The sequence below is a fragment of the Thiogranum sp. genome (assembly GCF_058323355.1).
On record NZ_JBTTIO010000068.1, the window covers coordinates 1 to 57,671 of the forward strand.

General features: G+C 57.7%; 53 protein-coding genes (1 of these 53 running past the window's edge). 37 read left to right on the plus strand and 16 right to left on the minus strand.

Annotation, left to right across the window (positions count from 1 at the left end; translation table 11 throughout):
- The 22 genes from ACW81B_RS10695 to ACW81B_RS10800 all read left to right on the plus strand — a co-directional run.
- The coding region (locus tag ACW81B_RS10695) for a hypothetical protein (RefSeq protein ID WP_491580211.1) at positions 1-1,069 on the plus strand (1,069 nt) is incomplete at its 5' end.
- 26 nt (positions 1,070-1,095) lie between these two features.
- Positions 1,096-1,437 carry an HvfA family oxazolone/thioamide-modified RiPP metallophore gene (locus ACW81B_RS10700; protein ID WP_491580212.1) on the plus strand — a complete coding sequence of 114 codons (342 nt, stop codon included), beginning with the start codon at positions 1,096-1,098 and terminating at the stop codon, positions 1,435-1,437.
- Positions 1,438-1,464: 27 nt separating this feature from the next.
- On the plus strand, positions 1,465-1,917 hold the full coding sequence (locus ACW81B_RS10705; RefSeq protein WP_491580213.1) for a DUF302 domain-containing protein: 453 nt from the start codon (positions 1,465-1,467) through the stop codon (positions 1,915-1,917).
- 74 nt (positions 1,918-1,991) lie between these two features.
- Positions 1,992-3,047 (plus strand): glycosyltransferase family 4 protein, encoded by a 1,056-nt coding sequence (locus tag ACW81B_RS10710; RefSeq protein ID WP_491580214.1) that lies wholly within the window; start codon positions 1,992-1,994, stop codon positions 3,045-3,047.
- A 147-nt stretch (positions 3,048-3,194) separates the two neighbouring features.
- A complete protein-coding gene (mnmG, locus tag ACW81B_RS10715; protein WP_491580215.1) occupies positions 3,195-5,081 on the plus strand; it encodes a tRNA uridine-5-carboxymethylaminomethyl(34) synthesis enzyme MnmG in 1,887 nt (628 codons plus the stop codon).
- Entirely contained in the window at positions 5,081-5,749 is a 669-nt protein-coding gene (rsmG, locus tag ACW81B_RS10720) for a 16S rRNA (guanine(527)-N(7))-methyltransferase RsmG (protein WP_491580216.1), read from the plus strand. Before mnmG ends, rsmG begins: the two co-directional genes overlap by 1 nt.
- A gap of 19 nt (positions 5,750-5,768) precedes the next feature.
- A complete protein-coding gene (locus ACW81B_RS10725) occupies positions 5,769-6,566 on the plus strand; it encodes a ParA family protein (RefSeq protein ID WP_491580217.1) in 798 nt (265 codons plus the stop codon).
- 59 nt (positions 6,567-6,625) lie between these two features.
- Complete coding sequence (locus tag ACW81B_RS10730) at positions 6,626-7,546, plus strand: ParB/RepB/Spo0J family partition protein (RefSeq protein ID WP_491580218.1); 921 nt, start codon at positions 6,626-6,628, stop codon at positions 7,544-7,546.
- A gap of 145 nt (positions 7,547-7,691) precedes the next feature.
- The gene (locus tag ACW81B_RS10735; RefSeq protein WP_491580219.1) at positions 7,692-8,060 is read left to right on the plus strand and encodes an ATP synthase subunit I; all 369 of its coding nucleotides are present in this window, start codon (positions 7,692-7,694) and stop codon (positions 8,058-8,060) included.
- 4 nt (positions 8,061-8,064) lie between these two features.
- Positions 8,065-8,949, plus strand: coding sequence for a F0F1 ATP synthase subunit A (gene atpB, locus ACW81B_RS10740; protein ID WP_491580220.1), 885 nt, complete (start codon positions 8,065-8,067; stop codon positions 8,947-8,949).
- A 55-nt stretch (positions 8,950-9,004) separates the two neighbouring features.
- Complete coding sequence (atpE, locus tag ACW81B_RS10745; RefSeq protein WP_491580221.1) at positions 9,005-9,244, plus strand: F0F1 ATP synthase subunit C; 240 nt, start codon at positions 9,005-9,007, stop codon at positions 9,242-9,244.
- Positions 9,245-9,280: 36 nt separating this feature from the next.
- On the plus strand, positions 9,281-9,751 hold the full coding sequence (locus ACW81B_RS10750; protein ID WP_491580222.1) for a F0F1 ATP synthase subunit B: 471 nt from the start codon (positions 9,281-9,283) through the stop codon (positions 9,749-9,751).
- Positions 9,752-9,761: 10 nt separating this feature from the next.
- A complete protein-coding gene (locus tag ACW81B_RS10755) occupies positions 9,762-10,331 on the plus strand; it encodes a F0F1 ATP synthase subunit delta (RefSeq protein ID WP_491580223.1) in 570 nt (189 codons plus the stop codon).
- 16 nt (positions 10,332-10,347) lie between these two features.
- The gene (gene atpA, locus ACW81B_RS10760; protein ID WP_491580224.1) at positions 10,348-11,889 is read left to right on the plus strand and encodes a F0F1 ATP synthase subunit alpha; all 1,542 of its coding nucleotides are present in this window, start codon (positions 10,348-10,350) and stop codon (positions 11,887-11,889) included.
- A 44-nt stretch (positions 11,890-11,933) separates the two neighbouring features.
- Positions 11,934-12,797, plus strand: coding sequence for a F0F1 ATP synthase subunit gamma (atpG, locus tag ACW81B_RS10765; protein WP_491580225.1), 864 nt, complete (start codon positions 11,934-11,936; stop codon positions 12,795-12,797).
- Positions 12,798-12,838: 41 nt separating this feature from the next.
- Positions 12,839-14,215, plus strand: coding sequence for a F0F1 ATP synthase subunit beta (gene atpD, locus ACW81B_RS10770; RefSeq protein WP_491580226.1), 1,377 nt, complete (start codon positions 12,839-12,841; stop codon positions 14,213-14,215).
- Between the two features lie 20 nt (positions 14,216-14,235).
- A complete protein-coding gene (locus tag ACW81B_RS10775) occupies positions 14,236-14,661 on the plus strand; it encodes a F0F1 ATP synthase subunit epsilon (protein WP_491580227.1) in 426 nt (141 codons plus the stop codon).
- A 10-nt stretch (positions 14,662-14,671) separates the two neighbouring features.
- The gene (locus tag ACW81B_RS10780; RefSeq protein WP_491580228.1) at positions 14,672-15,151 is read left to right on the plus strand and encodes an FKBP-type peptidyl-prolyl cis-trans isomerase; all 480 of its coding nucleotides are present in this window, start codon (positions 14,672-14,674) and stop codon (positions 15,149-15,151) included.
- Positions 15,152-15,229: 78 nt separating this feature from the next.
- Positions 15,230-16,597 carry a bifunctional UDP-N-acetylglucosamine diphosphorylase/glucosamine-1-phosphate N-acetyltransferase GlmU gene (gene glmU, locus ACW81B_RS10785; protein WP_491580229.1) on the plus strand — a complete coding sequence of 456 codons (1,368 nt, stop codon included), beginning with the start codon at positions 15,230-15,232 and terminating at the stop codon, positions 16,595-16,597.
- A gap of 77 nt (positions 16,598-16,674) precedes the next feature.
- Positions 16,675-18,507 (plus strand): glutamine--fructose-6-phosphate transaminase (isomerizing), encoded by a 1,833-nt coding sequence (gene glmS / locus ACW81B_RS10790; protein WP_491580230.1) that lies wholly within the window; start codon positions 16,675-16,677, stop codon positions 18,505-18,507.
- 183 nt (positions 18,508-18,690) lie between these two features.
- On the plus strand, positions 18,691-18,966 hold the full coding sequence (locus tag ACW81B_RS10795) for a hypothetical protein (protein ID WP_491580231.1): 276 nt from the start codon (positions 18,691-18,693) through the stop codon (positions 18,964-18,966).
- Between the two features lie 71 nt (positions 18,967-19,037).
- A complete protein-coding gene (locus ACW81B_RS10800) occupies positions 19,038-19,895 on the plus strand; it encodes a hypothetical protein (RefSeq protein WP_491580232.1) in 858 nt (285 codons plus the stop codon).
- A 54-nt stretch (positions 19,896-19,949) separates the two neighbouring features.
- On the opposite strand, the gene lplT is transcribed toward ACW81B_RS10800, so the two are convergent.
- From lplT to ACW81B_RS10815, 3 genes are read right to left on the minus strand one after another with little or no spacing between them, the layout of a single operon-like run.
- On the minus strand, positions 19,950-21,104 hold the full coding sequence (lplT, locus tag ACW81B_RS10805) for a lysophospholipid transporter LplT (protein ID WP_491580233.1): 1,155 nt from the start codon (positions 21,102-21,104) through the stop codon (positions 19,950-19,952).
- Positions 21,105-21,120: 16 nt separating this feature from the next.
- Positions 21,121-21,564, minus strand: a complete 444-nt coding sequence (locus tag ACW81B_RS10810; RefSeq protein WP_491580234.1) for a YcgN family cysteine cluster protein — start codon at positions 21,562-21,564, stop codon at positions 21,121-21,123.
- A gap of 11 nt (positions 21,565-21,575) precedes the next feature.
- On the minus strand, positions 21,576-22,412 hold the full coding sequence (locus tag ACW81B_RS10815; RefSeq protein ID WP_491580235.1) for a class I SAM-dependent methyltransferase: 837 nt from the start codon (positions 22,410-22,412) through the stop codon (positions 21,576-21,578).
- Between ACW81B_RS10815 and uvrD the strand changes: the two genes are divergently transcribed.
- Both uvrD and ACW81B_RS10825 read left to right on the plus strand, forming a co-directional pair.
- Positions 22,412-24,580: a DNA helicase II gene (uvrD, locus tag ACW81B_RS10820; protein WP_491580236.1), complete on the plus strand. Its 2,169-nt coding sequence runs from the start codon at positions 22,412-22,414 to the stop codon at positions 24,578-24,580. The genes ACW81B_RS10815 and uvrD overlap by 1 nt on opposite strands.
- Positions 24,581-24,621: 41 nt before the next feature.
- Positions 24,622-25,080 (plus strand): outer membrane lipoprotein, encoded by a 459-nt coding sequence (locus ACW81B_RS10825; RefSeq protein WP_491580237.1) that lies wholly within the window; start codon positions 24,622-24,624, stop codon positions 25,078-25,080.
- 1 nt (position 25,081) lies between these two features.
- Here the strand turns inward: ACW81B_RS10825 and ACW81B_RS10830 are convergent, their stop codons facing one another.
- The 5 genes from ACW81B_RS10830 to ACW81B_RS10850 form a co-directional block, all read right to left on the minus strand.
- On the minus strand, positions 25,082-27,493 hold the full coding sequence (locus tag ACW81B_RS10830; protein ID WP_491580238.1) for a sucrose synthase: 2,412 nt from the start codon (positions 27,491-27,493) through the stop codon (positions 25,082-25,084).
- Positions 27,490-28,386, minus strand: a complete 897-nt coding sequence (locus tag ACW81B_RS10835) for a carbohydrate kinase family protein (protein ID WP_491580239.1) — start codon at positions 28,384-28,386, stop codon at positions 27,490-27,492. The genes ACW81B_RS10830 and ACW81B_RS10835 overlap by 4 nt, the downstream gene beginning before the upstream one ends.
- On the minus strand, positions 28,383-29,237 hold the full coding sequence (locus ACW81B_RS10840; protein ID WP_491580240.1) for an HAD-IIB family hydrolase: 855 nt from the start codon (positions 29,235-29,237) through the stop codon (positions 28,383-28,385). The genes ACW81B_RS10835 and ACW81B_RS10840 overlap by 4 nt, the downstream gene beginning before the upstream one ends.
- The gene (locus ACW81B_RS10845; RefSeq protein WP_491580241.1) at positions 29,234-31,402 is read right to left on the minus strand and encodes an HAD family hydrolase; all 2,169 of its coding nucleotides are present in this window, start codon (positions 31,400-31,402) and stop codon (positions 29,234-29,236) included. The genes ACW81B_RS10840 and ACW81B_RS10845 overlap by 4 nt, the downstream gene beginning before the upstream one ends.
- Positions 31,403-31,521: 119 nt before the next feature.
- Positions 31,522-32,397 (minus strand): pirin family protein, encoded by an 876-nt coding sequence (locus ACW81B_RS10850; RefSeq protein WP_491580242.1) that lies wholly within the window; start codon positions 32,395-32,397, stop codon positions 31,522-31,524.
- Between the two features lie 255 nt (positions 32,398-32,652).
- Here ACW81B_RS10850 and ACW81B_RS10855 point away from each other — a divergent pair, with 255 nt between their 5' ends.
- A complete protein-coding gene (locus ACW81B_RS10855; protein WP_491580243.1) occupies positions 32,653-33,570 on the plus strand; it encodes a LysR family transcriptional regulator in 918 nt (305 codons plus the stop codon).
- 10 nt (positions 33,571-33,580) lie between these two features.
- On the opposite strand, the gene ACW81B_RS10860 is transcribed toward ACW81B_RS10855, so the two are convergent.
- Complete coding sequence (locus ACW81B_RS10860) at positions 33,581-36,463, minus strand: putative bifunctional diguanylate cyclase/phosphodiesterase (RefSeq protein WP_491580244.1); 2,883 nt, start codon at positions 36,461-36,463, stop codon at positions 33,581-33,583.
- Between the two features lie 234 nt (positions 36,464-36,697).
- Between ACW81B_RS10860 and ACW81B_RS10865 the strand changes: the two genes are divergently transcribed.
- Positions 36,698-37,813, plus strand: a complete 1,116-nt coding sequence (locus tag ACW81B_RS10865; protein WP_491580245.1) for a TRAP transporter substrate-binding protein — start codon at positions 36,698-36,700, stop codon at positions 37,811-37,813.
- A 3-nt stretch (positions 37,814-37,816) separates the two neighbouring features.
- On the opposite strand, the gene ACW81B_RS10870 is transcribed toward ACW81B_RS10865, so the two are convergent.
- From ACW81B_RS10870 to ACW81B_RS10885, 4 genes are all read right to left on the minus strand, one after another.
- On the minus strand, positions 37,817-38,260 hold the full coding sequence (locus ACW81B_RS10870) for a response regulator (protein WP_491580246.1): 444 nt from the start codon (positions 38,258-38,260) through the stop codon (positions 37,817-37,819).
- Positions 38,261-38,373: 113 nt separating this feature from the next.
- Complete coding sequence (locus ACW81B_RS10875) at positions 38,374-39,723, minus strand: TRAP transporter large permease (RefSeq protein ID WP_491580264.1); 1,350 nt, start codon at positions 39,721-39,723, stop codon at positions 38,374-38,376.
- A gap of 19 nt (positions 39,724-39,742) precedes the next feature.
- Positions 39,743-40,273, minus strand: coding sequence for a TRAP transporter small permease subunit (locus ACW81B_RS10880; protein WP_491580247.1), 531 nt, complete (start codon positions 40,271-40,273; stop codon positions 39,743-39,745).
- Between the two features lie 61 nt (positions 40,274-40,334).
- Positions 40,335-40,673 (minus strand): DUF2782 domain-containing protein, encoded by a 339-nt coding sequence (locus ACW81B_RS10885; RefSeq protein ID WP_491580248.1) that lies wholly within the window; start codon positions 40,671-40,673, stop codon positions 40,335-40,337.
- A gap of 114 nt (positions 40,674-40,787) precedes the next feature.
- Here ACW81B_RS10885 and polA point away from each other — a divergent pair, with 114 nt between their 5' ends.
- A complete protein-coding gene (gene polA, locus ACW81B_RS10890) occupies positions 40,788-43,514 on the plus strand; it encodes a DNA polymerase I (protein WP_491580249.1) in 2,727 nt (908 codons plus the stop codon).
- 368 nt (positions 43,515-43,882) lie between these two features.
- Here the strand turns inward: polA and yihA are convergent, their stop codons facing one another.
- On the minus strand, positions 43,883-44,479 hold the full coding sequence (yihA, locus tag ACW81B_RS10895) for a ribosome biogenesis GTP-binding protein YihA/YsxC (protein ID WP_491580250.1): 597 nt from the start codon (positions 44,477-44,479) through the stop codon (positions 43,883-43,885).
- A gap of 270 nt (positions 44,480-44,749) precedes the next feature.
- On the opposite strand from yihA, the gene ACW81B_RS10900 reads away from it, so the two are divergent.
- The 7 genes from ACW81B_RS10900 to ACW81B_RS10930 all read left to right on the plus strand — a co-directional run bounded on the left by ACW81B_RS10900 (position 44,750) and on the right by ACW81B_RS10930 (position 53,315).
- Complete coding sequence (locus ACW81B_RS10900) at positions 44,750-45,361, plus strand: c-type cytochrome (protein WP_491580251.1); 612 nt, start codon at positions 44,750-44,752, stop codon at positions 45,359-45,361.
- A 71-nt stretch (positions 45,362-45,432) separates the two neighbouring features.
- Positions 45,433-47,466 carry a cytochrome c biogenesis protein ResB gene (locus tag ACW81B_RS10905; protein WP_491580252.1) on the plus strand — a complete coding sequence of 678 codons (2,034 nt, stop codon included), beginning with the start codon at positions 45,433-45,435 and terminating at the stop codon, positions 47,464-47,466.
- Positions 47,467-47,493: 27 nt separating this feature from the next.
- Positions 47,494-48,672 carry a c-type cytochrome biogenesis protein CcsB gene (gene ccsB, locus ACW81B_RS10910; protein ID WP_491580253.1) on the plus strand — a complete coding sequence of 393 codons (1,179 nt, stop codon included), beginning with the start codon at positions 47,494-47,496 and terminating at the stop codon, positions 48,670-48,672.
- A 13-nt stretch (positions 48,673-48,685) separates the two neighbouring features.
- Entirely contained in the window at positions 48,686-49,321 is a 636-nt protein-coding gene (locus tag ACW81B_RS10915) for a thiol:disulfide interchange protein DsbA/DsbL (RefSeq protein WP_491580254.1), read from the plus strand.
- 48 nt (positions 49,322-49,369) lie between these two features.
- Complete coding sequence (locus ACW81B_RS10920) at positions 49,370-51,001, plus strand: acetolactate synthase large subunit (RefSeq protein ID WP_491580255.1); 1,632 nt, start codon at positions 49,370-49,372, stop codon at positions 50,999-51,001.
- Positions 51,002-51,008: 7 nt separating this feature from the next.
- Complete coding sequence (locus ACW81B_RS10925) at positions 51,009-51,809, plus strand: endonuclease/exonuclease/phosphatase family protein (RefSeq protein ID WP_491580256.1); 801 nt, start codon at positions 51,009-51,011, stop codon at positions 51,807-51,809.
- Positions 51,810-51,821: 12 nt separating this feature from the next.
- Positions 51,822-53,315: a GGDEF domain-containing protein gene (locus tag ACW81B_RS10930; protein WP_491580257.1), complete on the plus strand. Its 1,494-nt coding sequence runs from the start codon at positions 51,822-51,824 to the stop codon at positions 53,313-53,315.
- Here ACW81B_RS10930 and ACW81B_RS10935 read toward each other — a convergent pair whose 3' ends face one another.
- Both ACW81B_RS10935 and ACW81B_RS10940 read right to left on the minus strand, forming a co-directional pair.
- Positions 53,316-54,815: a DUF5666 domain-containing protein gene (locus ACW81B_RS10935; protein WP_491580258.1), complete on the minus strand. Its 1,500-nt coding sequence runs from the start codon at positions 54,813-54,815 to the stop codon at positions 53,316-53,318.
- Positions 54,812-55,630 (minus strand): DUF6502 family protein, encoded by an 819-nt coding sequence (locus ACW81B_RS10940; RefSeq protein ID WP_491580259.1) that lies wholly within the window; start codon positions 55,628-55,630, stop codon positions 54,812-54,814. Before ACW81B_RS10940 ends, ACW81B_RS10935 begins: the two co-directional genes overlap by 4 nt.
- A 270-nt stretch (positions 55,631-55,900) precedes the next feature.
- Between ACW81B_RS10940 and ACW81B_RS10945 the strand changes: the two genes are divergently transcribed.
- The 3 genes in view from ACW81B_RS10945 to ACW81B_RS10955 are tightly spaced (at most 55 nt apart) and all read left to right on the plus strand, a layout consistent with a single transcriptional unit that may run on beyond the window.
- A complete protein-coding gene (locus ACW81B_RS10945) occupies positions 55,901-56,557 on the plus strand; it encodes a TetR/AcrR family transcriptional regulator (RefSeq protein ID WP_491580260.1) in 657 nt (218 codons plus the stop codon).
- 55 nt (positions 56,558-56,612) lie between these two features.
- A complete protein-coding gene (locus ACW81B_RS10950; RefSeq protein ID WP_491580261.1) occupies positions 56,613-57,044 on the plus strand; it encodes an acyl-CoA thioesterase in 432 nt (143 codons plus the stop codon).
- Between the two features lie 8 nt (positions 57,045-57,052).
- A protein-coding gene (locus ACW81B_RS10955) for a TatD family hydrolase (protein ID WP_491580262.1) crosses the window boundary here: on the plus strand, positions 57,053-57,671 show its 5' portion. 146 nt of this gene lie beyond the right edge of the window; only the first 619 of its 765 coding nucleotides appear in the window; the start codon lies at positions 57,053-57,055; its stop codon lies beyond the right edge, outside the window.

Here is a 57,671-nt window from a genome sequence, read left to right on the forward strand (position 1 = left end):
GGCATATGCTGCGAGGCAGGAACAGAAGCGTGGCGTAATCATTCCGGATGCAGAAAGAATTTACTCCGATGTTTCCACAGAAATACAGGCAAGCCCGGCCGGTGCTATCTGGAAAATACCCCTTCCCAACCAGGACGCCTGGCAAGTATTGAAGCGGTCCCTGCAGCGCCTCGGTGTTGGTTTTAAGGAGACAGAGGGCGTTAGACCACAGCTGCTAACAGACTGGGTAACCTGGGGTTACGATGCTGAAACAAACACGGGTCAAAGCAAGCGACCCCATTTTGGCTCCATGGGGACAGCCGAGATACACCGGTTTCGTTTTGAGTTGGCCAGTGATGCCCCGGATGGAACGGCAAGTATCAGTATCAGCGATGTCGAACGCCAGAAAATGATCGACATTGCGCCCGACAGTGAGTACTCATGGATGGAGTGGCGGAAGTTCGAAACGCAACCCGGCGCAGCCTTCACCTTCGGACGGCGCTTGCAAGGTGAATACCAGGCATCCCTGACGATTCAGCCGGTTTCTGTGCCAGCAACACAGCCTTCTCCGGCACCGCCGCCTGCCTCCAGATTGTCAACAAGCCGTCCTGCACCGGATAAGCCCCCCACACGAACCATACAGCGCCAGGTCACTGTTACCCCTGCGGCCACGGGTTTGCTGGTGAATTTGCCGGTCGATATAACCTGGGAGGCCGTGTTGCGCGCTTTGCGCGATCTGCAGATTGATATTGAAACAGTGGACAGAAACCCGTTGATGATTGTTACGCAGTGGGTCGATGCGAGTTACGACAAAAAACACCGGCAACTGCACTTCTACCCGCGTGACGACAGTGGCTGGGCATTCGACTGGGACGATGACGGGCGTCAGCACCATCGTTTCCAGCTGGTATTGATCGAAACAGGTCAGGGTGACAGGACGCTGGTGCGTGCCTACCACACCGGTTTCCAGGAGCAGGTTGACCTGACGCCTGATTCATCCCAGACCCTGCTGGTCTGGAAAGAACGCAACACGGATCCCGATGTCGCCATGGCATTTTTGCGGCGTCTGAGAATCGTCGCTGATCGTTGAAACAAACTCACCAGGGAGGTGTTCTCATGGCAACAGATTCAAAAAAGCATGTGACCGTTCAAACGGCTGTCCACGCATTGCTGGCGGGTTCGCTGGTCATTGCCGGTGGTTCTGCACAGGCTGCCGGTAACCCGTTTGCATTGACAGACCTGCCCGGTGGTTACAGGATGGCCGAAGCCGATAAAGCCGCTGATGCAAACGATAACAAAATGAAGAAAGGCGAAGGCAAGTGTGGCGGCAAGAGCGCCAACGAGGCGGTATGCGGCATCTACCAGATTGGCAGTTCACACAAGGATCCATCCAAAGTAAAAGATGGAAAATGCGGGGGGCACAAGGTTGTGGAATCCTTGTGTGGCGGTGCCCGATAACACGTACAAACAACAAGGGGAAAGGGAATGAAACAACGCGTGTTTACCATTTTGCTGGCGTTATGTCTGGTCGGTACAGCAAGCGCCAGTGACGGACTGATCAAAATGAAAAGTCCTCACTCGGTTACGCAAACGCTCGACCGTTTCGAGCAGGCTGCGCAGGCAAAGGGGATGACGATATTCACCCGTATCGACCATGCAGCAGGTGCTGCCCGTGTGGGCAAGGCGCTGCGTCCTGTGGCGGTACTGATATTTGGCAACCCCAACGTTGGTACCCTGCTCATACAGAGTAACCAGAGGGTAGCGATCGACTTGCCGATGAAAGCACTGGCATGGAAGGATGCCAGCGGACAGGTGTGGCTCGCGTATAACGATCCTGCCTACCTGGTGAAGCGGCACGCCATTACGGACCGTAATACCGTGGTGGAGAAAATGCGCAAGGCACTTGGCGCCTTCAGCAAGGCGGCAACAAGTCCCTGAACAGACCGGTCTGATTCGCCTCCCGGCATAAATCGTTTAGCATGGGCGCAGATTGCTAACAGGGGTCTGCCTGCGTGCTCATCATAAACAGTGTACTCGGCGATGCGACCGGTGGGCGTTGGCGGGTGGTCTGCGACTACAGCCGTATATTGCAAAAACAGGGGCACGAGGTTGTGATGCTGCTCAACCGTTCGCTGCCGGATGTCCTGCCCGGGATACCGGACGGTATCGAGGTGCTGCGGGTACGCAACCACGGTCACTATGACGTGCCGTCCGCCTGGCGGCTGGCACAACGCCTGAGTCATCGTCAACCGGTGGTGGCCATTGCGCACTGCAGCCGCTCCGTCGCATTGTTAAAGCGGGCGCTGCGGGCAAACACCCCGGTGATTGCCGTCACGCATAGCATGAAAGTCCGACGGTTGCTCAAGGCGGATGCCGTGATTGCGCTGACCGAAGCCTTGAGCGAGGAAATCCGCGCTGACCCCGCAGGTCGTTCACTTCCGGTCCATGTGGTGCCCAACCAGATCGATATTCCGCCTGCTGGCTGTCCGCAACCCCGACCGCTGCATCGACCCCCTGTCATTGGCGCACTGGGGCGCTTCGACCGGGTCAAGGGTTTCGATGTGCTGGTTGACGCCCTGGGTCTGCTGGCCAGGCAGGGTGTGGCATTTCGCGCCAGGCTGGTGGGCGCCGGGCTGGAGGAGCCGCGCTTGCGTGAACAAATCCATGCGCTGGGCCTGAGTGATCGGGTTGAACTTGGCAGCTGGATTTCTGCCGATGCGGTAAGCCGCTTTTTGACAGAACTGGACCTGCTCTGCGTCCCGGCGCGTTCGGATGCGTTCGGTCTGACGCCACTACAGGGCGCAGTGGCAGGTGTCCCGTTACTCTTGTCTGCCGTCAGTGGCCATAGCGCCATGTTTGCCGAAAATACCGAAGCGTTGTTTTTTGAAGTGGAGGATGTCGCGGTGCTTGCTGACCGGATTCAGCAGTTTCTGGGAGATGCCGAGCTGCAAAAACGCCTCCCTGTTGCTGCCTATGAGCGAGTGACACGTTGCTATAGTGAATCTGCGGTGACCCATGGCATCCTGGAAGCAATCGATAATATATTGACTTTAAAGACAAAAACATGACGCTGTATAAATATAGATAGCCCTATTTTTATAGATTGACCTGTATTTCAGGCTACGGGATGCGAAAAGCTGCAACCGTCGCCTGCAAAGGCGACTTTCCCGGATCTGGGGTACAATCAACCGTCTTTTTTTAGCCGGTTTGCAGCAATGGCGAACGAACAACATTACCAGGTGATTGTGGTCGGTGGCGGCCACGCCGGTACCGAGGCCGCACTGGCCGCGGCGCGCACCGGTGCGCGCACCCTGCTGCTGACCCACAATATCGAAACCCTGGGCCAGATGAGTTGTAACCCGGCCATCGGCGGAATCGGCAAGGGCCATCTGGTGAAGGAAATTGACGCACTGGGGGGTGAGATGGGCATGGCGGCTGACCGTGCCGGCATCCAGTTCCGCCGCCTCAATGCCAGCAAGGGTCCGGCAGTGCGTGCGACACGCTGCCAGGCCGACCGCCAGCTGTATCGACAGGCCATCCGCCATCGGCTGGAAAACCAGCCCCACCTGACATTGTTCCAGCAGGCTGTCGATGACCTGATCGTTGACGGCGAGCGTGTGAGGGGTGTCGTGACGCAAATGGGCCTGAAGTTCATGGCCGAGGCTGTCGTGCTGACCGTCGGGACCTTCCTCGGCGGGCGTATCCACATTGGCCTGTCAAATTACCCGGGCGGTCGCGCCGGTGATCCGCCCGCCAATGCGCTTGCGCAGCGGCTGCGTGAACTGCCTTTCCGTGTCGAGCGTCTGAAAACCGGTACCCCGCCGCGCATCGACGGGCGCAGTATCGATTACAGCCAGCTCAATGAACAGCCGGGCGATGACCCGATCCCGGCGTTCTCTTTTATGTCGGATGGCAGCGAGCATCCACGCCAGGTCAGCTGTCATATCACCCACACCAGTGAGCGCGCCCACGACATTATCCGCGCGGGCCTGGACCGTTCGCCCATGTATTCGGGCGTGATAGACGCGACCGGGCCGCGTTATTGCCCCTCCATCGAGGACAAGGTGGTGCGATTTGCCGAGCGCATGTCGCACCAGATTTTTATCGAGCCGGAAGGGCTGAATACGCACGAAATCTACCCCAACGGAATCTCCACCAGCCTGCCCTTTGACGTACAGCAGGACATGGTGCATGCCATCCCGGGATTTGAGAAAGCACACATTACCCGGCCGGGCTACGCGATTGAATATGATTTTTTCGACCCACGGGACTTGCGCGCATCGCTGGAGACCCGATTTATCGGCGGCCTGTTTTTTGCCGGCCAGATCAATGGCACGACCGGCTACGAAGAGGCCGCTGCACAGGGGCTGGTGGCCGGGCTGAATGCGGCCCGTTCAGCGCGCGGGGAAACGGCCTGGTGTCCACGCCGGGATGAAGCCTATATCGGTGTACTGATCGATGACCTGATTACGCGCGGCACCCTTGAGCCTTACCGCATGTTCACCAGCCGCGCGGAATACCGCCTGCTGCTGCGCGAGGACAATGCGGACCTGCGCCTGACGCAAACCGGTTACCGTATGGGGCTGGTCGATGAAGTGCGCTGGGAGGCGTTCAGTCGAAAACGTGAAGCTATCGAACGCGAACAGCAGCGATTGCGCGAGTTATGGGTGCGTCCTGGTACAGTGCAGGCACACCAGCTGGTGGCTGCCACAGGTGAAACCCTGACCAGCGAACAGCGTATCGAAGACCTGTTGCGGCGACCGCAACTCGATTACGCCATGCTGATGCAGCTTGACGGTATGGGTCCGGGTGAAACCGGCGCAGTGGCCGAACAGGTGGAAATCCAGGCGAAGTATCACGGTTATATCGAGCGCCAGCGGGACGAAATCGCTCGCCAGCAGCGCAACGAGCATAAAACCCTGCCGGATAATTTTGATTACCGGCGGGTGCGGGGTCTGTCATCCGAAGTGCGGGAGAAACTGATGGCGGTAAAACCGCAAACCCTCGGCCAGGCGGCGCGTATTCCCGGTGTAACGCCTGCCGCCATTTCCCTGTTGCTGGTACACCTGAAAAAGGCCGGACTGGCGCGTCAATCGGCCTGATGACAGCCATCAGCACGCTTGCCCGAGACGTGGACCCGGCCATCGCGTCAGCGATAGCACAAGGTGTCGAGGTATTACCGTTCGCGCTGGACAAGCTACAGGTTCAGCAGTTGGCGGCACTGGTCGGTCTGCTGGCAAAGTGGAACCGGGTCTACAATCTCACGGCCGTGCGCGATCCGCAGGAGATGGTAACGCGGCATATTCTCGATAGCCTGGTGGTATTGCCCTGGCTGCGCGGCGAGAGACTGCTGGATGTCGGTACCGGTGCGGGCCTGCCCGGGCTGCCGCTGGCCATTGCGCGCCCCGATCTGGATATCACCCTGCTGGATTCCAGCGACAAAAAGCTGCGCTTCGTGCGCCAGGTCGGCGCGGAACTGAACCTCGACCGGCTAACCGTGGTGCATACGCGAATGCAGGCGTATCAGCCGGCGCAACCTTTTGATATGGTGATCAGCCGCGCTGTATCCAGTCTCGCGGAACTGTACCGGATGACGCACCATCTGCTGCGCGACGATGGGCGGTTCCTGTTTATGAAGGGCGCGCGGCCGGACGCGGAGCTGGAAGCGTTTGAACACGCAGGCAGCGTAAGGGTTGAACCCTTGCCGGTTCCAGGCCTGGATGCCGAACGACACCTGCTGATGCTGGACAATAAACCGGGAATCCACTAAACACACGGAAAAGGACACCATGGCTCGCATCATTGCCATTACCAACCAGAAAGGCGGCGTCGGCAAGACCACTACCTGCGTCAACCTGGCGGCTTCACTCGCCGCCACCCACCGCAAGGTATTGCTGGTCGATTTCGATCCACAGGGCAACGCCACCATGGGCAGCGGTGTGGACAAACACGCGCTGGAACAGAGCAGTTACCACCTGCTGCTGGAAGATACACCGGTCAGTGAACTGATTATCCATGCCGAGGCGGCGGGCTATCACCTGTTGCCGGGTAACAGCGACCTCACGGCGGCCGAAGTTCAGCTGATGCAGGTCGAGGCACGCGAAACCCGCCTGCAGCAGCGTATTGCACCGGTCCGTGACGAATACGATTACATCCTCATCGACTGCCCGCCTTCGCTGAACATGCTCACCCTCAACGCGCTGACGGCGGCCGATGCCGTGTTCATCCCGATCCAGTGTGAATACTACGCGCTGGAAGGCCTGAGTGCGCTGATCGAAACCGTCGAACAGATACGTGAAGCGGTGAATCCCGGGCTGGAAATCGAGGGATTGCTGCGTACCATGTATGACGCACGCAACAACCTGGCCAACGAAGTCTCGGAACAGTTGCTGGAGCATTTCGGCGACAAGGTCTACCGCACCATCATCCCGCGCAACGTGCGCCTGGCCGAGGCACCCAGCTACGGGGCGCCTATCATTAAATATGATCGCACCTCGCGCGGCGCCATCGCCTACCTGGCGCTGGCCGGCGAACTGCTGCGCCGCGAGCAGGAACGCGAGCAACCGCCGGCACCGGCTTTGGGCTAGTGCCACCGGCAGTTTTCCGTTAGTGTTCCACTTTTCCGCAAACGCCCCGAAGTAAACGCATGGCAGCAAAAAAACGAGGACTGGGACGCGGGCTTGATGCCCTGTTGGGATCATCGCGCGGCGTAACTGCGCCTGCGGTCAGCCCGGCGCCTGCCCCGTCACAACAACAGACGCCCTCCAGCACCCCGGGTGACGGGGCGGATACCCTGCGCACGCTGGGCGTCGAGCGGCTGCAGCGCGGCAAGTACCAGCCACGCGTGGACATGCACAACGACAGTCTGGAGGATCTGGCCGATTCCATCCGCCAGCAGGGCGTGGTACAGCCCATTCTGGTGCGAGCCATCGGCAAGGGGAAATACGAAATCATCGCCGGTGAGCGCCGCTGGCGGGCCGCCCAGCTGGCCGGTTTGCAGGAAGTCCCGGTGGTGGTGCGCGAGATGGACGACCGTGCGGCGATCGCCGTGTCGCTCATCGAGAATATCCAGCGCGAGAACCTCAACCCGATGGAAGAGGCGCGGGCGCTGCAACGGCTGATCGATGAATTTGAAATGACCCACCAGCAGGCGGCCGAGGCAGTAGGCCGCTCCCGCACCGCCGTCTCGAACCTGCTGCGTCTGCTGGAACTGGGCGAGGTTGCCACCGCCATGGTTGAGCGCGGCGAGCTGGAAATGGGCCACGCCCGCGCCCTGCTGGCATTGCCGCCGCGCGCGCAGGTGGACGCTGCGCACCGGGTAGTGGACGGAGGCATGTCGGTGCGCGCCACCGAAAAGCTGGTCAAAAAGCTGCTGGCGGCCGGCGACAGGCCTGCCGCCAAAGCCTCTGCGCGCCGCGACCCCGATCTGGTGCGGCTGGAACAGGATTTGTCCGACAAGGTTGGCGCACCGGTGCAGGTTTTGCCCGGCGCAAAGGGCAAGGGCAAGCTGGTGATCAGTTACAGCAGCCTCGATGAGCTGGACGGCATACTCGAACATATCCAATAAGGATTAAACGGATATCCACAACGGATATATAAATTGTTGACCCCACCTATCGACCGTCTTTATAATCGCCGCCGCGCCGCGTTGGTAAGGCTGCCGGACGGGTTAATGCACGCCAGAACAGGCGTGCAATCGAGACAAACCGCTGTTGGATAGCGGGATCCTCAAACTGTTGCTGTACCAGATATTTCTGGTAGCCGGCATCGCAGCCGTGTTTTTTGTCGTATTTGAACCGCAGGCAGCCCTGTCCGTGGGATATGGCGGCGGAATTGCGGCGACCAACGCCATCCTGCTGGGACGTTGCACCCGTCGTGAAGAACGGCGCGAAGCTGCAACGGCACATCACAGCCTGGTAGCGGGTTATGCGTGCGCGGTACAGCGTTTTGTTATTGTCGCGCTGCTGTTTGCAGCGACGATGATGACACTGAAAGAGCAGGGCCTTGCCATTTTGTCCGGTTTTGTCGCCGGCCAGCTGGTACTGGTCATTTTCGGAACTCAACAGTTAAGGCAGAAGTAAGTCCATGGCGGCAGGACCTCAAACCTCAGCGGAATACATCAAGCACCACCTCAGCAACCTGACCTATGGAAAATTTCCGGAAGGTCACGAGCACGCCGGCCACTGGGGTCTTGCACACAATGCGGCTGAAGCCAAGGCAATGGGTTTCATGGCGATCCACCTGGACACCATGTTCTGGTCGCTGTCGCTGGGTATCCTGTTCCTGTGGCTGTTCCGCAAGGTGGCCGTCAAGGCGGTTTCCGGGGTGCCGGGCAATGGCCAGAACTTTGTGGAAATGATTGTCGATTTTGTCGACGGCAGCGTGCGCAGCGGGTTTAACGGGCGCAACAGGATGGTCGCGCCGATGGCGCTGACGATCTTTATCTGGGTGTTCCTGATGAACCTGATGGACCTCATCCCGGTCGACTGGATACCTTTCGTCGCGAGCCTGAGTGGTCTCCATTTTATGAAGGTGGTGCCCTCCACGGACCCGAATGCCACCTTTGGTATGGCGCTGGCCGTATTCATGCTGATGATTTTCTACAGCCTCAAGATGAAGGGGCCGGGCGGTTTTCTTGCCGAGCTGACCATGCACCCGTTCCACTCTGATAATAAAGTGCTGATGCTGTTCTTTATCCCCATCAACTTTGTACTCGAATTTGTCTCGCTGTTGTCCAAGCCGCTTTCACTGTCACTGCGTTTGTACGGCAACATGTTCGCGGGTGAAATGATCTTTATCCTGATCGCGCTGATGTATGGCGGTGGCTGGATGATTGGCCTGTTCGGTGGTTTCCTGCAACTGGGCTGGGCGATCTTCCATATTCTGATTATTACCCTGCAGGCCTTTATCTTCATGACACTGACGATCGTTTATATGGATATGGCGTACCAGACAGGCGAAAGTCACTAGTCGCCTGACGAATTTCTGAAACTCACGTAAATTTTTAATTTTTTAGGAGAGAACAATGACTGAAGTAACCGCAATGCTTTACATCGCAGGCGCCATCATGATGGGCCTGGGTGCACTGGGCGCCGCCATCGGTATCGGTATCCTGGGCGGTCGTTTCCTCGAAGGTGCTGCCCGTCAGCCTGAACTGATTCCGACACTGCGCGGCCAGTTCTTCCTGATGATGGGCCTGACCGACGCGGTTCCGATGATCGCTGTGGGTGTGGCGTTCTATGTGATCTTCGCCGTCGCAGCCTGATCCGGGTTTATCACTTACGCAAGGCAGGCCTGACTTATGAATATTAATCTTACTTTATGGGGGCAGACGATCACCTTCTTCGTGTTCGTGTGGTTCTGCATGAAGTTTGTGTGGCCCCCGATCATCGCCGCGATGACCGAGCGCAAGGAAAAGATTGCTGAAGGACTGGCGGCGGCGGATCGCGGCAAGCACGAGCAGGAACTGGCGCAGAAAAAAGCCACGGAGCTGCTGCATGAAGCCAAGCAGCAGGCCTCCGAGATCATCAGCCGTGGCGAAAAGCGTGCCGCTGAAATCGTCGAGGAAGCAAAGACGGAAGCCATCGAGGAAGGTGAACGCCTCAAGGCGGCTGCCCAGGCTGAAATCGACCAGGAAGTGAATCGTGCGCGTGAAGCACTGCGCGGCAAGGTTGTGGAAATCGCCACCGCCGGCGCCAGCCGGATTCTCAAACGCGAACTGGACGCCGCAGCCAACGAGGACCTGATCAAAGATCTGGTCGCCCGGATCTAGGTCAAGGGTGATGGCTGATAATATATCCCAGGACGTCGAAAACATCGACGGTGATGCGGCGCTGGCTCGCCCCTATGCGCGTGCCGTGTTCGAACTCGCCAGCAGCAAGGGTGAACTGGATCCGTGGTCGGAGCAGCTCGAACTGATGGCGGCGGTGGCATCCAGTAACACCATGCGCAGCCTGCTCGATAACCCGAGACTGACCCGTGACGATGCAGCAAACCTGATGATACGCGCCTGTGGCGAAGACATCGGCGAAGCGGCGGTCAATCTGTTGAAGATCCTGGCCGAGAATGACCGTCTCGACCAGCTGCCAATGATCAATGCGCTGTTCCGGCAGATCCGCGACGAGGCGGAGGGTACGGTGCATGCGGAAGTGCTTTCGGCGCAACCGCTCAGTGAAGAACAGAAGGCCGCAATCGCCAGTGCGCTGAAGAAACGCCTTGGCCGCGACGTACAACTGAATTGTTCCGTGAACGAAGACCTGGTGGGTGGTGCAGTGATCCGCGCAGGCGACCTTGTCATTGACGGGTCGGCTGTCGAACATCTGCGACAGCTTTCCAACGCTTTGATTCACTAAGTAGAGGACGTAAGTAATGCAACTGAATCCATCCGAGATTAGTGATCTGATCAAAAAGCGTATCGAGGGTTTTGAAGCCACCTCCGAAGCACGCAGTGAAGGCACCATCGTCAGTCTGACTGACGGTATCTGCCGTATTCACGGCCTTGCCGATGTTATGCAGGGCGAGATGATCGATTTTGGCAATAACCTGTTCGGCATGGCGCTGAACCTCGAACGCGACTCGGTCGGCGCCGTTATCCTCGGCGACTACAAGTCGGTGTCCGAGGGCGACAAGGTCAAGTGCACCGGGCGTATCCTGGAGGTACCGGTGGGGACCGCGCTGCTGGGCCGTGTGGTCGATTCGCTGGGCACCGCCATCGACGGCAAGGGGCCGATTGAATCCGCTCTCAGCTCGCCGATCGAAAAAATTGCCCCGGGCGTTATCGAACGTAAATCGGTGGATGAGCCGGTTCAGACCGGCCTCAAGGCTATCGACGCCATGGTGCCGATCGGCCGTGGCCAGCGCGAGCTGATCATCGGCGACCGCCAGACCGGTAAAACGGCGGTTGCTATCGACGCCATCATCAACCAGAAGGGTACCGGTGTTAAGTGTATCTATGTGGCCATCGGTCAGAAGAACTCTTCGGTAGCCTCGGTGGTGCGCAAGCTCGAAGAGCACGGCGCCATGGATCACACCATTATCGTATCCGCGGGCGCCGCCGAGTCGGCCGCCATGCAGTACATCGCACCCTACGCCGGTTGCGCCATGGGCGAGTACTTCCGGGATCGCGGTGAAGACGCGCTGATTATCTACGATGATCTGACCAAGCAGGCCTGGGCCTACCGCCAGGTTTCCCTGTTGCTGCGGCGTCCGCCGGGTCGCGAAGCCTACCCGGGTGACGTGTTCTACCTGCACTCCCGTCTGCTGGAACGCGCCGCGCGTGTCAACACCGACTACGTGGAGAAGATGACCAACGGTGAAGTGAAAGGCAAAACCGGTTCGCTGACGGCGCTGCCGATCATCGAGACCCAGGCCGGTGACGTGTCGGCCTTCGTTCCGACCAACGTGATCTCGATCACTGACGGGCAGATCTTCCTGGAATCCGATCTGTTCAACGCCGGTATCCGGCCCGCCATCAACGCCGGCCTGTCGGTATCGCGTGTCGGTGGCGCGGCACAGACCAATATCATCAAGAAGCTCGGCGGCGGCATTCGACTGGCGCTGGCGCAGTATCGTGAACTGGCGGCTTTTGCACAGTTTGCTTCCGATCTCGACGAGGCGACCCGCAAGCAGCTGGAGCGTGGTCAGCGCGTGACCGAACTGATGAAGCAAGCCCAGTACGCCCCGCTGTCGATTGCAGAAATGGCCCTGTCGCTGTTCGCGGCCAACGAGGGCTACCTGGACGATGTGGACGTTAAAAAGGTCGTGGCGTTTGAATCTGCGCTACTGGCGCACTTCAAGTCCAGCTTCGGCGCCGATATGGACGCTATCAACGCCAACCCGGACTACAATGACGAAGTGGCCGCCAAACTGCGCACCATCATCGAAGATTTTGTCGCCAATGGCGCGTATTGACCACCGCTGCTACGGGGTTCGCAATGACTGACAGGACGAAATAAATGGCTGGCGCGAAAGAAATACGCACCCAGATCAAGAGTATCCAGAATACGCAGAAGATCACCAAGGCCATGGAAATGGTTGCGGCGAGCAAGATGCGCAGGGCACAGGAGCGCATGCGCGCGTCACGGCCCTACGCGGAAAAAATGCGTACGGTGGTTGCGCACATGGGTCGTGCCCATCCCGAGTACAGGCATCCCTACCTGGTCGAGCGTGAAACAAAACGGGTGGGCCTGATCGTCATTTCATCCGACCGAGGTTTGTGCGGTGGCCTGAATATCAACCTGTTCAAACAGGCTGTTCGCTCCATGGCGGAGTGGAAAGGCCAGAATCTGGAAATTGATCTGGCGGTTATCGGCGGCAAGGCGATGGGTTTCTTCAAGCGCCTCGGCGGCAACGTGGTCTCCGAAAATTCACAGCTGGGTGATTCTCCCGGTATCGAAGCACTTATCGGTTCGGTGAAAGTGATGCTGGATGCGTATGACGAGGGTCGTATCGACCGCCTGTATCTGGCCAACAACCAGTTTGTCAACACCATGACCCAGTCGCCCCAGGTGGAGCAGTTGCTGCCGGTCATCGGTGACGAGAATGACGAAGAGCTGAAGCATTACTGGGACTACATTTACGAGCCGGACGCACACAGCGTGATGGATCAGTTGCTGATGCGTTACGTGGAATCGCTGGTCTACCAGGGCGTGGTGGAAAACATCGCCTGTGAAATGGCCGCGCGTATGGTTGCCATGAAGGCCGCTTCCGACAATGCCGGCGAACTGATCGACGGTCTGCAGCTGGTCTACAACAAGGCGCGCCAGGCAGCCATTACCCAGGAACTGTCGGAAATCGTGGCTGGCGCCGCGGCCGTCTAGCCCGGGTTTACAGAATTTAATTTATTACAGAGGACTTCATCATGAGTTCCGGAAACATTGTTGAAATTATCGGTGCTGTGGTTGACGTGGAATTTCCGCGTGACGCTGTGCCCAAAGTCTACGACGCACTCAAGGTCGAATCAGCCGGGTTGACGCTGGAAGTACAGGGTCAGCTGGGTGATGGTGTGGTACGTACCATCGCCATGGGTACCACCGACGGTGTAAAACGCGGTGTTGAAGTGACCAACACCGGGGCGCCGATTTCCGTCCCGGTCGGCCAGGGTACGCTGGGCCGCGTCATGGACGTGCTTGGAAACCCGATCGACGAGGCCGGGCCGCTGCAAGCCGACAAGCTGATGCCGATTCACCGTAACCCGCCGAGCTATGAAGACCAGGCGGCCAGCGTCGAGATTCTCGAAACCGGCATCAAGGTTATCGATCTGATTATGCCGATTGCCAAGGGTGGCAAGATCGGCCTGTTCGGCGGTGCCGGCGTGGGCAAGACGGTTACCCTGATGGAGCTGATTCGTAACATTGCGGTCGAGCACTCGGGCTTCTCGGTATTCGCCGGTGTCGGCGAGCGTACCCGTGAAGGTAACGACTTCTACTATGAAATGCAGGAAGGCGGCGTGCTTGACAAAGTGGCACTGGTCTACGGCCAGATGAACGAGCCCCCGGGCAACCGCCTGCGCGTAGCACTGACCGGCCTGACCATTGCGGAAAACTTCCGTGATGAAGGCCGCGACGTACTGATGTTCATCGACAACATCTACCGTTACACCCTGGCCGGAACCGAGGTGTCCGCACTGCTCGGTCGTATGCCGTCGGCGGTGGGTTACCAGCCGACACTGGCCGAGGAAATGGGCGTGTTGCAGGAACGCATTACATCGACCAGGACCGGTTCCATCACCTCCTTCCAGGCCGTGTACGTGCCGGCGGATGACTTGACCGATCCGTCTCCCGCCACCACCTTTGCTCACCTTGATGCCACGCTGGTGTTGTCGCGCCAGGTTGCCGAGCTGGGTATCTACCCGGCGGTGGATCCGCTCGACTCCACCTCCCGCCAGCTGGATCCGCTGGTGGTGGGTAACGAACACTACGACGTGGCCCGCGCCGTGCAGGGCACCCTGCAGCGTTATAAAGAACTGCGCGACATCATCGCCATCCTGGGCATGGACGAGTTGTCGGAAGAAGACAAGCAGGACGTGTCCCGCGCGCGTAAAATCCAGCGCTTCCTGTCCCAGCCGTTCTTCGTGGCGGAAACCTTTACCGGCGCGCCGGGCAAGTACGTTTCCCTCAAGGACACCATTGCGGCGTTCAAGGGTATCGTTAACGGCGATTATGACGATCTGCCGGAACAGGCCTTCTACATGGTTGGCACCATCGAAGAAGCGGTGGAAAAAGCCAAGTCGCTGTAAGGCGGTTTGAGGGCTAGAATATGGCTATGACCTTACATGTCGACATTGTCAGCGCCGAGGAGGAAATCTTCTCCGGCACGGCCAATATGGTGTTCGCACCGGCCGAGATGGGTGAGGTGGGTATTACGCCCCGCCACACCCCGTTGCTGACGCGACTGAAACCTGGCGAAGTGCGTGTCCAGATCGAGGGCCAGGAAGAACTTTTCTTTTATGTTTCCGGCGGCATGCTGGAAATCCAGCCGCACGTCGTTACAGTGCTGGCGGATACCGCGGCACGGGCAAAAGACCTGGATGAGGCCGCGGCGCTTAAGGCCAAGGAGCGTGCCGAGCAAGCCATGAAAGACAAGCAGAGCGATTTCGACTACGCGAAAGCGCAGGCTGAACTGGCAGAGGCCGTTGCCCAGTTGCGCACCATCCAGAAGCTTCGCAAGAAGTCCGGCGGCTGATTCACGAGCTATGTCGGACGCTGTGGTTGGAAAAAACAAGGTGGTCTCGGTCATCTACTCCATTGTGAGTGAAGATGGCGAGATTCTCGAGCAGTCCGATATCCCGATGTTCTATGCCCATGGCGGTGTGAACCAGATGTTTCCGGAGGTAGAAGCGGCGCTCGAGGGTCGGTCTGTGGGTGATACCATCGAAGTCGTGCTGCCACCGGAAAAAGCGTTTGGTGACTACGACCCCGACCTGACTTTCGAGGACGATCTTGACAATGTGCCCCCGGAATTTCGTCACGTCGGGGCAGAAGTCCAGATGCAGAATGATCGTGGCGAGACCCGCTCATTTTTTGTTTCAAAAATCGACAACGGTAAACTGACCGTGGATGGCAATCACCCGTTTGCCGGTAAAACCCTGACGTATTCCCTTACGGTCATGGATGTTCGCGATGCTACGGAAGAAGAAATGAAAAAGGGTGTTTCAGGCCCGGTTTTACACTGAAACAACCATTTCAGTTTATCCCCCTGAATGCCGTATCATGGGGTCAGTCATGGCCCGAACGGATCCAGCAGTTTTATCATGAGCCTCAGTATCATCATTCTTGCCGCCGGCCAGGGTACGCGCATGCGTTCCGCCTTGCCGAAGGTGCTGCATCCGCTTGGCGGCGCGCCGCTGTTGCAGCACGTCATCCGTACAGCGCAGACATTAGACCCGGCACGCATTACGGTGGTCTATGGCCATGGTGGTGAGCAGGTGAAAGAAGCCCTTGCACATGAACGGGTTGACTGGGTTTTGCAGGACCAGCAGCTCGGTACAGGCCATGCCGTCGACCAGGCCATGCCGTCGGTCAGAGATGATGACACGGTGCTGGTCCTGTATGGCGATGTACCCCTGATTCAGCCCGGTACGTTGGCGGCGCTGGTCGAAAAAGCCAACGCCGGCCAGCTCGCCGTGTTGACGGCTGAACTCGATAACCCGCAGGGATACGGCCGCATGCTACGCGATGAGCAGGGCAGACTGGTCGGAATCGTCGAGCAAAAAGATGCCAGTGCATCACAGTTGGCTATTCAGGAAATCAACAGCGGTTTTCTTGCCGCGCCGGCCGGTCAGTTGCGTGGCTGGTTGCAACGCCTCGATAACAGTAATGCGCAGGGTGAGTATTACCTGACCGATGTGATCGCCATGGCGGCCGGCGACGGCGTACCCGTGGAAAGCACGCGTGCAACAAACGAGGATGAGATCCTCGGTGTTAACGATCGCGTGCAACTGGCGCAGCTGGAGCGTATCTGGCAAGGCAGGCAGGCTGAGTCGCTGATGCATAACGGCGTAACCCTGGCGGATCCTGCCCGTCTGGATATACGTGGTGACGTGAGCGCGGGCCAGGACTGTCGTATTGATATCAATGTTGTGCTGGAAGGCGAGGTTACGCTGGGCGAGCGCGTCAGCATTGGTCCCGGTTGTGTCATAAAGAATGCAAGCATTGGCGATGATGTGGAAATTTTTGCCCACTGCGTGATTGAAGACGGCGTTATCGGTGCAGGTTGCCGGATCGGTCCCTTTGCACGCATACGACCTGAGACCAGGCTGGCCGGGCAGGTACATGTTGGTAACTTTGTGGAAATCAAGAAGTCCACCGTGGCGCAGGGGTCCAAGATCAATCACCTCAGTTACATCGGCGACACGCATATGGGCAGCGGTGTAAATGTTGGCGCGGGAACCATCACCTGTAACTATGACGGTGCCAACAAACATCTGACCGAAATCGGCAACGATGTATTTATTGGTTCTGATACCCAGTTGGTGGCACCGGTCAAGGTGGGTGACGGTGCAACCATTGGTGCCGGCACAACAATCACCCGCGATGTGCCGGAAAATGAACTGACGCTGAGTCGCAGCAAGCAACAGACCATCCGCGGCTGGAAGCGGCCGGTGAAAGGCAAGGCGTAGCAGCAGCGGCCACCGCATCAAGCGACACCTGGCATGGCCGAAAGCTGATTCGTCACAAGGGGATAGTGTAGAACATTATGTGTGGAATTGTCGGAGCTGTTGCGCAACGTGAAGTTGCCCCTATTCTGCTGGAAGGCCTGCGTCGCCTGGAGTATCGCGGTTACGATTCTGCCGGCCTTGCGGTATTGAATCGCAGTGGAGCGCTTGAGCGTCTGCGTACAACCGGCAAGGTTGCCGAGCTGGCACAGGCGTTTGCCGCAACGCCCGTATCGGGCGGGGTAGGGATAGCGCACACCCGTTGGGCGACACACGGCAAGCCCAGCGAAAGCAATGCACATCCACATATCTGTGAAAACCAGGCTGCCGTGGTGCACAACGGCATTATCGAAAACTTCGAGACATTGCGCAGCAGCCAGAAATCACAGGGCTATACCTTTACCTCCGATACCGATACCGAAGTCATTGTTCACCAGGTGCATCTCCACCTCGACAAGGGCGATGACCTGCTGTCCGCGGTGCAACATACCTGCGCGGATCTTGAAGGCGCTTACGCACTGGGTGTTGTCAGCATTCATGAACCGGGGCGCATGATTGCGGCACGTCGAGGCAGTCCGCTGGTGATCGGGGTGGGGATTGGCGAGTATTTTATCGCTTCGGACGTTGCGGCATTGCTCCCGGTGACACAGCGCTTTGTGTTTCTCGAAGAAGGCGATATTGCCGACATCACCGTCCAGGGCGTTACGATCTATGATGCCAGCGGCAATCCGGTCGAGCGCAAGGAAACCCTGTCAGAGTTATCAGCCGATGCCGTGGAGCGAGGTGAATACCGCCACTACATGCTCAAGGAAATTTTTGAGCAGCCGCGTGCCATCGCCGACACGCTGGAAGGTCGTCTTTACCAGGGCCGGGTACTGGAAGCCGCATTCGGTGCCGACGCGGCAGAGGTTTTCGACAAGGTGCAGGGCGTTCATATCATCGCCTGTGGTACCAGTTACCATGCCGGCCTGATTGCACGTCACTGGATGGAAGCACTCGCCGGTATCCCGTGCAGCGTCGAAGTCGCCAGTGAATTCCGCTACCGTAAACCGGTCGTACGTAACAGCTCACTGATTGTCACCATTTCCCAGTCCGGTGAAACCGCCGACACGCTGGCGGGGTTAAAGGAAGCAAAGCGGCTGGGCTTTGGCCAGTCACTGACCATCTGTAATGTGCCGGAAAGCTCGCTGACCCGCGAGTCGGACCTGGTGCTGATGACCCGCGCGGGTCCGGAAATCGGTGTGGCGTCCACCAAGGCATTCACCACCCAGCTGGTAGCGCTGATGTTGTTGACCATTGTTCTTGGCCGGCGCTTCGCGCTCAGTGAGGAGATGGAAAACCAGCTGGTGGAGCAGCTGATCCACCTGCCCAAGGAGATCGAGGACGTCCTCGGCCTGGACGACAAGATCCAGTCACTGGCGGAACGCTTTGGCGACAAACACAACGCCCTGTTCCTTGGTCGTGGCGCGCAGTACCCGGTGGCGATGGAAGGCGCACTCAAGCTCAAGGAAATCTCCTACATTCACGCCGAAGCCTACCCGGCCGGCGAACTCAAACACGGCCCGCTGGCGCTGGTCGATGCCAGCATGCCGGTGATCGTGGTGGCCCCCAACAACGAGCTGCTGGAAAAACTCAAATCCAACCTGCAGGAAGTCGCTGCACGCGGCGGGGAAATGCTGGTATTTGCCGACGAGAATGCCGGTATGTCATCGGACGAAACCACCACCGTGCTGCCGGTCGCGCCGACCGACGACTGTGTTGCACCCATCGTCTTCACCGTTCCCCTGCAGCTGTTGTCCTACCATGTGGCGGTTCTCAAGGGTACCGACGTCGATCAGCCGAGAAACCTGGCAAAATCGGTCACGGTAGAATAAGCCCTCACAACCCTCTGAATCCACATGAAGGCAGGTAATAAAGTCCTTACCCACATGCGCACAGCCAGTCGCTGCTGCAAGACAATATAACCCTTTGATATAGCGGAAATATTGCTTAAATGTCGCAAAAATGGTACAGTTTTGCGCTTCGACACCTGTATATCCGTGAGGAGGAGTCATTCGGTGAGCAAGGATATGATGTTTTACTGCATTCCCCAGCAGGCCTACATGCGTACGGAAAACTGCATGAACCTGCGCAAGCGCCCCGCTGGCAAGGCTCCTGCTGGTGCACAGCCCATGCTGCGCGCCTGTGAAAAGTGCACCATGTACCCGCTGGTCGACAAGAAAAAAGTCCCCACCGTTTCTCTGGGTGATTACCTCGGTGGTGACAAGCCCAAGATTGCCAATCTACAGGCAGCGGCCAACAAGAAAATCATCCAGGCGAGCATCGCCAAGTAACCCCTCTTTCTGGCGTTACGCGCCGGCTTGCGAAACAATGTCATTGTGATGCAGGCGCGGCGAATCCCTCTATGAGTCCCTATTACGGAGTACGGCGGCTCGGTCCTTACCTTGGAGTCATCCAGGTCATTGATGTGGGTGACGCCTGTGCCTATTCCACCAACGGTCACAGCTGGCGTATCCGCCAGCAGACTGCCTCAGGCCGGTTTCGCTGGGGCGTGCCAGGCGCAGGCAGCGGGGCAGTCGATGATCCGGTGAGAATTGCCAATGCCCCGAAGCTGGTCGACGCGCTTGAACATCATCCGCCGGTCCCGTTTCCGATCCGCGACCGTTTCGAACTCTGGCTGTTACGGCACGAAACGCGAAATCCCCTGGCCCTGCTGGGCACGCGTTACCATGCTGGTGAGATGGAAGCCGTCCGTGATCCACACTGGCATGCATTTCCAACCACAGATAGCGATTTTGTTTCCCCCACCCTGCAGGCGAAAGAAGCAACAGCTTGCCGGCGTCGACACCCCTCTCATCGCGACCAGCTGGAAAGTCTGGTGAACATGGCATCACGCCCGCTACCGGCAGCACAATGGTTTGAACGACAGGCTGACGGTAGTGGTATTGGTCTGGACGGATTGCGACTGGACGCTGATGAAACCGGGCGAACTGTTTCAGCTGGAGATTTTCCGGAATTGCTGGTCAGTGAAGACTGGCCGGACGAAGTGGCGCGCGGTCTGATCGATGACTACCATAACTGGTGTGCCGGTTCCCTGCTGGCGCATCAGAACCTCACGCGCTCGACACGAGAGCGTCTTGAATATGCTGCCTGTCAACGGCCAACCGGGTTGCTGGCCAGCTACCCGCTGATCCCCGAGATTTTCAATCAGGAGGTGATCGATGTCGCGCTGGTCAGTGCCAAACTGATGAATGCCGGCTGAAATGGCGCCCGCCATGAACAAATAAAGTGTCGCTTTGCCGGGTTGAATCATGCCTCAGCCATGATCAAGACGCCGGACTGGCAACAGCAGTATCGAGGCTACGACAAATACACCAAGCCCGGTGATAACGGTGATGACAGAAATACCATTTGCCAGCAACAGGGCATAGATCCCGACGCTGGCCAGCATGGCAAGGTTCTGGAAAAAATTCTGGATGGCAACAGCATGGCCACTGCCGGTGCTGTGGTGGCCTTCATCCTGAAGCGTGGCATTCACTGGGACAACAAACAACCCGCCGGCGGTGCCGATGGCCAGCAGGATAAGGCGTGCCGGCCAGACACTGTCGATCATACTGAAAGCAACCATCAGCAATCCCATAATAAACGCCACGTAGCGGGCGCGCGCCAGATGTGACAATGGAATCAGGTGTGGTGCGGTGGCCGAGCCGAGAATGACACCGATGGCAAGGAATAATGTCAGGTCTGCAATATCACTGGAAGAATCTGTGGCCAGTACAAATGACGCCCATGCCACCAGTGCAACGCGCAACAATGCCGCCGTGCCCCAGAACAGGCTGCCGCCAAGCAAGGCGAACCGTGCACGCACATTGCACCACAGGAGCCTGTTCATACGGATAAATTCCGGCAATGCTGCGTCCAGCGTGGCACTGCGTGCCGCCAGCGGCGGAATCAACAGGGTGGCAGCCAGTGACAGTCCATACAGGCCGGCGACCAGCCACAATGCCAGCATAACCGAGCGGTCTGCAACGCCGGCGCCGGCAACCATGCCGAATACGATGGCAGCGATAGTGGATGCTTCAATCCAGGCGTTGGCCCGCACCAGGTTGTCGCTATCGACCATTTCCGGAAGGATGCCGTACTTGGCCGGACTGTAGAGCGCGGCACCCAGCCCGACCAGTGCGTAGGCGGCCAGTGGTTCAATGCCTGCCAGCAACAGCAATACACCGGCCAGTTTGACCAGGTTGCCGAAAATCAGCATGTGGGGTTTCGGGTAGCGGTCAGCCAGCGGCCCCACCCAGGGTGCAAGCAGTACAAAGGCCAGCAGGAAAGAGGCCTGTAGCGCAGGTACGTACCAGTCACCAATATGTTGCGCCTGTAATACCATTGCAATCAGCGCAAACAGGATCGCATTGTCAGCGAAGGCTGACAGGAACTGCGCAACCAGCAGTGCCGCAAGCCCCTGATTCATATGTTGATGTCCTCGATCAGTCCAGCCAATGTACGAGGTGCTCGTCGAGTTCGTCCGGGTGAACGTATTCCTCGGAGACAACCTTGCCGGTAATGGTGATGCCGGCTTCGTGGACACTGTCGGGGTTGCCGCTGATCAGTGGATGCCAGTCAAAAAGCGGCTTGCCTTCTGCAAGCAGGCGGTAGGCGCAGGTGTCCGGCAACCACTTTTCCGTTCGTGCGACGTCGGGTGTGACCTTGATGCAATCCGGCACCAGTAACGACCGTTCCCTGTATCGTGTGCAACGACAGGTTGCATCGTCATGGTACTGACAAACCACATTGGTGTAGTGGGTTTCGCCCTTGTCGATGTCCTCGATTTTCAACAGGCAACAGCGCCCACAGCCGTCACACAGGGCTTCCCATTCCTGTTCATTCATTTCATCGAGGGTTTTGGATTCCCAGAAGCCTGGCGTCAGCATGGCATGGCCTTTCACAAGGTAATGTAGATATCGTAACGCGTTTTCCTGCTTGCGATCGAGGTAGCGGGTATCCGGCCGTGCAACGGGCCGGCGCGCTGCGGGCGTTTGACGACCACGCGGCGTTTTGCTGTGTTCAACGCAACATCCAGCAGGGTCAGGGAATCCCGGTCTTCGCCAACCAGTTGCTGTACAGCGCGCATTTCCTTTTTGACCAGTACGCTGGATTTCCCCGCCGGGTACATGGGGTCGAGATAGACCGTGTCAGGTGCTGTTGCATCGGCGGCTGTAACAAGTTCATGTGAAGCGTCACCAAATCGCAGCGTCATCCGCGATTGAACCCAGCTGCCGATGTCGGCATTGAGCGCCGCACGTTGCAGACCCTCATCGAGCAGTGCCGCAAGTACCGGAGAGCGCTCGCAAAGTGTGACAGGGCAGCCAAGGCTGGCCAGCACAAAGGCATCTCGCCCAAGACCGGCGGTGGCATCCCAGACCACGGGATCGAAGCCGGGTTTGATACCTGTCGCGCGTGCCAGCGGTTGTCCCCGTCCGCCACCAAAACGCAGTCGATGGCCAAGAGCGCCACCGACAAAATCCACGCGCACAGGATTTTTACCCTGATCATCAACATCGTGGAGTCCAAGTCCATCCGTATCCAGGTGCAGAAACAGTCCACTGGCGGGGGCCTGACGAAGCCGTGGCAGGGTATAGGCCTGGCAAAGCTTTTGCGCCTGCACATCGAGTGCGGGGTGAGTGCAGAGCAGTCCGTGGAAAGGCGGCGTGTCGCGCATCTGCATAGTGTACCGCACCGGCCCGGTACAGTTGGCGGTGGCTTTGCTAGAATGGCGCAATGGATGTTTCCTGTATTATCGATCACCTGAATGACGCCCAGCGCGAGGCTGTCACCGCAGCGCCCGATCCGCTGCTGGTACTGGCCGGGGCGGGCAGCGGAAAAACCCGCGTGCTGGTGCACCGCATCGCCTGGCTGGTGCAGGTGGAGAACCTTTCGCCCTACGGCATTCTGGCGGTGACCTTTACCAACCAGGCCGCCGCCGAGATGCGTACCCGTATCGAAAAACTGATCGGAGTGTCCACGCGCGGCATGTGGGTGGGCACCTTCCACGGCCTTGCGCACCGACTGTTACGCGCACACTGGCAGGAAGCGGGTTTGCCACAGACCTTCCAGGTGCTGGATTCCGACGACCAGTATCGTATTATCCGGCGGGTACTCAAGGCGCTGGACCTGGACGAAAACCAGTGGCCGCCACGCCAGTCGCAGTGGTATATCAATGCACGCAAGGATGAAGGGGTACGGCCACAGCACATCGAGCACAAGGGTGACCCGCATCAGCGCCAGCAGATTGCGATCTACCAGGCCTACGAGGAACTGTGCCAGCGCTCCGGGCTGGTGGACTTTGCCGAGTTGCTGCTGCGTGCGCACGAACTGTGGTTGAAACAGCCACAACTGTTGCAACACTACCAGCAGCGCTTTCAGCATATCCTTGTCGATGAGTTTCAGGACACCAACACCATCCAGTACGCCTGGTTGCGTGTGCTGGCGGGCAAGCAGGCCAACATCACCATCGTCGGTGATGACGACCAGTCCATCTACGGCTGGCGCGGCGCAAAAGTCGAGAACCTGCAACGTTTCGAGAAAGACTTTCCCGGTGCACGTACCTTGCGCCTGGAACAGAACTATCGCTCGACCGGTTCAATTCTCAAGGCAGCCAACGCACTGATCGAACACAACGAGGGGCGCTTCGGCAAGAACCTGTGGACCGCCGGTGAAGACGGTGATCCCATCCAGTTATACACCGCGATCAACGAGCAGGACGAAGCGCGTTTTGTCATCGAACACATCAAGGCACAGGTGGAACAGGGGCAGGCGCGCAGTGATATGGCGATTCTGTATCGCTCCAATGCGCAGTCACGTGTGTTTGAAGAGCGTCTGCTACAGGCGGGTATCCCCTATCGTGTGTATGGCGGGTTGCGGTTCTTCGAGCGCCAGGAAATCAAGGATGCATTGGGGTATTTGCGCCTGTGCGAAAACCGCGAAAGCGATGCAGCATTTGACCGTATTGTGAATCAACCGCCGCGCGGTATTGGCGAGCGCACGCTGGCGGTGGTGCGTGACAAGGCAAAACAGGAAAGCCGTTCGCTGTGGTCAGCGGCGCGCGCAGTGGTGGATGGCGATGAACTGAATGCGCGCGCACGCAATGCACTGGTCGGTTTCATGGACCTGGTCGAACAGTTTGCCCGTGAGATAGAAGGGCTGGAGCTGGGCGAGCAGGTCGAACACGTCGTCGAATGCAGCGAGCTCAAGGCATACTACAAAAAGGAAAAAGGTGAAAAGGGTCAGGCTCGTATCGAGAACCTCGACGAGCTGATCAACGCCGCGCGCGAGTACGAATATGACGAAATAGAAGAAGATGACATCGACCCGCTGTCATCGTTTCTTTCCCATGCTGCGCTGGAAGCCGGTGAAGGCCAGGCACAGGGCTGGGAGGATTGCGTACAACTGATGACCCTGCACTCCGCCAAGGGGCTGGAGTTCGATACGGTATTCCTGTGCGGCCTGGAGGAAGGTCTGTTCCCGCACCAGCGTTCGGTGGAAGAACCGGGCAGGCTGGAAGAGGAGCGACGCCTGTGCTATGTCGGGATAACCCGCGCTCGCCGGCAGTTGTTTATTACCCACGCCGAACATCGCCGCTTGTTTGGTAACGAATCCTGCAGTGTGCCTTCACGCTTTATTCGTGAAATCCCCGCGGACCTGATTGAAGAACGACGGCCACGTGTCCAGGTCACTCGACCGTATGGCGCAGCGCCTGTTGCAAGTTCAATGTTTGAAGATGTGCCTCAAGGTCTGTCGCTCGGCCAGCGTGTACAGCACGCAAAATTCGGTGACGGTGTTGTACTAAACTATGAAGGTCAGGGCGCACACGCACGTGTTCAGGTTAATTTTGAAAATGCCGGTTCCAAGTGGCTGGTGGTCGCGTACGCGAATCTTCAGGCGGTATAAACCGGAATGCCCTGCATAACAGATCAGAAGGAGTCGTCAGTATGAAAAGCGGCCTTTTTCTTTTATTACTGCTTGTCATGGCCAGCCTTGCTGGATGTGCATCGAACCTGTCAGGCGAAAGCTATAGCCGATCCGAGGCCCGAACTGTTCAGCAAGTGGAGTATGGCGTTATCGAGCATCTGCGTCCCGTCAAAATCGAAGGTACCAAAACCCCGCTGGGCAGCAGTGCCGGTGCAATCATTGGCGGTATTGCCGGCAGCAGTGCAGATGGACATACAACACGCAGGATAATGACCGTTATTGGTGCAGTGGCCGGTGGAATAGCCGGCGCAGCCATTGAGGAGGGTGTAACGCGTACCCGCGGTGTGGAAATCACTGTCAGGATGGAAGATGGCCGAACCATCGCTATTGTCCAGGCGCTATCCCCCGATGAAAGATTTTCCGTCGGCGATCGGGTGCGCGTGATTTACAGCGGTCAAAATGTACGCGTTGCACATTAGCTCAGCCCCTGACAGCCGAAGCCAGCGGCCGGTATTGCAGCGCGTAAAACATCTCCAGGTAGCGCCGTGTTTCGGAGCGTTCCAGGTCGGTGACGTAGCGCCAGAAACCGTATACCCGCGATAGTGTCATCATGCGTTCGGCGTAGCGTCTCCAGGTGTAGCGGGCAGCCACTCTTTCCAGCGAGCCGCGTGACAATCGATCCCAGTAGCCGGGCTCATGATCACAGCGTTCGAAAAACTCCGCCATAAGTTGCGCAGCCGCCTCACCGTGGTTGGGGTCGATATGGAAACCGGAAATGCCATCCTCGATTATTTCCAGCGGACCGCCGAAGCAGGTTGCAAAGGTTGGCAATCCACTGCTCATGGCTTCAATAACCGTCAGGCCAAAAGCTTCGAACAGGGCTGGTTGAACGAAGGCGCCACGCCGGTCGGCAACGACACGATACAGTTCGCCGGCCAGGTCCTTGTCGAGGTGCCTGCCCAGCCAGCGGATCTGCGAATCGAGGCCGTATTCGTCCATGAGTGTATGCATGCGCGCTATCTGCTCGCGTTCCTCGTCGTCGTCGGAGCGCTGTGGATCGACGTGCCCGGAAATTACCAGCAGGTTTGCAGCTTCACGTAGCGCGGGTGAGTTGGCATACCAGTCGACCAGCCCGGTAATGTTTTTAATCCGGTCCATGCGCGCCATGGTGAACAGTAAAGGTTTTTCAGGCTCGGCAAGGGCGCCGCGGATATCGGCTGCCGTGTTCTGTGCAAACACCAGCTGGTCGATTTCTTTATGCAGATGGACGAGACGCTGTTCCTGTTTACTGGCCGGGAAGTACACGTCGGGGTCAGCACCGGGCGATACGATATTGAACTTGGGGTCGAAAGCATCGATGCCGTGTACTACCCGGTACAGGCCCGGCAGGCTGAATGCGGAATAGCTTTCGTACTGGCCGACACTTTCGTCGGTGCCGGCGATCTCCTGGTAGGTGCTGGTAATAATGAAGTCGGCAGTATTCATGGCGATCAGGTCGGCGGTGAACTGGGTGGCGAAATGATATTGCGCATCGTTCTCGCGCCAGTACAGGTCGGAGTACAGGTACTTGGTTTTTTCCAGGGCGTGGGCGATGTTGCACTGGGTGACGCCGAGTCGCTGCGCCAGCAGGGTGGCCACCAGGTTGCCATCAGAATAGTTACCGATCACCAGGTCCGGGCGCCCGCCCAGCTCCGCCAGCAGTTCATGTTCCACGTCCAGCGCGAAGCGTTCCAGGTAGGGCCAGACCTCGAAGCGCGAGATCCAGTGTGGCACCACTTCACCGGATGCCTCGCGGAACGGTACACGCAATATGCGTGCATGGTCCGTACCGGCAATACGTTCAATGCGCTGGTCACAGGTGGTGCCCTCGGCCTCGGGGATCAGGCGGGTGATAACGACAATCGAGGGTTTGATATCCAGACCCTGCTCGCTGAGGCGCTGCATCATTTCTTTTTCCAGCGCCCGCACCTGGTCGAGAATGTAGACGATCTGGCCGCCGGTATCGGGTCGCCCCAGCACGTTGGACTGGCCAAACCAGCCGTGTGGCGACAGGATGGCCAGCGAAAATATCATCGGGATGCGGCCCAGAAAGGTTTCCAGTACGTCGGGTGAAGGTGCGTCAAGAATATCCAGCAACAGTTGCATGGTGTCGCGCACTTTCGCCGCGTGATTCCCCCAGCCGGGTTCGAAGCCCAGTGGTGTCAAGTCACGCGCCAGTCCAGTCCAGGGTTGTTCAGCATCAACGCCGGACAATAAACGGTCGGCGCTGCGCAAGGCTCGCCGCAGGTCCGGAACGCTGGTGATCAGGCCGTTGAGCATCAGCGGCTGGCCCCGGTAGGCGTGCATGCTGAGAAAATCCAGTAGTCGCTGCTGGCCCTTGCCCTGCTCTTCAAACAGGCGGCTGGACAGGCGACGGTTGAGAAATTCAACGCCGCGGCCGATTGAGCGCGATTCCTGTGGCTTTAAAAACTCACGGGAAAATGGCTCCAGGTCCACTTCCAGCATCCATTCCGGCGCCTTGCTTCCGTCCACCAGCCTTTCCTTGAAGCGCAGGTACTGGCTGACCACGATGTGTTCCGCTTCAATGGTCTCCAGGTGGATGCGCAGGTATTGCCAGCGGCCGATGCGTGGTCGCAGCGCCAGGTAAAACCATTGTGCATCCAGGCTGGCTTCCTGGCTCATTTGCAGAATGCTGCCGAGCGGCGTGTGCCGCAACGCTTCGCCGCCTTCGACTCCGCACAGCGCCTCAAATCCGTCCAGTAGATCGGTGCGTAACAGAAAGGGTCGGCCTATGGCGACAAAATGATGCAGCACGCGGTGCGCATGACGGCGCTCCTCGTCCAGATAGGTGACAAGTGCGTCAAACAGTTTGAACGGATTGGCCTGGTTCACGTCAAATTCCAGCGTTGTCTGAATACAGTATAGAAGTCACGGTGTTCGGGTGTGGCGCCACGAATACCCACAATAGCACTGGCGAAGCTTTGTGCGCGTTGCAGCGTCTGTTCAAGACCCCAGTCGCTCAGTAGTCCCAGTATAATTATGGCGGCGAACGCGTCGCCGGCGCCGACAGTGTCTATCACAGTGTCGGTCATGGGGGGTTTAACCTGAAGCGTATGACCTTTGTTGTCATGCGCCAGTGCACCCCTGGCGCCCAGGGTGGTGACCAGGAGGTCCAGTTGATGGACCTGCTGTAACGTCTCGGCGCGTTGCTCCGGGGAATTGCCCGCAGGCGTTAACATCTCCAGTTCATCCGCGTTGAGCTTGACCCAGCGCGCGGCATCAAGACGCCTGTCGATCTCTTCCCGCTTCCACCAGGGTGGGCGCAGGTTGACGTCGACGAATACCGGCGCATCCAGGCTCGCATGCAGGCGATCGAGTGCCTGACGTGACACCGGGCTGCGCAACGCGAGGCTGCCATGATAGAGCAGTGCGGCATCACTGATCGGTGGCAGACTATCCGGGGCGATGAAATCCCAGGCGCGCTGCTCGACGATGTCATAGTGAGGTTCATCATCGTCAATGCTGACTTCCACCGTCCCGGTCGGGTGCGCAGAATCGAGCTGCAAACCGGCCGTATCCATGTGCCAGGCTTGCATGGTGTCGCGGATGCGTCGGCCCAGCGCATCGTTGCCGACTCGGGAGATCAACACCGGCCGGGCGCCGAAGGCATTCAGGTGCCAGGCAACGTTGAATGGCGCACCACCGAGGACCACCTCCCCGCCAGGAAAGTGGTCAAACAGCACTTCACCGAACAGCACCGGGCGACCTGTCAGTGGCGCGTTCATGCGCGCTGCCCGCCGCCAGGCCGTTCGACGAACCCGGGATAAAAGTGCGCCATGCCTTCCAGTATGCCGGCGCTGTAGTTACCGTTCATGCCAAGAAATCCTCCTTTGGCGATATACAGGGCATCTGCATGTCCGGCTGCTGCAGCCTGTGCCTGTGCAACTTCCATGACTTCAGCGCCGGCATTGGCAACCAGCACCGAGGGAATCGCGCTCGACAGAACCGCAAGGTCGTTGCCGCTGTCGCCGGCAAACAGGGTTTCCGTGATATTGAATCCCGTTTGTGTGGCAAGGAACTCAATGGCGTGCAGTTTGGTGGCGCAGGCCGGCAGTACGTCGAGCAGACCGATGGCGGCCGGCTCATCAATACTCCAGGTAAGGCTGGCATGCACACCCTGCTCCGCCAGTCGAGCCTGCATGACCGCCAGTAATGCCTCGCGGTCTGCGTCCAGCGGGACATAGAAGCTGAGTTTGTGGGTGTTCTGCTTGCCGGTTTCCTGCAAGCGCAACTCCGGAAGATCCCGGAACAGGTCGCGCAGTTGTTGCCAGCTGTTGCCGCCCCAGTCGTTGTCGATTTCACGCTCCCACTGTGGCCAGGGTTGCCAGTCTCCCTGCACAATGCGATAGATGCGTGTACCGACATCTGTAATGGCATAGTCAGGCTGCGGCAACCTGTAGTTATAAATGGCGTCTTCCACCAGTGCACGATGACGACCTGTCACGTAAGCAAGCGTGATCGCTGGCAACTGCGCCAGCTTGCTAAAACGCGCTCTGGCGGCAGCGGATTCCGCTTGCTCGCCGTTGGGCAGCAGGGTGCGATCAAGGTCGGTGCATAGCAGCAGGCGGTCAGTCATTGACCGACTCCCGTGCTGTCACGCGGGAGCGTGCAACTGTCAAAGAAGTCGTAGTGGTCGAGCGCATCGAGTATGCCGGCGGCATGCGCCTGATCGGAAAAATAAATCCGCTCGACCTCGGTCAGCTGTGACAATTCTTCATGGTGGCGGTTGCTGACCACAACAGCCAGCGTGTTGCCTCGCATCATATCCTCGTCCGCCCCGGAGCCACCGGCAACCAGCGTTTTTTCCAGCGCGATACCCCAGTGGTCGGAAACATAACGCAAGGCAAAACCCTTGGATGCCCGTACCGGTATGATGTCCAGAAACTGTCCGAATGACATGATGACATTGGCGGTTACACCTTTCTGGTGCAGCATACTGTGTAACTCGTCGATGCCCGGTGCTTTACCGGGATCGATGTAATAGCTGATCTTGAAGCGGCTTTGTTCAGAGCGTGGTTGCAGTTTCAGGCCCGGCTGATCGGCCAGCGTGCGACGGACGACCTGTGGCGTCCATTGGTAATCGATATGCTGTGGCCAGGCAATGTCTGCCGTGAGTTTGGGCGCGTAGTAGATTTCAGTACCGCCACTGGTAATCAGTACGTCGGGTTTCGGAATAGCATACTTCTTCATCATCTTGAGCGCCGAGTCCAGGCGTCTTCCCGTGGCGATGCCAAAGGCGGCGCACTTGCGGTTTTCACGCAGCACGCCATTGAGTGCCTTGAGGGCCAGCGGATCTCCGAGCAGGTTCTGGTCCAGGTCGGTGAAGATGGCCCGGTCATGGTAGACGTTTGCACGCCGCAGGGTAGGTCGCCGTGTCAGCACCTCTGTTTTATGGACCATGGGCTTGATCATGGCGACATAACGCTGCGCGTGCGCGTGCCAGGAATAATGTTCGCGCACGCCGGCAATACCGCTGCTGGCCATGCGCTGCCAGTCTTCGGGGTCGGACAGGATCTTTACCAGTGCATCGCCCATCGCCCGGCTGTCCAGCGGATCGACCAGCAGGCCGTTGTGACAGTTGGCCAGGATGTCGATGGGCCCGCCATCCTCGGTTGCGACGACCGGCAGACCGCTGGCGGCCGCTTCGATCAGTGTCAGGCCGAAGGGTTCGGTCAGCGCCGGGTTAACGAACACGCCGCGCGATGCTGCCGCCAGCCGGTAGAGCAGTGGCACATCCTGCCAGCTATGGTGTTTGGGAATAGCGACACGGCCGTACAGATCATAGTGATCGATCATCAACAGCAATGACGTGAGTACTTCCTGCGCGCCCTCATCCATATCCTCGATGTCGTCCCGGTTGCCGGCCACCACCACCAGGTTGGCCATGTCCTGTAGCTGGCGCGATTCGCCATAGGCTTCCAGCAGGGTTTCGATATTCTTGCGTGGATCCGGTCGCGACAGCGCCAGAATAACGGCTTTGTGCGGATCCCTGAGAAAACGATTCAGTTCCGAGGCTATCGGCGTATCGGCTTCATTGCCTTGCGGAGGCATGAAGCGCTCCAGGTTGGTGCCGGGCGGTATAACGCGCATACGCGCCGGTTGGTAGTGGTCGTAAATTTCGTATTGTTCCTCGATCTCCTGGTAAGTGCTGGTAATGACACGCTCTGCGACGGCCAGCGTGTCTTCCTCTGCCTCGATGCGGCGCGCCAGATTGTAGCGTAACTCAATGTCGTTGGCGGACAGCCCGCGTGCCAGTAACCGGCGGCGCTTGACCCGCCCCAGTGAGTGACCGGTGTGTACCAGGGGTACACCAAGCAGGCCCGCCAGATGGGCGCCGACGTAGCCACCATCGGCATAATGGCTATGGATGAGGTCGGGAACGGAACCGCGCGCGCGCAGAAATCCGAGTACATTGTCTGTGAACTCGTCAAGGTAATCCCATAGCGCTTCCTTGGCGATATAGCCTGGTGGGCCGGCTTCGAAGCGAACGATACGCGCACCACCACCAAGGGGTTCGACGGCGCTCGCGTAGTCAGCGGACAAGTCGGGATCCTCGACCCGCCGCGTAAGCAGATCAACACTGGCTACCTCGGGATGTTGCGCCAGTGCGCGCGCCAGTTCCACCACGTACAGCGTCTGCCCCCCGGTGTCCGCGTCGCGGCCGAGTTCGAGGTTATGTCCGCGTATCAATCCATGCACGCTGACCAGCACCAGATTCAGGGCTTGTGGGGTTTGCCGCATTGTCTCCTGCTTCGGGCAAGCCGTTGCGGGTTATATGTCAGGCAGAATAACCAATGGTACTGGCAGGCGCCAGCGAATGTGTTTTTGTCGTGGAACAGTGTACCAGCTGGATTGCGCGTTCAGAACTTACCCTGCTCGTAATCTGCAAAGGCCTGTTGAACTTCTGCCCTTGTGTTCATCACAAAGGGACCACCACGTGCCACCGGTTCTCCCAGAGGCTTGCCGGCCACTAACAGGAAGCGGACGTCATTTTTATCAGCGTTCAGTTTAATGGCATTACCTTCGCTGAGTACGCCCAGGTCGTCACGCACAAGCCTGGCTATCTGTCCGTCTTCATGTGCCATATTGACCGGCCCATCAATAACGTAGATAAACGCGTTGTGTGATGCCGGTAATGTCTCGATAAATTGCTGGCCAGCCGGAACCCGAACATCCAGGTATAGCGGTTCGGTTAATGGCTGAACGACGGGTCCCGTTGTGCCCTGTGATGTCACGCCGGTAATAACCCGAAGCTCAATGCCACCTTCCCTTGTTTCCAGTGGAATGTGTTCGGCTGTGTACTCCTGGTAGTTTGCCGGATCCATCTTGTGTTCGGCGGGTAGATTTACCCACAGCTGGAAGCCTTCCAGCAGGCCATTTTCCTGTTCCGGCATTTCCGAGTGCACAATGCCCTTGCCCGCTGTCATCCACTGGATGCCGCCCGCTTCTATCACGCCTTCGTGACCCGCGCTGTCCTTGTGGCGCATACGTCCGGCGAGCAGATAGGTTACAGCTTCGAAACCACGGTGTGGGTGTGACGGGAAGCCGGCAATATAGTCATCCGGCTTGTCAGAACGGAAGGCATCCAGCAGCAGGAACGGATCAAGCACAGGTAGGGCCGGCTGACCGATAACACGTATAAGTTCAACGCCTGCACCGTCAGTGGCAGGCATGCCTTTGACGATATGCAGGAGTTTTCTTGGCTGAGTGTTCTTTCGGGATTTAGTGGTTTCCATTTCTGTTCCTCTCTTGTTCAGATTAGCTCAGACAGGTCTGTTTCGTCTTGTTGATTCCGGCCATGATAAAAATCGCTGACATCAGCGCCCGACCAGTGAGTTGGGTGCTGTGCTTCAGTATGGATGGGTTCATGGTTTTGTCCTCTGTCAGTGGTATCTGGATTGATGCCTTGCGATGTGAAATGAGCTTAGTTGTTCGTCATTAGGAGATAAATATGGCTATGAAGAACTTACTGTTCTATATTTAGCAACAGTATGGACAAGTTTGCCGATCTTGAAGCGTTTACTGCGGTGGTGGAATCCGGGACCTTCAGCGCTGCCGGCGAGCGGCTGGGCATAGCAAAATCGGTGGTGAGTCGCCGTATCAGTCAGCTGGAGAGCCGGCTCGGCAGTCGCCTGATGAACCGTACGACACGGCGTCTTGCCCTGACCGATGCGGGCAGGAATTTTTATCAGCGTGCGGTGCAGATACTCGCAGACCTGGATGATGCAGAGCAGAGTGTTACGCAAGAGACCGCTGAACTACGTGGTTCAATCAAACTTGCCGCCCCCCTGTCGTTCGGTCTTTTGCACCTGTCAGAAGCCATTGCAGATTTTCTCTGCGAACACCCGGCTATCGAATTAAATCTGGACCTGAATGATCGCAACATCAACCTTGTCGAGGACGGGTTCGACATGGCCGTCAGGATCGGGGCGTTGAAGGACTCTACGCTGGTTGCACGGCGCCTGGGTATCGCACGACATGTTACCTGCGCCAGCCCGGCCTATCTGCAGCAGCACGGAACACCTGACCACCCTGATGATTTACAGGGCCACATCGGGTTGCAATACAGCAATGTAACCTACAAACAGCTGTGGAGTTACGTGACGCCGGAAGGTAAAACAGTGTCGGCCCAGCCACAGATTCGTATCCGAAGCAATAACGGCGATGCGTTGGCGGCAGCAGCCGTTGCGGGGCTGGGTATTTCCGCGGGTCCCACCTTTATCCTTGGCCGCTATATTAAAGACAACAAACTGGTTGCCCTGCTGGATGACTACCAGCGTCCCGCGACAGGTATCCATGCGGTGTATCCGCCGGGGCGGTTAATACCGAAGCGCGTACAGGTCTTCTCGGATTATCTTGCCGGTTGTTTTGGTGACCGGCCCTGGTGGGATGAGGGTCTGGCGGTGTGAGGTGGTGTCTTCAGTCCGCGCGGCTGACGGTCTGGATGCGTGTGTAAGGCAGTCGGGTGATGTTCATCAGTGCCTCGCGGGGCTTGCCGATATAGTTGCCCTGCGCATAGTCCACGCCGTAGTTGCGCAGCAATTCCAGTGTGGTCGAATTTTCCACGTATTCGGCGATGGTCTGTTTGCCGAGCGCATGCGCGACCTGGTTCATGGATTGCACCATGGCCTGGTCGATGTGGCTGTCAGCCATGCCCTGCACGAAAGCACCATCGATCTTGAGTTTATCGACGGGTAAATGTTTCAGGTAAGCAAAGGAAGAGAAGCCGGCGCCAAAGTCATCGAGTGCAAACTGGCAACCCATGTCTTTCAGTGCACTGATGAACTTCTCTGCCTCGGAAAGTTTGGCGATGGCAGCCGTTTCAGTAATTTCAAAACAGACGCGTGAGGGGTCGAGGCTGGCGTTATCGAGCAGATCCTTGATCATGGGTAGCAACAGCGGGTCTTCAAAAGCCTTGCCGGACAGGTTGATCGAGAAGCGTACGGACTCACCCTGCTGGTGCAGGCGTGACAACTGCTTCAGCGCACGATTGACGATCCAGCGGTCCACGCTGTGGATCAGGCCGAATCGTTCCGCAGCCGGCATGAAACCGCCGGGTAAAATAATTTCGCCATCGTCACAGACCATGCGTACCAGGACTTCATAGTCCTGCACCTGGTCATCGTTGAGCGCCATGATCGGCTGGAAGACCAGCTGGAACTTGTCGTCTTCGAGCATCTCGCGTACCCGCGATGCCCAGCCCATGTCTTCGGCCATACCATCCTTGTTGCTGTCGCTGGGGTCATAGAGTTTAACGCGGTTGCGGCCCTGCGCCTTGGCCATATTGCAGGCAATGTCAGCGTGTGAAAGCGCTTCTTCAGCACTTTCTACATGGGCGTCGATCAGTGTGGCGCCAATACTGCAGCTCACATTGAAGCTCTTGCCGTCTTCCAGGAAGTTGAACGATTCGAACAGCAGGCGGAAATGTTCAGCAGCGGAAATCACGTCGGCTGCACGAATGTTGTAGAGCAGCAGTGTGAATTCATCGCCGCCAAATCGTGCCAGCAGATCACCTTCGCGGACGTGTTTGAGCAGTAACCGGGTAATTTCGATCAGCAGTCGATCGCCTGCCGCATGACCCAGCGTATCATTGATGTATTTGAACTGGTCGAGGTCAATGTAGAACAGTGCGCAGCTGGTGTCCGGGCTGCGCGATACGCGTGCCACAGTACGCTCCAGTTCCTGCTGGAAATAGTGACGGTTGAACAGGCGGGTCAGCGAATCGTGTTCGGCCTGGTAGGTCAGTTGTTCGTGGAAGGCTTTCTGGTCGGTAATGTCGCGTGCGGTACCGCTGATCTGCAGGATGTTACCATCTTCATCACGTTGCGCCTTGGCATTAAAACTCAAATGGCGCCGATTCCCTTCATTATCGAGGTGTATGGTTTCGTACTGGTACAGGTCGTTTCCCGACAGCAGTCCAGCGAAAGCTTTTTGATCCGCTTCGGTATTATCCGGCGCACAGAACTCACTGATCGGGCGGCCGAGCATATTTTCCGGCTCCATTCCGTATATCGTCCGGGACGAGGTATTCAGATAACTCCAGCAGCCATCGGGATCGACACTCCATACCAGGTCGTGCGCGGTTTCCACCAGTGCGCGGTAGCGGGCCTCGGCGGCGAGCAACTCCTGTTCTGCGGCCTTGCGCTGGCTGATATCGGCAACCAGGCAGGTGAACATGCGCTTGCCGCTGATTTCCATTGCGGAGATGCGCAGTGCGACGGTGATGCGAGAGCCATTACGATGCACGCCAACGGCATCACGCTCTTCGCTGTGTGGGTTAATGGACTGGCGAACCTGGAATTCATCGGGAAGCAGGATGGCCAGATGGCGGCCACGAATTTCCTGTGCCAGGTACCCGAACAGCTGCTCCGCCGCCGGGTTGAAGGTATCGATCTGGCCGCGCTCATCGACCACGATAATGCCTTCCGCCGCGGTATCGACGATAGCGCGCATATGCGTTTCCTGGTCGCCCAGACGCTGGAACACGCGACCCAGTGTCTGGGTCAGGTGGCCGATCTCGTCGGTTGATGCCGGTCTTAACTGTGCCAGTGCCTCATGCGTTGAAGCACCGCTGCGGCTGAACAGTTCATGGAAGGGGCGCAGCGCCTGTTGCATGCTGCGAATCGACAGCAGGCTGATGCTGAGCGTTATCACGGCCAACAGCGTCAGCGTCGTCAGGTAACCTGCGCTAAGCTGGCCGGTCGTCAGCCAGTGGTATTCGACCAGCAGGGCATAGGAAAGCAGCGGCACCAGCCCGGCAAGTAACAGGGTGCGCGATTTAAGGCTGACATGTATGCGCTCAAGGCCGAGTTGTGTAACCAGTTTGCCCAGCTGGTGCAGTCCGAACAGGTAGGCGGGTACACCGGTGAGTGTCGCGGTAATGCCCTGTAACAGCATAAAATGCAACAGCGCGCCCAGGTTGGTCGCGCCGAGTGTTCCGTCGAGTCGCCAGTACACCAGTAAGGGTGTTACCAGTACGTGGGCAAGAATCAGGCCCCAGAAATGACGGCTGAAACGTTGCAGTTGCCGGTGCAGGTGTGACGGCGCATTGCCACCCTGGGGGTGTTGCAGTGCCCAGCTGGTCAGCGGCGTAATCAGTCGTTGCAACTGGAACAATGAAGTGAAGATGAGTAACAGCGAGAACACAGGCACAACACCATCGGCAAGAATCTGCTGCAACTGCCAGTCCTGAAGGATGCCGAACAGAACCGCGCTGCCAAAACCGACAACGGGTACGAGCAGAAACCCCAGAAACAGTAATATCGAAAAGCGGGCGCTTATGCGCTCGGGTGCATCCAGCATAGTGTCCCTCGGTTAGGTACAGCCATTCGGCCGTTGACCCCGGTGTTATACCCTAACCCGCGAAATTTCCTTATATTGCAGGATACTACATGTGCTTTTATAGAAATCGGTGAGCATAATGACATAAACACCCAGATTTGCAAGGTTTAGTTTCCCGCTGATGTTAATCTGGCGAGGCCGTACAATAGCCGGCGAGGAACAACCGGGCCGGAGTCAAACCACTGTGAGGACATTATGAAAAGAAGACATTTTCTGCGTTACCTGGGTGGCGGTGCCGCCATCGCCGGCGCATCGCTGGTCGCGGGCTGCAAGGAAACCCCCAATGTGGATTGCAGCACGGCTGAAACGCCTTCATTCACGCCGGTTAAATGGAAAATGGTGACAACCTGGCCGAAGAATTTCCCGGGCCTTGGCACGGGCGCCAACACACTGGCACGACTTATCACGGAAATGAGTGGCGGTCGTATTGAAGTCAAGGTCTACGGCGCCAAAGAGCTGGTGCCGGCGTTCGAGGTGTTCGACGCGGTGTCACAGGGCACGGCGGAAATGGGGCATGGTGCGGCCTATTACTGGAAGGGCAAGAGCGAAGGCGCGCAGTTTTTTTCAACCGTGCCGTTTGGTCTCACCGCTGATGAAATGAATGCCTGGCTGTATTTTGGCGGGGGTATGGAACTGTGGCGTGAGACTTACAAACCCTTTGGCCTGGTGCCGCTGGCCGCCGGTAATACCGGGGTACAGATGGCGGGCTGGTTTAACCGTGAGATCAACAGTCTCGACGATCTGAAAGGCCTGAAAATGCGCATTCCCGGGCTGGGCGGTGAAGTCCTTGCGCGTGCCGGTGGTACACCGGTGAGTCTGCCGGGTGGCGAGTTGTTTACTTCGCTTCAATCCGGCGCCATCGATGCAACCGAGTGGGTGGGCCCCTATAACGACCTGGCGTTTGGTCTCTATAAAGCCGCAAAATACTACTATTACCCTGGCTGGCACGAACCGGGCACGACGCTGGAAAGTATCGTCAACCAGAAAGCCTACGATAGCCTGCCGGACGATCTTAAGCAGATTGTGCAGAGTGCGGCGCGCGTGGCCAACCAGCAAATCCTGAGCGAGTATGTGGCGCGCAATAACCAGGCGCTGCAAACACTGGTTAACGAGCATAATGTGGACGTACGCAAGTTACCCGATGAAGTGCTGCTGCGATTACGCGACCTGTCCGGGCAGGTGGTCGCGGAAATTGCAGAAAAGGACGAGCTGTCGAAACGGATCTACACGTCGTACAGGACATTCCGCGAGCAGGTCATGTCCTGGAGCGCGGTATCCGAGCAGGCTTACCTTAACGCAAGAGCGATGTAAGGTTCAGCTTGCCGGCGCAAGGTTGCGCACCGTCCAGTAGATTTCCAGTTCCTGGATGGCGGAAAAGAATTCCTGTGTATCAACGGGTTTGCGGATGTAGCTGTTGGCGCCGAACTGGTAACTGTCAATGACATCGCGCTGTTCATCGGAGGTTGTCAGTATCACAACCGGCATCAGGCGGGTGCGTTCCTCGCTGCGCAGGCGTTTGAGGACATCCAGCCCGTTCAGGCGCGGCATGTTGAGATCCAGCAGGGTGACGGTGGGTAATGTTGCGGTACCGCTGTTGCCGTCTTCGCCTAAAAGATAATCCAGGGCTTCCTGTCCATCGCGTTTAACGACGACCTGGTTAGTCAGGCGACTTTTTTTGAAAGCACGTAATGTCAGGTCGACATCATCCGCATTATCTTCAACAAGCAAAATGACATCTGAAGTATTGTAGTGATCCACAGTGCCTCCTGTCCCGAGTGCAAGCCGCGTATGGTGTTTTTTCGCGGACAGTATATTAAACGCCTTCCTGCGTTTTCATTTCCACCTTATGGTGAACAAATATAGACGGAATTTTACGCACTATACACGATAGCGGGCAGCCAGGTAGCCAGTGCCGGCCACAGCGCAAGCAGCCCCAGCATGATTAACTGTATAACAATGAAGGGGATAACGCCTCTATAGATATCGGCGGTGGTGACCTCGGCGGGCGCCACGCCGCGCAGGTAAAACAGCGCAAAGCCGAACGGCGGGGTGAGAAACGAGGTTTGCAGGTTTATCGCGATCATCACGCCCAGCCACACCGGGTCCAGCCCCATGGCCAGCAGCACCGGGCCGACGATGGGCACCACCACAAAGGTAATCTCGATAAAATCGAGCACGAAACCCAGCAGGAACATCACCAGCATTACCGCCAGCATGGCGCCAAGTGCGCCACCGGGTAGTTGGGTGAGCCAGTTCTCGATCAAAATGTCACCGCCAAAGCCGCGAAAGACCAGCGAAAATACCGAGGCGCCGATCAGGATCAGGAACACCATGCTGGACACTTTCAGTGTGCTGCGAACCACCTCGCGCAGTACCGGCAGGGTTAATTGCCACCGGGTCGCGGCCAGCAGCATGGCGCCAACGGCGCCGACCGCGGCGGCTTCGGTCGGCGTTGCCAGTCCGCCAAGAATCGAGCCGAGTACCGCGAGAATCAGTAGCAACGGGGGCAGCAGGGCATTCAGCGTTGCCACAAGCCCCGCTTGTGGTGCATCGGCGGGATGCGCGGGCATGGCCGCTGGCCGCCAGCGCGCCACGGCGGCCAGGTACAGTAAATACAGTGCTACCAGGATCAATCCGGGTATCAGGGCGCCGGCAAACAGGTCACCGACCGAGACGGTTTTCGGGGAATAGATGCCCTGGCTGATCTGCGCCTGCTGGTAGGCGGATGACAGCACGTCGCCGAGCAGCACCAGCACGATAGAGGGCGGGATGATCTGACCCAGCGTGCCCGAGGCGCAGATGGCGCCTGTCGCCACCCGCACGTCGTAGCCGCGTTTCAGCATGGTCGGCAGGGACAGCAGGCCCATGGTAACCACTGTGGCGCCGACAATGCCGGTACTGGCAGCCAGCAGCATGCCGACCAGTGTGACGGAAAAGCCCAGTCCGCCGCGCAGGCTGCCGAACAGGCCGGACATGGCGTCCAGCAGGTCTTCGGCGATCCGTGAGCGTTCCAGCATGACGCCCATGAACACAAACAGCGGTACCGCCATCAGCGTCGGGTTGATCATGATGCCGTAGATACGGTTGGGCAGTGCCTGCAGGAATACCGGGTCGAAGCTGCCGGCCCAGTGCCCGGCGAAAGCGAAAATCAGCGCGGTGCCGGCCAGCGTAAAAGCCACCGGGTAGCCGATCAGCAGGCAGGCGAACACCGTGCCGAACATCCACAGGGCGATACTACCTTCAGCCACGTGGTGTTTCCCTCGCTTGCAGCAGTTCGCCGAGGCGACGCAACAGCTGGCTGATGCCCTGTACGATCAACAGCAGGGCCGTCAGCGGAATCAGCGTTTTCAGCAGGTAGACAAATGGCAGGCCACCGGCTTCCGGCGAGCCCTCGTGTACACGCCACGCCGCTTGCACATAGTCCAGGCTGATCCACAGCAGAAAACCGCAGGTCGGCAGCAGAAATACCAGTGTACCGAGCAGGTCGGCCACGGCCTTGCCGCGGGCACTGAAGTGCCGGTACAGCACATCGACACGCACATGCCCGTCGATTTTCAGTGTCCAGGCCGCTCCCAGCATGAACAGGGTCGCGTGCAGGTACAGCGCAGACTCCTGCAGGGCAATTGAGCCACTATTGAACAGGTAACGAAGCAGTACCACCAGAAACGTCACCAGCACCAGCGCAAGGCCCAGCCACGCCGTGGCGCGCCCGATGACGGTACTTACCCGGTCGAGACGGTCGGAGAGGGAAAGCAGGGTGGTGGATGACATGGGCGCGGATTATACCGGGCAGTGCCTCGGGGAAGACAAGCGCTGGCGGGTTACGCGGCGCTTACCAGCGGAACAGTACCCAGCTGGGAATCATCAGGTGGGGTTCGATCTCTGAAGGCCGGCTGTCCAGCGAGCCATCCCCGTCAGTATCGATCAGGTAATAAGAGGGGGCACCCTTTGGCGTGACCTTGATCATATACAGCCTGCCATTGATCCGGTACTCCTCGATGGTCCTGTCATCGCGCTGGATGATGTTGACCTCGGGCTCGATCTGTTCCTGCGCACGTTCGCTGGGTGTCGGTGGCGGCGCGGTATTGGGTACCGGCGTTTCATCCACGGCCAGCGCATGACCTGCCAGCAATAACAGGGGCAGAAACAAAAATCTCGCGAAACTCGGCATGGCGCAGTCCTTGTAATATCGGGTTCATCGCGCAGGGCGCTGTTGGCTTCATTTTCCAGCACTATGCCCGGGAATGCTACCATCTGCTGCGAATTCAACCAGGATCCGCAGACCATGACCACCGATCAACAGCCGCCGTTCATTATGGTGGACGGTTCTTCCTATCTTTACCGTGCTTTTCATGCGTTGCCACCGCTGACCAGTTCGAAGGGCCAGGATACCGGCGCCATTTACGGCGTCGTGAACATGTTGCGTAAATTGCTCGACACCTACCACCCGCAGCATGTTGCCGTGGTGTTTGACGCCAGGGGCAAGACCTTTCGCGATGAACTGTTTGAAGCCTACAAGGCCAACCGGCCTTCGATGCCGCCGGAGCTTTCCTCGCAGATCGAACCCCTGCTGGAAATCGTGCGCGCCATGGGATTGCCGTTGTTGCAGGTGCCGGGTGTGGAGGCAGACGATGTGATTGGTACACTGGCGAAAAAGGCCGCGGCGGCCGGTTGGCACACGGTGATTTCCACCGGCGACAAGGACCTTGCGCAGCTGGTCAACCCGCAGGTCACCCTCATCAACACCATGAACGACAGCGTGCTCGATGAAGACACTGTGCCGGAGAAGTTCGGTGTACGCCCCGAGCAGATTATCGATTACCTTGCGCTGGTGGGGGATACCAGCGACAACATCCCCGGCGTGCCAAAAGTCGGCCCGAAGACCGCGGCGAAGTGGCTGGCGCAGTACGGCACGCTGGACAACCTGGTGGCCCACGCGGACGAGATCGGGGGCAAGGTCGGTGAAAGCCTGCGGGCTTCACTGGACCAGCTGGAGCTGTCGAAACAATTGGCGACGATCCGTTGCGATGTCGATCTCGACATCGATCTCGACGATATGACGGTTGCACCGGCTGATACCGATGCCTTGCGCCGCTGGTTCGAGGAACTGGAATTCCGTACCTGGCTGCGTCAGATGGACGGGGATGTAGCGCAGGCCGATCGCGGCAGCGCCGGTGCGTCAGAAGCGCCTGGTACAGGTCCGGAGGTGGATTATCAGACCATTCTCACCCAACCGGATTTTGATGTCTGGCTGACACGGTTGCGCGAGGCGAAACTGATAGCCTTCGATACCGAAACCACCAGCCTGGACTACATGCAGGCCGAAGTAGTCGGGCTGTCGTTTGCCGTTGAACCCGGTCAGGCGGCCTACCTGCCGGTTGCTCACGATTATCCTGATGCCCCGCACCAGCTGCCGCGTGAGGAAGTGTTCCGCCAGCTTGCCCCGCTGCTGGCCGACCCGGCCGTAGCCAAGCTCGGCCACCATCTGAAGTACGACCGCAGTGTGCTGGCCAATCACGGTGTTGCGTTAAACGGCATTGCCCACGACACCATGCTGGAATCCTATGTGGTTGACAGCACCGCCAGCCGTCACGACCTGGATTCGCTGTGCCAGAAGTACCTCGGGCATACCAATATCAAGTTCGAGGAGGTGGCCGGCAAGGGCGCGAAACAGCTGACCTTCAACCAGGTGCCGCTGGAGACAGCCGCGCCCTACGCGGCCGAAGACGCCGACATGACCCTGCGCCTGCACCTGAAGCTGTGGCCGAAGCTGGAAGCCGAACCGCGCCTGCGTGAATTGTACGAAACCCTTGAGCTACCGCTGGTCCCGGTACTGGGCGATATCGAGCGCACCGGCGTCAAGGTGGATGTGGACATGCTCAAACAACAGAGCCGGGAGCTGGCCGGGCGCATGCATGAGGTCGAGGCCGAAGCACACGCCCTGGCCGGCGAACCGTTTAACCTGGGTTCGCCCAAACAGATCCAGGCCATCCTGTTCGACAAGCAGCAGTTGCCGGTACTGGCCAAAACACCGAAAGGCGCACCCTCCACCGCCGAGCCGGTGTTACAGGAACTGGCGCTGGACTACCCGCTGCCAAAACTGATCCTGGAATATCGCTCGCTGAGCAAGCTCAAATCGACCTATACCGACAAGCTGCCGTTGATGGTCAATCCGCGTACCGGGCGTGTGCACACGTCCTACCACCAGGCGGTTGCGGCCACCGGGCGCCTGTCGTCGTCCGATCCCAATCTGCAGAATATCCCCATTCGCACCGCGGAAGGCCGGCGCATTCGTCAGGCCTTTATTGCGGAGCCGGGTTGCGTGATCCTGGCGGCCGACTATTCCCAGATCGAATTGCGCATCATGGCGCACCTGTCCGGTGACGCAGGGCTGGTGCAGGCGTTTGCCAACGGCGAGGATATTCATCGTGCCACCGCCGCCGAAGTGTTTGGCGTTCCGCTGGATCATGTCAGCAGTGAGCAGCGGCGCTCCGCCAAGGCCATCAACTTCGGCTTGATCTACGGTATGTCAGCGTTCGGGCTTGCCAGACAGCTGGGTATTCCACGCGGCGAGGCCCAGCAGTACGTCGACCTGTATTTCGAGCGCTACCCGGGCGTTAAGGCCTACATGGAATCGACCCGTGAGCTGGCGCGCGAGCAGGGCTATGTCGAAACCCTGTTCGGGCGGCGGCTCTACCTGCCCGAGATAAAAGCACGCAACGCACAGCGACGGCAGGCGGCGGAGCGCACGGCCATCAACGCCCCCATGCAGGGCTCGGCGGCCGATATTATAAAAAAAGCCATGCTGTCTGTAGATGAATGGATTAAAACCGGAACATGCGGCGTCAAAATGATTATGCAGGTACACGATGAGCTGGTGTTCGAAGTCACGGAAGGCGATGTCGCAACAGCCCGGGAAGAAATCTGCCGGCACATGGAAGATGCAGCCGCACTTTCCGTACCGTTACTGGTCGAAGCGGGTACTGGCAGCAACTGGGACGAAGCGCATTAGACAAAGGTCTGTTTTATGTCTTTGCACTCAGGCCGGCGAATATTTAACCGTTGATGGACAGGGTTGTGGCAGGCCAACGAATTAAATTTTTTTATTGAACCTTGATCTACTACACAACAAGGTTTGCATGCTCTATAGTTACGGCTATTGAGCGAGAAAATCTTGGTAAATGACAGAGGGGGCTTGATCAGGCTGTATCAGTATTAACCAAAGATAGTAGTCCAACGACGGAGCGTTGTTGGCGGTACGCTCCCCGTCCGAATTCGGAACGGGAATTCCTCCAACCCGGTTTCCCCAAGCCGGGTATTCTTAACCCCGGTGCTTCCCCCCCTTGCACTCCGGGGTTTTTTTTGCCCGCAGGAAATGCATTATTCAGTCAGCCAGCTGTCCAACATGCGGCGCGCCTCGTCCACCCCGGTCCTCTTCAGCGAGGAGAACAGCTGCACGCTCGCGTGCGGGTGAAATTCGGGCATGCGTTTACGCACGGCCAGCAGGCTGTTGCCCGCCGGCCCGCGTTTCAGTTTGTCGGCCTTGGTCAGCAGCACGTGGACCGCCAGCTCAACGTCCGCGCACCAGCGCAGCATCTGCTGATCGTATTCTGTCAGTGGGTGGCGGCAATCCATGAGCATGACCAGGCCGCGCAGCGAGTTGCGTGACTGCAGGTAGTCGGCCATGTTGCGTTGCCACTTGTCTTTCATGGCCTGGGGCACCTTTGCATAGCCGTAACCCGGCAGGTCGACAAGCCGCTGACCCCCGGCCAGCAGAAAAAAATTGATTTGCTGCGTGCGCCCCGGTGTTTTACTGGTGCGCGCCAGCGCCTTTTGATCGGTCAGTGTATTCAGGGCACTGGACTTGCCGGCATTGGAACGCCCGGCAAAGGCGACTTCGACGCCGCTGTCATCGGGCGCGAGCGAGGCGTCCGGGACGCTGGTCAGGAAGGTGGCGCTGCGGTAGTTGATGGTCATTCCCCTATTGTCGCACACCCGTCGTAAAACAGTATTCCGTTAAGAATGTGTTAGCGATAAAGTCGCTTGCAGCATTCAAATGACAGGTGTTTTAGTTATGAATAACAATGTCTTGTGCTGCATTCCAGCCGATTACCAGGCTAACAGGCTTCGCCTTTTTCAGTTGACCCGCAAGAGGCCCGCTGGTATACAGTTGTGCTCTTTTTTGGGTGGTGATCCGCAATCGGCGGGTGGCCCGCTTTCCATCGTGTTTCTGGAGAATGTAACGACATGAACAAGTGGCTTGTATTAGCAGCAACGATTTCACTGGCGACCAGCGCGGCGCCCACCATGGCAGCCGGCGATGCCGCTGCGGGCAAGGCCAAATCTGCGTCCTGTGCCGGTTGTCACGGCATGGACGGCAACAGCGTCAATCCGGAGTGGCCGAACCTGGCCGGGCAGCACGCCAAGTATATTGCCAAGCAGCTGGCCGATTTCAAGGCGGGCAAGGATCGTAACAATGCCACCATGAGTGGCATGGTGGCCCCGCTGAATGAACAGGACATGGAAAATCTCGGTGCCTATTTTGCCAGCCTGCCACGCAAGCAGGGTGTCGCCGACAAGTCACTGGTCGAAGCAGGACAGAAGCTCTATCGCGGCGGCAACCCGGCCACCGGTGTTGCCGCCTGTATCGGTTGTCACGGCCCGACGGGCGCGGGTAACCCGGCGGCCAATTTCCCGGCACTCAGTGGTCAGCATGCCAGGTACGTGGAAAATCAGCTGAAGGCCTTCAAGTCCGGAGAACGCAAGAATGACGCCGGCAAGATGATGCGCAACATCGCGTCGAAAATGAGCGACGAGGAAATCAAGGCGGTCGCCGCTTACGTGCAGGGTCTGCACTAGGCCGTATTCACGCTGCCAGACCTGAAGGGCGGCCCTCGTGCCGCCCTTTTTATTGATAGAATGCGCAACGCATGAATCAATCCACTCAATATCGCCCGTCGCGGATGCGCCCCGCGTCCATTGCGCTGGAATTTCTGGGCTCGATGAATCTTGCCATCACCCTGCTGGTGGCCATCGCTATTGCCTCCGTGGTCGGCACGGTGTTGCAACAGAATCAGCCGTACCAGGATTACATGATCAAGTTCGGGCCATTCTGGTTCGAGGTGTTCAATACGCTGGGTCTGTACGACGTGTATGGCGCCCCGTGGTTTCTGGCAATCCTTGCATTTCTGGTGTTGTCCACCAGCGTATGCATCTGGCGAAACACGCCGAATATGTTGCGGGAGATGCGCAACTTCCATCTCAATATCCGCTACAAGTCACTGCGTGCGTTTCACCACCGGCGCGAATGGGAGGCCGGGGCGCAACCGCAGGACGTGCAGACTGCGCTGGCAGGCTGGTTGAAAGGCCTCGGCTACCGCACGCGGGTACGCAATGAAGAAGGGCACTATGTGCTGGCGGCAATCAAGGGTCGCTACAGCAAGCTGGGTTACTTCTTTACTCACATCGCCATTGTGGTTATCTGTGTTGGCGCCCTGTTCGACAGTGGCTTGCCGCTTATGCTGCGCGAAGCCAGCGGTCAGCTGAAACCGGAGACGCGCGACATCCCGGCTTCCGAAGTACCGGCAATCAGCCGCCTTCCGCTCAGCAACCCGAGCTTTCGTGGTTCGGTCCGTATACCCGAAGGCAGCTCGGCCAATATTGCGTTTATCCAGCTGCGTGATGGCTACCTGGTGCAACCCCTGCCGTTTTCGATCGAGGTGAAAGATTTTCGTATCGAGCACTACTCGACCGGTCAACCGAAATCCTTCGAAAGTGACCTTGTGATCTACGATCCTGATGTTGATGAGCCGCTGCAACACACCATTGCCGTCAATCATCCCTGGATCTACAAGGGTTACGCGATCTATCAGGCCAGTTTCAGTGATGGTGGCACGGGCCTGACACTCGACGCCTGGCCGCTGCAAGCAGCCGATATCACGCCTGGGCGTATCGAGGGCAAGGTGCTCGATAGTACCCGGCTGGAAACACCCGATGGCCCGATGACACTGGAGTTCACCGATTTCCGCATGTTCAATATCAATCCGGTCATAGACCAGGATGGCAAGGAGCAGCAGAAGAATTTCGGTCCCAACTTCACATTCAGGCTGCGCGATGCATCCGGGCAGGCGCGGGAATACGAGAACTACATGCTGCCGATTGAATTCAAGGGGCGGCTGTATATGCTGAGCGGTATGCGTGAATCACAGGCGGAGCCATTCCGTTACCTGCATATTCCGGTCAATGCGCAGGGTGGTGTTGAGCGCTTCCTGCGCTTTCGCGCCATGCTGTTCGATGACGCGCGCGTGCGCACTGTGATTGCCCGCACCACGTCGCAGAGCCTGGGCCGGATCGAGCTGGATGAACCGGCAAGGCGCGAGGAAGTTGTGCGCTCCATGCTCGGCCTGGTCAAGCAGTTTCGCATGGGAGGATTTGAGGCAATCGCCGACATGGTCAGCGAGCGCGTACCGAAAGACCGGCAGGAAGAGGTGCTGAAGGCCTATTTCAAGGTGCTGCAAACCCTGCTGGGTGAACTTTACCTGGAACTCATGCGTGAGAAAGGTGTCGACTTGTCACAGGGATTGCGCGATGAGGACGCTGCATTTTTCGATGATTCACTCACGGCCATTGCAGCCCTTGGCGCGTACGGCTCCCCGTTTTACCTGCAGTTGCGAGAGTTTGACTTTGTGCAGGCTTCCGGGTTGCAGATTGCGCGCGCGCCCGGCAAGAATATGGTGTATTTCGGCTTTGCATTATTGATCGTGGGGGTTTTCCTGATGTTCTATGTGCCAAACCGCAAATTGTGGTTCTGGATCGAACAACGGGGTGATACAAGTCGTATACTGGCGGCGGGCACAGGGAATCGCCATCAGCGCGATTTTGCCCGTGAATTTGAACGTATGTGCGCGCAACTCGACACGCGCTGGAAAAGCGTTGAACAGGAACCGCCACGCGGCGAGCATTGAGCTATCGTAAATCAGCAGGTAATGACTATGTCAGTGACACAACAGGATTTGCTCGGCGGGCTTGAAGAGCCCTCGTTCTGGAAAAAACTGACGGCCATCGACTGGCTGTGGGCAGTGCTGGTGGCGGCGGGTAGCGGCTATACCTGGTACCACTACCACACGCTCATGGATAGTTACGAAGTCGGTATTCTGTTCGGTACCGGGCTGGCGTTGATTGCACTCGGCTGGGTGTGGAAAGCGGTTCGCCTGCTGTCAGTTGCCGTTGCCGGTCTGAGTTTGCTGGCAGTCACTCTGTACGGAAGTTCCCTGCAGACAGCTGAGACCAGTTTCTTCCTCAAATTCCTGTTATCCAGCCAGTCGGCGATTATGTGGATGAGTGCGCTGTTTGTTTCTGCGACGGTCGTGTACTTCGCGGCGCTGGCAGCTCGTTCTGACTTTACCGGCAAGGTCGCCAGCGACATGACATGGGCCGCCGTGGTGATGGGCTTTACCGGTTTGATGGTGCGCTGGCGCGAGTCTTACCTGATGGGCGGTGACATTGGCCATATTCCGGTCAGCAATCTCTACGAAGTGTTTATTCTGTTCTGCCTGATCACGGCGCTGATCTACCTTTACTATGAAGGTCGATACCGCACGCGTGCCATGGGTGGTTTCGTGCTACTGGTTATTTCAGCCGCAGTCGCTTTTTTGCTCTGGTATGCCTTCAGCCGCGATGCACACGAAATCCAGCCGCTGGTACCGGCGCTGCAAAGCTACTGGATGAAGATTCACGTGCCGGCCAACTTCGTGGGTTACGGTGCCTTTGCGCTGGCCGCGATGGTGGGTGTTGCCTACCTGGTGCGGGCACGTGCCGACCGGCTGGCGCCACAGGGTTTTATCGCCACGCGCCTGCCCGATACAGAGATGCTCGATGATGTGATGTACAAGGCCATTGCACTCGGCTTTGCATTTTTTACCGTCGCGACAATACTGGGCGCGCTGTGGGCAGCCGAAGCCTGGGGCGGTTACTGGTCATGGGACCCCAAGGAAACATGGGCGCTGATTGTATGGCTGAACTACGCGGCCTGGCTGCACATGCGCCTTACCAGGGGCTGGCGCGGTGCCCCGCTGGCCTGGTGGTCGATCATCGGACTTTTTGTCACGCTGTTTGCCTTTCTTGGCGTTAATATGTTCCTGTCCGGACTGCACTCCTACGGAGAATTGTAAATTGGAGAAAAATATGAAAACAGCATTTCGATTCGTGCTTTTGATGTTATTTGCCCCGCTGGCGTTTTCGGCCTGGGAGGAAGGGGAACATTACGAGCGCCTGGCCTCCACCCAGCCCACGGACAATGAAAACCTTATCGAAGTGCGCGAGCTGTTCTGGTACGGCTGTCCGCATTGTTACCACCTTGAGCCGGAGATACACGAGTGGCTGAAGCGTAAACCGGACGATGTAGACTTTGTACGCATGCCCGCCGTGCTGGGCCCGCACTGGGAATTGCTGGCGCGCGCCTATTACACCGCCGAGATACTCGGTGTGCTGGACAAGGTTCACGACATAATTTTCAAACGCATCCATGAAGAACGTAAACGTATCCGCACGCCGGACGATGTCATGGGAATATTTGTCCAGCAGGGCGTTGATGCGGCGGAATTTGAAAAAGCCTTCAACTCCTTTGCTGTTGTAACAAAGGCTAACCGCTCCAAACGCGTTCGGGAAATGTATGGTATCAGTGGCGTGCCCGCAATGATCGTCAATGGCAAGTACCGTACCAATGCCACTATGGCGGGTGGCAATCAGAAGATGCTTGCGCTTGTCGACTATCTGGTCGGGCTGGAAAGAAAAGTCGGCAAAAGCGCCGCAGAAAAATAAAGGGGTGACCAACCGGCGCCCCGGCTGTTGTTCAACAGGAACACTGACATGAACGCCGCGCAACTGTTTGTAAAATGCCTGGAGAATGAAGGCGTCGAGTATATATTCGGCGTACCCGGTGAGGAAAACCTGGATGTGATGGATGCACTGCTGGACTCCAGCATTCGTTTCATCACCACGCGCCATGAACAGGGCGCGGCATTCATGGCCGACGTGTACGGTCGTCTGACCGGGCGTGCAGGTGTTTGCCTGTCAACACTGGGGCCGGGTGCAACCAACCTTGTGACCGGTGTGGCCGATGCCAATATGGATCATGCGCCGGTTGTTGCCATTGCAGGACAGGCGGGTACCAATCGCCTGCACAAGGAATCGCACCAGGTGCTCGACCTGGACAGCATGTTCCGGCCTATCACCAAGTACAGTTCACGGATACTGGCAGCGGATGTGATACCGGAAGTGGTGCGCAAGGCCTTCAAGGTGGCGCAGTCGGAAAAAACCGGTGCTGTATTTATCGAGTTCCCGGAAGACATTGCCAAGCTGCCTTCTGTGGCAAAACCCCTGCCGGTAAATTCACCATTCCCGCCCGAGCCGCCACAACAGCAGGTCGAGCGTGCGGCAACGCTGATATCCAAAGCGCGAAACCCGATGATCCTTGCCGGTAACGGTGTGGTGCGTGCCGGCGCCTGGAGGCACCTGGCCGATTTTGCCGAACAGCTGAACATCCCGGTGACCAACACGTTCATGGCCAAGGGCGTAACGCCATTCCGTAACCGCACCACGCTGGCCAGTGCAGGACTGCAGGCCAATGACTACATCAGTTGTGGTTTCAGTCGTGCCGACGTCATTATCTGTGTGGGTTACGATCTGGTGGAGTACCACCCCTACCTGTGGCACCCGACACGCGACCGTACCATTATCCACATCGACCGCACCCAGGCCGAGGTGGACGAGCACTACAATGTCACAGTAGGCGTACTGGGCGATATCAAGCACACGCTGATGCGTATCGCCAAACTGGCAACACCTCACCAGGGGCACCTGATGCGGCCGCTGCGTGAGGCGCTTATCGAGGAGATGAACCGGCACCGGGACGACCAGGGGTTTCCGGTGAAGCCACAGAAAATCATCTGGGATCTACGCACCGTGCTGGAACTCGACGACATCGTTGTTTGTGATGTCGGGGCGCACAAAATGTGGATGGCGCGCATGTTCCGTTGTGAGGAGCCGAATACCTGCATCATTTCCAACGGGTTTGCCAGCATGGGTATCGCCGTGCCGGGCGCGATTGCTGCCAAAATGGTCTCGCCGGACCGCTCTGTCGTGGCGGTTACCGGCGATGCGGGTTTTTTGATGAATTCGCAGGAAATCGAGACGGCAATGCGTATGGGTGTGGCGATTGTGATCCTGATCTGGAATGACAACGGCTACGGTCTGATCGAGTGGAAACAGATGCACCAGTTCAAGCGTACCTCGCACGTGAGTTTCACTAACCCGGATTTTGTCAAATATGCAGAGTCCTTTGGCGCCAACGGTTATTGCGTCGAGGCGCCGGGCCAGTTACAGGATATACTCAAGGATGCGCTGGCGCAGCCGAAGCTGAGTATTATCGACTGCCCCGTCGACTACAGTGAAAACCTGAAATTAACCGAGCAGCTGGGCAACCTGGTTTGCCCCATTTGATACCGATATGCCAAGTACAGCTCATGCCACAGTGTTTAAACCGGCACACAAGCGCACCTTGCGCCTGCTCAGCTACAACATCCAGATAGGTATTCACACCCGCGGCTACCGGCACTACCTGACGCACAGCTGGAAGCATGTACTGCACCACCCCCAGCGGTTCACCAACCTGGACCGGATTGCAGCGTTAATGAGCCAGTATGACATCGTGGGTGTTCAGGAAGCGGACGCCGGCAGTGCGCGTAGCGGTTTTGTGAATATCACCGAGTACCTTGCTCACGAGGCGGGGTTCCCCTACTGGGACGACCAGACCAACCGGCGTATCGGGCGCTTCGCGCGTCACAGCCTTGGCGTGTTGAGTCGCTACAGGCCGAGTGGTATCACCGAGCATCGCCTGCCGGGACGAATTCCGGGCCGTGGCGCCATGGCGGTGCGCTATGGCGATGGTGAGGAATCACTGGTGGTTTTGATCGTCCACCTTGCGCTCAGTCAACGTGGCCGGATCAACCAGCTGGACTACCTGGGTGAACTGGTCAATGAATACCGGCATGTGGTACTGATGGGCGACATGAATTGCCGTTCAAACAGCCCGGAGATAGAACGGTTGATCAATCGCACGCTGATGACCGAACCGCTGCACGGCATGAATACCTTTCCAAGCTGGCGGCCGAAACGCAATATCGATCACATCCTTGTCACACCGACTGTAGAGGTAGAGCACGCGGAAGTGCTGGACTACCCCTTGTCCGACCACCTGCCGTTGAGTATGGAGATCGTATTGCCCGACACGGTCAGGCTCGATGGCTGATGTGGTTTAGGCATGGACGCTGAAAAGCTCGCGCAGGAAGCCGAACAGTGGAAAAGGAAATACCTTGACCAGCTGGAAAACAGCGAGCGCAATGAAAAGCAGTGGAAAGAAAGTGATGAACTGCTGCGTAAAACCATCTCACGGCTGACACTGGCCGCAGACGGTCTCGACGATACCCTCGATAAACAATTACGTGAATTGCGTGATGCGATTCGCGACCGCGCCAGTGTGCCACGGTTGCGTACGCGTATCGATGACATGTCGAAGACGCTGGTTCGCCTTGATCAGCGCGGAAGTAAAGACAAGAAAAAGGACAAGGGGGAAAGGGAGAAGCGGCGTATTTCCGGGCCGGGAGAGTCTTCCGGTGGCTTCCTGAAACGCCTGTTCGGATCTACAGCACGCCAGGTGCAGGATGGCAGCGTTACATCAACGGCGGGCCGCGATGCTGACGAAAGACAGGCTTCCAACGAAACCGTGCGAGATATCCTGGTGCAGTTGCTGGAACGCCTGACGCTCCCTGAAGAATTTTCACAACAGGTTGAACGCATTCGTACTCACATACTTAAAATGGGTGACGATGCCCGTTGGGACAGTGTGCTGGGAGAGATTGCCGATCTGGTTCAGGCGATACGCAGTCAGTCGCTGAAAGAAAAGCAGGGCATCGAGGAATTTCTCAAGGAACTGGGCGAGCGCCTGCAGGAAGTCGATCGTCAGCTTGTACAGAGTGAAACCTTTTACGATGAAACACAACAAGCCGGTAAACAGCTCGACAGCCAGGTGAAGCAGGAAATCACCGGTATTGGCGACAGCGTCCGTGACGCAACAGATCTTGGCCAGCTCAAGCAGTCTGTGCAGACACATATCGATGCGGTGTTGCAGCACATGGCGAAGCACCGCGAGGTCGAGCAGCAGCGTTACGAGGAAGCCAAGCAGGAAATCGCCAGTATGGGCGAGCGCATGAAAGACATGGAGGCGGAAACAGAAGCCCTGCGTTCGCGCATCGACGATGAACGTTCACAGGCAAAGACCGATGCGCTGACCGGTATACCCAACCGTCTGGCGTGGGAAGAACGGCTTGAGCAGGAAGTGGCGCGCCGCAAGCGTTTCGGTACACCGCTGGTGCTGGTGATGTGGGATGTCGACCACTTCAAGCAGGTCAACGACCGCTTCGGGCACAAGGCGGGTGACAAGGTGCTGCGCACCATTGCCCACGTGCTGGCGGACAATGTTCGGGAAACAGATTTTGTGGCACGCTATGGCGGTGAAGAGTTTGTGCAATTGATGACGGGCGCTACACTCGAGGAGTGTATGCCCGTCGTTGAGAAATTGCGTGCCAGGATCGAGGAAACCGGGTTTCACTTCCGTGATGAGAAGGTAACGATTACCGCTTCCTGCGGCCTGTCAGAGTACCGCGACGGTGACACGCCCGATCAGTGTTTCGAGCGTGCCGACAAGGCGTTGTACCGCGCCAAGGATGCGGGCCGAAATCGTTGCGTCAGCGGCTGATCAGAGTTCCAGGTCTATCTCGTTCGCAATACCGTCAGGATTTAGATCATCCCTTACCTTTATGCTCCGGCCTTGCGTCAGCGCGGCAAAAAAGCTGGTGCTGGTGATGCCGTTCTCTGATTCATCCTCGAATTCTGTGCTGGCATTGGAAAAGAAGGTTACACCCAGCACAGTGACAGTGCCGGCGGCCTCGTCCCAGCTGCTGACCGGTCCCTGCAGAATGTCGTCATCGGCGCCAGCCATTGCATTACGGCGAAGTTCCGAGGCGATGACGGTGCCGCCGTCTCCAACAAAACCGCGAATTTCCAGGAAGTCACCGGCGGAGACATTAATGTCCGACAAGGTCATGTTGTCCACCATGCCGGTTCTGTCTTCCATTTGTGTCTGGTTGTCAACCTGTACCGTAAGGACATTGTTGAAAAATTGAACCGTGATGGTATTGGCGGTGGTATCAATTGCCGACACCGTGGCTTCAATCTTTATGTCATCGCCACGCGCTTCCACACCGGTGGCAATAAGTGTTGAACCACTTTTGGTGCCTTCAACCTCGACCTTGACGCCATTCGCCAGCACCAGCGATGTCGGGCTGAGCGTTGCTGTACTGGCGTCTACCAACTGGCCATCGACACGGAAGTTGCCCTGGCTGACAAAGTTGGTGATCAGGCCTTCGATACTGACTTCGTCGCCATCATCACCAATGATAGAGTCTTCCGGTTCTACACGGGTTGCATTGATGGCCATAGGGGAGGTAATGATTCCACGTACATCGACCTGTGCGCCATTGGATACCACGCCGCCGGGCATGCTGCCGAGGTCAGCGCCGGCTGCAATGGTCACAGTGATATTGTTGGTGCCGTTCACGTCATTAATAATAAAGCTGTCACCAATGCCGGCACCGTTCAGCGGTGCCCCCGACACGGTGCCTTTTATTTCAACCTGTGTGACATTAAAGGTAAGGCCGCCCTTGCCTTCGACATAGGTGGCATGGAGGACGCCGCTATCATCGAAGAAACCGCTTACCTCGACCACATCGTTATCTGCCAGCGTATCAAAAGCGACACCACCGGAGAATTTGGTCGAGGCCGAATCAATCAGTACGGTCGTATTGAGCACCGTGAACGTGCGTGTGACATCGCCCTGCTTGAGCACGGAAATTCCACTCACGGCACCCTCGACATCATTATCGAAAATAACCTGTGTGGCGCTGCCTGTTGCGCCGTTTATCGTACCGGAGACTTTGACCACCATGCCCAGTTGCAGGTTGGCCTGACAGTTACCCGTGCTGTCCATGTTGTCGATCACACAGGTGGCCGTGTCCACATCGAAGAATTCAATGCCATTGACAAAAATACTGCCAAAGCCGGTGATGGTGCCGCTGGCAATCTGGCCTGTGCCGCCAATACCCGCCGTGGTCGTGCCGCCTGTCCCGCCTCCGCAAGCGACCAGCAGGCTGCTCAGGAGTATGACCGTTGATGGCAGAATTTTCTGAAAAGCGCTCATTGCGGCTTCTCCCTTCCTTCGTTGGATTCATAGTAGTAGATACCGACGCTGACATAACGCCCGGCATCGGATGCATCATCGCTGACTTCGTGTTCAAGCAGCCAGGCGTCGAAATCTTCCAGCAACAGCTGGGATTTACGCGCGGCCATCGCCTTGAAGGAGTCGACGGCATCCGGGCGAACGCGGAAACTGGAAACCTTGCGCTGAAAGCGCAGCTGGTCGCCGCTGGCAGTCAGGTTATGATCGATGGTTGCAATCAGTTCGGCGCTGTCCTTGCCAAGGATGGTCAGTTTTTCGGCAGGATCATTGCCGGGCAGGTAGGCCCGGTTTACCAGGCGCACACGGTCGTCCTGCTTTTGCGCGCTACCGGCGGTGGTGAGTACCGCGAGCATCGACTGGGTCGTCATATCACCGCTGTAGTCCTTCACCAGCCCGGCAAAGGAAGGGTCTGTGCCTTCGATCGGCAGTACGGCAGGTTCACCGGACGCATCCTGAAACCGCGGGTCATTGACCCAGCCGGAAATCACCCGCACGGCCCGATTGTAACGCTGCTCGCTGTTCCCGGCGTCCGTGGTGTCGAGTTCGTGCAGGCGGCGGGTTTCCTTGCGTGTCAGGCCCGTGAGGGCGGATACGCGAGAGATAGTCTGCTTTTTTCCTTCCGGGGCAAAGTCTTCAAAGGCGACATCGACGTAGGTTTTCTTGGCGAGCTCAGCGAAGCTGCCGTAAGCAATACCGTTACGGATGAGAATTCTGACCAGCGGCCTGAGCAGTGTCAGGATGGCGCGGGACAGCGTCTGTTGAAGATTCTCTGTCATATACTGGGACTATATTCCCAAAACTAGGAATGTCAAGGAATCGTCACTAACACCAGACTGTGCGGCTGGCAGGTAACTGCCACTGAACCAGGAGAAAATACCAGGCCATAAGTCTGAGATGCAATCATCTACCCGGTTGTAATATCAATCATTAGTAATAAACTCTAAATATAGAGTAAACTCTTTTTAAGGGTAGAGTGAAGCCGCGCACAGCGTAAACCTGTGCTTCAAAATCTAATGACTGCAATAAATATAGAGCTGACTATATAAATGAGTGATTTGAGAACCCGGAAAGCCGCACGTACCCGCCTGGCGTTGGCGCGAGCACTTTCTTCAGCGCTGACAGTTCATAGTATGGCCGAGATCCGCGTCAAGGCCATCTGCGCGGAGGCGGAGGTGTCCGAAGCAACGTTCTTCAATTATTTCGGACGCAAGCAGGACCTGATGGCCTACCTTGCCCACCTTTGGTTGCTGGAACTGGGCTGGCATGTCCAGTCAGCGGCAAGCAGTCAGCAGGGGCTGGCAGTCATCGGTCAGTTGTTCGCGCAGGTAGCAAATACCTGTGAGCGTAAAACCGGCGTTTTTCAGGAATTGCTGGTGTGGATGGCGCGTGGCGGCAGCCTCGATCCGGAAATCAGTCTGTCTCCCGTGGAAAAACAGCTGGCGTTTCCCGAGCTGGAAGGTATCGAGGACACACCGGTAAAGGGCATAGACAGCTGGTTGTTGACACATATTGAATCCGCCAGGACCAATGGCGAGTTACCACCCAATACACTGGTGCCGTTGATGCTCTCTGCCCTAGTGACGATACTGCTGGGTGTTCCCATGACGTTGCTGTCCCGTGACCCACAGCGCGTGGGTAGCCAGTACCGCCAGCAACTGGCGCTGTTGTGGGCAGGTGCCCGCGCAGCAAGTGCGGGGCGTTAGCGCCGTTTGGCCGGTTTGCTATGCTTTTTGTAAATAATGGAAAAACGGTATTGGCATGAGTCGCGATAAGGATCGTACGGTTTATATAAAGTCCCTGCCTGAATCAGCACGGCTGTTGCACCGTGCGCGTTATGTCATGCGCTGGGGTGATATGGATGCCTTTGGTCACCTGAACAATGCCAGTTACTTTACCTACTTCGAGCAGGCGCGCGTGGACTGGTTGATGTCGCTGGGAACAACGCACGATCTGGTGCTAGCCAATGTGTCCTGTACGTTCAAGCGGCCAATCAAGTTTCCTGCAACCATTGACCTGGAGTTGTACGGGGACAATCCGGGCAAGTCCAGTCTGGACAGCTACTACTGCCTGAGTAATAACGACGACAAACAGCTCTGCGCCATTGGTCACGGTACGATTGTCTGGTACGACCATAAAAACGCCTGTGTGATACCTATACCTTCGGTCGTGCGTAAAGTGTTGGAAGACTGAAGCGGGTCATGGAGCTATTCGATACCCACTGCCACCTTGATGTCTCTGCTTTCGACGCTGATCGCGATCTGGTGCTGCAACATGCCCGTGCGCTGGGTGTGCGGCATATTCTGGTGCCTGCAATCGACGCGGGGCATTGGGATGATGTACTGAGGCTTTGCAGGTCAGAGCAGGGTCTCTACCCGGCGCTCGGTCTACACCCGGTATTTCTGGAAAGTCACCGTATGGAGCATGTGACTCAACTGGAAACATATGTCGAAACCCATCGGCCTGTTGAAATTGGTGAAATCGGCCTGGACTTTTATCTGCGAGAGCTTGATCGCAATGAACAGCGTAAGTTATTTGAGGCACAACTTGCGATAGCCCGGGATGCGCAGTTGCCCGTTGTGCTGCATGTTCGCAAGGCGCACGATGAGGTGTTGTCCTGTCTGAAGAAGACACCGGTGCCGGGTGGAACTGTGCATGCGTTCAGCGGTAGCGAACAACAGGCCCGTCACTATATTGAGTTGGGATTCAAGCTGGGTTTTGGCGGTACGCTGACCTGGGAGCGCTCACGCAAGATTCGTGAACTGGCCCGTACGCTGCCGCTGGAGAGCATGGTGCTTGAGACAGATGCGCCCGATATGG

Bases quoted from the DNA above. Each gene is read 5' to 3' on its own strand.
- ACW81B_RS10700 (WP_491580212.1), top strand. From the start codon at position 1,096: ATGGCAACAGATTCAAAAAAGCATGTGACCGTTCAAACGGCTGTCCAC.
- ACW81B_RS10705 (WP_491580213.1), top strand. From the start codon at position 1,465: ATGAAACAACGCGTGTTTACCATTTTGCTGGCGTTATGTCTGGTCGGT.
- mnmG (WP_491580215.1), top strand. From the start codon at position 3,195: ATGGCGAACGAACAACATTACCAGGTGATTGTGGTCGGTGGCGGCCAC.
- rsmG (WP_491580216.1), top strand. From the start codon at position 5,081: ATGACAGCCATCAGCACGCTTGCCCGAGACGTGGACCCGGCCATCGCG.
- ACW81B_RS10725 (WP_491580217.1), top strand. From the start codon at position 5,769: ATGGCTCGCATCATTGCCATTACCAACCAGAAAGGCGGCGTCGGCAAG.
- ACW81B_RS10730 (WP_491580218.1), top strand. From the start codon at position 6,626: ATGGCAGCAAAAAAACGAGGACTGGGACGCGGGCTTGATGCCCTGTTG.
- atpB (WP_491580220.1), top strand. From the start codon at position 8,065: ATGGCGGCAGGACCTCAAACCTCAGCGGAATACATCAAGCACCACCTC.
- atpE (WP_491580221.1), top strand. From the start codon at position 9,005: ATGACTGAAGTAACCGCAATGCTTTACATCGCAGGCGCCATCATGATG.
- ACW81B_RS10750 (WP_491580222.1), top strand. From the start codon at position 9,281: ATGAATATTAATCTTACTTTATGGGGGCAGACGATCACCTTCTTCGTG.
- ACW81B_RS10755 (WP_491580223.1), top strand. From the start codon at position 9,762: ATGGCTGATAATATATCCCAGGACGTCGAAAACATCGACGGTGATGCG.
- atpA (WP_491580224.1), top strand. From the start codon at position 10,348: ATGCAACTGAATCCATCCGAGATTAGTGATCTGATCAAAAAGCGTATC.
- atpG (WP_491580225.1), top strand. From the start codon at position 11,934: ATGGCTGGCGCGAAAGAAATACGCACCCAGATCAAGAGTATCCAGAAT.
- atpD (WP_491580226.1), top strand. From the start codon at position 12,839: ATGAGTTCCGGAAACATTGTTGAAATTATCGGTGCTGTGGTTGACGTG.
- ACW81B_RS10775 (WP_491580227.1), top strand. From the start codon at position 14,236: ATGGCTATGACCTTACATGTCGACATTGTCAGCGCCGAGGAGGAAATC.
- ACW81B_RS10780 (WP_491580228.1), top strand. From the start codon at position 14,672: ATGTCGGACGCTGTGGTTGGAAAAAACAAGGTGGTCTCGGTCATCTAC.
- glmU (WP_491580229.1), top strand. From the start codon at position 15,230: ATGAGCCTCAGTATCATCATTCTTGCCGCCGGCCAGGGTACGCGCATG.
- glmS (WP_491580230.1), top strand. From the start codon at position 16,675: ATGTGTGGAATTGTCGGAGCTGTTGCGCAACGTGAAGTTGCCCCTATT.
- ACW81B_RS10800 (WP_491580232.1), top strand. From the start codon at position 19,038: ATGAGTCCCTATTACGGAGTACGGCGGCTCGGTCCTTACCTTGGAGTC.
- lplT (WP_491580233.1), bottom strand. From the start codon at position 21,104: ATGAATCAGGGGCTTGCGGCACTGCTGGTTGCGCAGTTCCTGTCAGCC.
- ACW81B_RS10810 (WP_491580234.1), bottom strand. From the start codon at position 21,564: ATGCTGACGCCAGGCTTCTGGGAATCCAAAACCCTCGATGAAATGAAT.
- uvrD (WP_491580236.1), top strand. From the start codon at position 22,412: ATGGATGTTTCCTGTATTATCGATCACCTGAATGACGCCCAGCGCGAG.
- ACW81B_RS10825 (WP_491580237.1), top strand. From the start codon at position 24,622: ATGAAAAGCGGCCTTTTTCTTTTATTACTGCTTGTCATGGCCAGCCTT.
- ACW81B_RS10835 (WP_491580239.1), bottom strand. From the start codon at position 28,386: ATGAACGCGCCACTGACAGGTCGCCCGGTGCTGTTCGGTGAAGTGCTG.
- ACW81B_RS10840 (WP_491580240.1), bottom strand. From the start codon at position 29,237: ATGACTGACCGCCTGCTGCTATGCACCGACCTTGATCGCACCCTGCTG.
- ACW81B_RS10845 (WP_491580241.1), bottom strand. From the start codon at position 31,402: ATGCGGCAAACCCCACAAGCCCTGAATCTGGTGCTGGTCAGCGTGCAT.
- ACW81B_RS10850 (WP_491580242.1), bottom strand. From the start codon at position 32,397: ATGGAAACCACTAAATCCCGAAAGAACACTCAGCCAAGAAAACTCCTG.
- ACW81B_RS10855 (WP_491580243.1), top strand. From the start codon at position 32,653: ATGGACAAGTTTGCCGATCTTGAAGCGTTTACTGCGGTGGTGGAATCC.
- ACW81B_RS10860 (WP_491580244.1), bottom strand. From the start codon at position 36,463: ATGCTGGATGCACCCGAGCGCATAAGCGCCCGCTTTTCGATATTACTG.
- ACW81B_RS10865 (WP_491580245.1), top strand. From the start codon at position 36,698: ATGAAAAGAAGACATTTTCTGCGTTACCTGGGTGGCGGTGCCGCCATC.
- ACW81B_RS10875 (WP_491580264.1), bottom strand. From the start codon at position 39,723: ATGTTCGGCACGGTGTTCGCCTGCCTGCTGATCGGCTACCCGGTGGCT.
- ACW81B_RS10880 (WP_491580247.1), bottom strand. From the start codon at position 40,273: ATGTCATCCACCACCCTGCTTTCCCTCTCCGACCGTCTCGACCGGGTA.
- ACW81B_RS10885 (WP_491580248.1), bottom strand. From the start codon at position 40,673: ATGCCGAGTTTCGCGAGATTTTTGTTTCTGCCCCTGTTATTGCTGGCA.
- polA (WP_491580249.1), top strand. From the start codon at position 40,788: ATGACCACCGATCAACAGCCGCCGTTCATTATGGTGGACGGTTCTTCC.
- yihA (WP_491580250.1), bottom strand. From the start codon at position 44,479: ATGACCATCAACTACCGCAGCGCCACCTTCCTGACCAGCGTCCCGGAC.
- ACW81B_RS10900 (WP_491580251.1), top strand. From the start codon at position 44,750: ATGAACAAGTGGCTTGTATTAGCAGCAACGATTTCACTGGCGACCAGC.
- ACW81B_RS10905 (WP_491580252.1), top strand. From the start codon at position 45,433: ATGAATCAATCCACTCAATATCGCCCGTCGCGGATGCGCCCCGCGTCC.
- ccsB (WP_491580253.1), top strand. From the start codon at position 47,494: ATGTCAGTGACACAACAGGATTTGCTCGGCGGGCTTGAAGAGCCCTCG.
- ACW81B_RS10915 (WP_491580254.1), top strand. From the start codon at position 48,686: ATGAAAACAGCATTTCGATTCGTGCTTTTGATGTTATTTGCCCCGCTG.
- ACW81B_RS10920 (WP_491580255.1), top strand. From the start codon at position 49,370: ATGAACGCCGCGCAACTGTTTGTAAAATGCCTGGAGAATGAAGGCGTC.
- ACW81B_RS10925 (WP_491580256.1), top strand. From the start codon at position 51,009: ATGCCAAGTACAGCTCATGCCACAGTGTTTAAACCGGCACACAAGCGC.
- ACW81B_RS10930 (WP_491580257.1), top strand. From the start codon at position 51,822: ATGGACGCTGAAAAGCTCGCGCAGGAAGCCGAACAGTGGAAAAGGAAA.
- ACW81B_RS10935 (WP_491580258.1), bottom strand. From the start codon at position 54,815: ATGAGCGCTTTTCAGAAAATTCTGCCATCAACGGTCATACTCCTGAGC.
- ACW81B_RS10940 (WP_491580259.1), bottom strand. From the start codon at position 55,630: ATGACAGAGAATCTTCAACAGACGCTGTCCCGCGCCATCCTGACACTG.
- ACW81B_RS10945 (WP_491580260.1), top strand. From the start codon at position 55,901: ATGAGTGATTTGAGAACCCGGAAAGCCGCACGTACCCGCCTGGCGTTG.
- ACW81B_RS10950 (WP_491580261.1), top strand. From the start codon at position 56,613: ATGAGTCGCGATAAGGATCGTACGGTTTATATAAAGTCCCTGCCTGAA.